At 59.5% G+C, this 50,875-nt stretch carries 44 protein-coding genes; all 44 read right to left on the bottom strand.

Annotated elements, in window-relative coordinates:
- Positions 1-97 precede the first annotated feature (97 nt).
- A complete protein-coding gene (locus ACSFE6_RS17120; protein WP_435428735.1) occupies positions 98-1,462 on the bottom strand; it encodes a flagellar hook-length control protein FliK in 1,365 nt (454 codons plus the stop codon).
- 83 nt (positions 1,463-1,545) lie between these two features.
- Positions 1,546-1,914 carry an Hpt domain-containing protein gene (locus tag ACSFE6_RS17115; RefSeq protein ID WP_435428734.1) on the bottom strand — a complete coding sequence of 123 codons (369 nt, stop codon included), beginning with the start codon at positions 1,912-1,914 and terminating at the stop codon, positions 1,546-1,548.
- 30 nt (positions 1,915-1,944) lie between these two features.
- Positions 1,945-3,660, bottom strand: coding sequence for an ATP-binding SpoIIE family protein phosphatase (locus tag ACSFE6_RS17110; RefSeq protein WP_435428733.1), 1,716 nt, complete (start codon positions 3,658-3,660; stop codon positions 1,945-1,947).
- A complete protein-coding gene (locus tag ACSFE6_RS17105) occupies positions 3,657-3,956 on the bottom strand; it encodes an STAS domain-containing protein (protein WP_435428732.1) in 300 nt (99 codons plus the stop codon). Before ACSFE6_RS17105 ends, ACSFE6_RS17110 begins: the two co-directional genes overlap by 4 nt.
- 194 nt (positions 3,957-4,150) lie before the next feature.
- Positions 4,151-4,600: a flagellar export protein FliJ gene (gene fliJ / locus ACSFE6_RS17100; protein ID WP_435428731.1), complete on the bottom strand. Its 450-nt coding sequence runs from the start codon at positions 4,598-4,600 to the stop codon at positions 4,151-4,153.
- A gap of 6 nt (positions 4,601-4,606) precedes the next feature.
- A complete protein-coding gene (fliI, locus tag ACSFE6_RS17095) occupies positions 4,607-5,965 on the bottom strand; it encodes a flagellar protein export ATPase FliI (RefSeq protein ID WP_435428730.1) in 1,359 nt (452 codons plus the stop codon).
- Positions 5,955-6,743: a flagellar assembly protein FliH gene (fliH, locus tag ACSFE6_RS17090; protein ID WP_435428729.1), complete on the bottom strand. Its 789-nt coding sequence runs from the start codon at positions 6,741-6,743 to the stop codon at positions 5,955-5,957. Before fliH ends, fliI begins: the two co-directional genes overlap by 11 nt.
- Positions 6,744-6,747: 4 nt before the next feature.
- Positions 6,748-7,767, bottom strand: coding sequence for a flagellar motor switch protein FliG (fliG, locus tag ACSFE6_RS17085; RefSeq protein ID WP_095195723.1), 1,020 nt, complete (start codon positions 7,765-7,767; stop codon positions 6,748-6,750).
- The gene (gene fliF, locus ACSFE6_RS17080; RefSeq protein WP_435428728.1) at positions 7,760-9,547 is read right to left on the bottom strand and encodes a flagellar basal-body MS-ring/collar protein FliF; all 1,788 of its coding nucleotides are present in this window, start codon (positions 9,545-9,547) and stop codon (positions 7,760-7,762) included. The genes fliG and fliF overlap by 8 nt, the downstream gene beginning before the upstream one ends.
- A gap of 16 nt (positions 9,548-9,563) precedes the next feature.
- Complete coding sequence (gene fliE, locus ACSFE6_RS17075) at positions 9,564-9,893, bottom strand: flagellar hook-basal body complex protein FliE (RefSeq protein ID WP_435428727.1); 330 nt, start codon at positions 9,891-9,893, stop codon at positions 9,564-9,566.
- Between the two features lie 247 nt (positions 9,894-10,140).
- Positions 10,141-11,532 (bottom strand): sigma-54-dependent transcriptional regulator, encoded by a 1,392-nt coding sequence (locus tag ACSFE6_RS17070; RefSeq protein ID WP_435428726.1) that lies wholly within the window; start codon positions 11,530-11,532, stop codon positions 10,141-10,143.
- A 5-nt stretch (positions 11,533-11,537) separates the two neighbouring features.
- On the bottom strand, positions 11,538-12,740 hold the full coding sequence (locus ACSFE6_RS17065) for a sensor histidine kinase (protein ID WP_435428737.1): 1,203 nt from the start codon (positions 12,738-12,740) through the stop codon (positions 11,538-11,540).
- A gap of 128 nt (positions 12,741-12,868) precedes the next feature.
- On the bottom strand, positions 12,869-14,344 hold the full coding sequence (locus ACSFE6_RS17060; protein ID WP_435428725.1) for a sigma-54 dependent transcriptional regulator: 1,476 nt from the start codon (positions 14,342-14,344) through the stop codon (positions 12,869-12,871).
- Between the two features lie 172 nt (positions 14,345-14,516).
- Positions 14,517-14,813, bottom strand: coding sequence for a flagellar protein FliT (locus tag ACSFE6_RS17055; RefSeq protein ID WP_435428724.1), 297 nt, complete (start codon positions 14,811-14,813; stop codon positions 14,517-14,519).
- A 10-nt stretch (positions 14,814-14,823) separates the two neighbouring features.
- Positions 14,824-15,219, bottom strand: coding sequence for a flagellar export chaperone FliS (gene fliS / locus ACSFE6_RS17050; protein WP_435428723.1), 396 nt, complete (start codon positions 15,217-15,219; stop codon positions 14,824-14,826).
- Between the two features lie 127 nt (positions 15,220-15,346).
- A complete protein-coding gene (fliD, locus tag ACSFE6_RS17045; RefSeq protein ID WP_435428722.1) occupies positions 15,347-16,765 on the bottom strand; it encodes a flagellar filament capping protein FliD in 1,419 nt (472 codons plus the stop codon).
- Positions 16,766-16,847: 82 nt separating this feature from the next.
- Entirely contained in the window at positions 16,848-17,216 is a 369-nt protein-coding gene (locus ACSFE6_RS17040; RefSeq protein ID WP_435428721.1) for a flagellar protein FlaG, read from the bottom strand.
- Positions 17,217-17,288: 72 nt separating this feature from the next.
- Positions 17,289-18,140 (bottom strand): flagellin domain-containing protein, encoded by an 852-nt coding sequence (locus tag ACSFE6_RS17035; RefSeq protein WP_435428720.1) that lies wholly within the window; start codon positions 18,138-18,140, stop codon positions 17,289-17,291.
- Between the two features lie 269 nt (positions 18,141-18,409).
- Positions 18,410-18,667, bottom strand: coding sequence for a hypothetical protein (locus ACSFE6_RS17030; protein WP_435428719.1), 258 nt, complete (start codon positions 18,665-18,667; stop codon positions 18,410-18,412).
- On the bottom strand, positions 18,664-19,956 hold the full coding sequence (locus ACSFE6_RS17025) for a motility associated factor glycosyltransferase family protein (RefSeq protein WP_435428718.1): 1,293 nt from the start codon (positions 19,954-19,956) through the stop codon (positions 18,664-18,666). Before ACSFE6_RS17025 ends, ACSFE6_RS17030 begins: the two co-directional genes overlap by 4 nt.
- Positions 19,957-20,037: 81 nt before the next feature.
- Positions 20,038-20,964: a ketoacyl-ACP synthase III gene (locus ACSFE6_RS17020; protein WP_435428717.1), complete on the bottom strand. Its 927-nt coding sequence runs from the start codon at positions 20,962-20,964 to the stop codon at positions 20,038-20,040.
- 227 nt (positions 20,965-21,191) lie between these two features.
- Entirely contained in the window at positions 21,192-22,244 is a 1,053-nt protein-coding gene (pseI, locus tag ACSFE6_RS17015) for a pseudaminic acid synthase (RefSeq protein WP_435428716.1), read from the bottom strand.
- Entirely contained in the window at positions 22,237-23,742 is a 1,506-nt protein-coding gene (gene pseG / locus ACSFE6_RS17010) for a UDP-2,4-diacetamido-2,4,6-trideoxy-beta-L-altropyranose hydrolase (RefSeq protein WP_435428715.1), read from the bottom strand. Before pseG ends, pseI begins: the two co-directional genes overlap by 8 nt.
- Positions 23,739-24,446: a pseudaminic acid cytidylyltransferase gene (gene pseF, locus ACSFE6_RS17005; protein WP_435428714.1), complete on the bottom strand. Its 708-nt coding sequence runs from the start codon at positions 24,444-24,446 to the stop codon at positions 23,739-23,741. The genes pseG and pseF overlap by 4 nt, the downstream gene beginning before the upstream one ends.
- Positions 24,443-25,063 (bottom strand): pseudaminic acid biosynthesis-associated methylase, encoded by a 621-nt coding sequence (locus ACSFE6_RS17000; protein WP_435428713.1) that lies wholly within the window; start codon positions 25,061-25,063, stop codon positions 24,443-24,445. Before ACSFE6_RS17000 ends, pseF begins: the two co-directional genes overlap by 4 nt.
- A 33-nt stretch (positions 25,064-25,096) precedes the next feature.
- Positions 25,097-26,254: a UDP-4-amino-4,6-dideoxy-N-acetyl-beta-L-altrosamine transaminase gene (gene pseC / locus ACSFE6_RS16995; protein WP_435428712.1), complete on the bottom strand. Its 1,158-nt coding sequence runs from the start codon at positions 26,252-26,254 to the stop codon at positions 25,097-25,099.
- Entirely contained in the window at positions 26,251-27,252 is a 1,002-nt protein-coding gene (gene pseB, locus ACSFE6_RS16990; protein WP_435428711.1) for a UDP-N-acetylglucosamine 4,6-dehydratase (inverting), read from the bottom strand. Before pseB ends, pseC begins: the two co-directional genes overlap by 4 nt.
- Before the next feature lie 30 nt (positions 27,253-27,282).
- Entirely contained in the window at positions 27,283-30,216 is a 2,934-nt protein-coding gene (locus ACSFE6_RS16985; RefSeq protein ID WP_435428710.1) for a TIGR00180 family glycosyltransferase, read from the bottom strand.
- 50 nt (positions 30,217-30,266) lie between these two features.
- Positions 30,267-31,004: a cephalosporin hydroxylase family protein gene (locus ACSFE6_RS16980; protein ID WP_435428709.1), complete on the bottom strand. Its 738-nt coding sequence runs from the start codon at positions 31,002-31,004 to the stop codon at positions 30,267-30,269.
- Positions 31,005-31,020: 16 nt separating this feature from the next.
- Positions 31,021-32,091 (bottom strand): class I SAM-dependent methyltransferase, encoded by a 1,071-nt coding sequence (locus tag ACSFE6_RS16975; RefSeq protein WP_435428708.1) that lies wholly within the window; start codon positions 32,089-32,091, stop codon positions 31,021-31,023.
- Positions 32,081-32,938: an NAD-dependent epimerase/dehydratase family protein gene (locus ACSFE6_RS16970; RefSeq protein WP_435428707.1), complete on the bottom strand. Its 858-nt coding sequence runs from the start codon at positions 32,936-32,938 to the stop codon at positions 32,081-32,083. The genes ACSFE6_RS16975 and ACSFE6_RS16970 overlap by 11 nt, the downstream gene beginning before the upstream one ends.
- Positions 32,935-34,161, bottom strand: a complete 1,227-nt coding sequence (locus ACSFE6_RS16965) for a methyltransferase domain-containing protein (RefSeq protein ID WP_435428706.1) — start codon at positions 34,159-34,161, stop codon at positions 32,935-32,937. Before ACSFE6_RS16965 ends, ACSFE6_RS16970 begins: the two co-directional genes overlap by 4 nt.
- Entirely contained in the window at positions 34,158-34,718 is a 561-nt protein-coding gene (locus ACSFE6_RS16960) for a dTDP-4-dehydrorhamnose 3,5-epimerase family protein (RefSeq protein WP_435428705.1), read from the bottom strand. Before ACSFE6_RS16960 ends, ACSFE6_RS16965 begins: the two co-directional genes overlap by 4 nt.
- On the bottom strand, positions 34,715-35,797 hold the full coding sequence (rfbG, locus tag ACSFE6_RS16955; RefSeq protein WP_435428704.1) for a CDP-glucose 4,6-dehydratase: 1,083 nt from the start codon (positions 35,795-35,797) through the stop codon (positions 34,715-34,717). Before rfbG ends, ACSFE6_RS16960 begins: the two co-directional genes overlap by 4 nt.
- Positions 35,779-36,552, bottom strand: coding sequence for a glucose-1-phosphate cytidylyltransferase (gene rfbF / locus ACSFE6_RS16950; RefSeq protein WP_435428703.1), 774 nt, complete (start codon positions 36,550-36,552; stop codon positions 35,779-35,781). Before rfbF ends, rfbG begins: the two co-directional genes overlap by 19 nt.
- Before the next feature lie 270 nt (positions 36,553-36,822).
- Positions 36,823-40,392 (bottom strand): glycosyltransferase, encoded by a 3,570-nt coding sequence (locus tag ACSFE6_RS16945; RefSeq protein ID WP_435428702.1) that lies wholly within the window; start codon positions 40,390-40,392, stop codon positions 36,823-36,825.
- Positions 40,393-40,487: 95 nt separating this feature from the next.
- A complete protein-coding gene (locus ACSFE6_RS16940) occupies positions 40,488-42,059 on the bottom strand; it encodes a flagellar hook-associated protein 3 (protein WP_435428701.1) in 1,572 nt (523 codons plus the stop codon).
- Between the two features lie 13 nt (positions 42,060-42,072).
- Complete coding sequence (gene flgK / locus ACSFE6_RS16935) at positions 42,073-44,139, bottom strand: flagellar hook-associated protein FlgK (RefSeq protein WP_435428700.1); 2,067 nt, start codon at positions 44,137-44,139, stop codon at positions 42,073-42,075.
- Between the two features lie 17 nt (positions 44,140-44,156).
- Positions 44,157-45,437: a flagellar assembly peptidoglycan hydrolase FlgJ gene (flgJ, locus tag ACSFE6_RS16930; RefSeq protein ID WP_435428699.1), complete on the bottom strand. Its 1,281-nt coding sequence runs from the start codon at positions 45,435-45,437 to the stop codon at positions 44,157-44,159.
- Positions 45,438-45,448: 11 nt separating this feature from the next.
- A complete protein-coding gene (locus ACSFE6_RS16925) occupies positions 45,449-46,522 on the bottom strand; it encodes a flagellar basal body P-ring protein FlgI (protein ID WP_435428736.1) in 1,074 nt (357 codons plus the stop codon).
- Positions 46,523-46,564: 42 nt separating this feature from the next.
- Positions 46,565-47,260: a flagellar basal body L-ring protein FlgH gene (gene flgH, locus ACSFE6_RS16920; protein ID WP_435428698.1), complete on the bottom strand. Its 696-nt coding sequence runs from the start codon at positions 47,258-47,260 to the stop codon at positions 46,565-46,567.
- 53 nt (positions 47,261-47,313) lie between these two features.
- Positions 47,314-48,099 (bottom strand): flagellar basal-body rod protein FlgG, encoded by a 786-nt coding sequence (gene flgG, locus ACSFE6_RS16915; RefSeq protein WP_433736649.1) that lies wholly within the window; start codon positions 48,097-48,099, stop codon positions 47,314-47,316.
- Positions 48,100-48,144: 45 nt separating this feature from the next.
- On the bottom strand, positions 48,145-48,885 hold the full coding sequence (locus ACSFE6_RS16910; RefSeq protein ID WP_435428697.1) for a flagellar basal body rod protein FlgF: 741 nt from the start codon (positions 48,883-48,885) through the stop codon (positions 48,145-48,147).
- A 321-nt stretch (positions 48,886-49,206) separates the two neighbouring features.
- Positions 49,207-50,766: a sigma-54-dependent transcriptional regulator gene (locus ACSFE6_RS16905; RefSeq protein ID WP_435428696.1), complete on the bottom strand. Its 1,560-nt coding sequence runs from the start codon at positions 50,764-50,766 to the stop codon at positions 49,207-49,209.
- Positions 50,767-50,875 lie beyond the last annotated feature (109 nt).

The raw sequence follows: 50,875 nt of genomic DNA, 5'->3' as shown, positions 1-50,875 counted from the left end.
CCCCCCCCCCCCCCCCCCCCCCCCCCCCCCCCCCCCCCCCCCCCCCCCCCCCCCCCCCCCCCCCCCCCCCCCCCCCCCCCCCAGGGTTTGGTGTTGATCAGGCGTAGTAGTCGACGGCGCTGGAGCCGATCACGCTGGTCACCGGGGCGGTGACTTCGGCAACGCTTGGGGTCAGTTCGTCATCCATTGAATCGAGGCGGCCACCACTGGCATTGGTGCGTCCGCTCTGGCTCTGGTGGGCCTGTTCCTGTCCCTGCTGTGAGCCCCGGGACTGGTCGGACACGTTGACATCAACCTGGCCCATGCCCTGCTGCGCGAACATGTCACGCAGGCGATGCATCTGCCCGTCCAATGCTTCGCGAACGCTTGGGTGAGCACTCATGAACGTCACCTGGGTCTGCTGGTCCGGCACCATGTTCACCCGAATGTCGAGACGACCGAGCTCAGCGGGTTGCAGCTGGATGTCAGCCGCCTTGAGGTTGGCGCTGGACAGGTACATGACCCGATTCACCACCTCCTCGGTCCAGCCGCTCTGATGCATGGCGATGGGCTGGTTGACCGGGATGGCATTCGCGGTTTTCGGCGTGGCCGCTTGGGTCAGTGCCGCCAGACGGTTGGCGAAATCGTCGACCCGGGTATCGCTGCTGGCCGATTTCAGATCCTTGAGGCCATCATCGATCAGACCGCTGAACGCCTTGTCGCCGCCCTGACTGGTGCTGTCCTTGCTGGTTTGCACATCAAGCATGTTGGCCATGCCGGCGGCAAAATTCTGCGCTGAGGTCTGCTCGCCATCAGCCTGAGCCTGGGCTGGCGTCGCTGCGGCTTTAGGTTGCGCCTGGCTGGACGTCGAAATGTGGCCACCCTGCTCCATGGCCATGCGCACGGCGGGCAATGCGTCGAGAGGATCGGCTTCGGGGTCGAAATCGGTGTCGGCGGTAGCGACGGCCGTTGCCGCTGCGGCCGTCACAGCCGTGGCCACTGGCGCTTCGACCGTCGGCTGTGCAGGCTCCGTCAAAGGTGGCGTGGTCGGGACAGATGCGGTGACCACTGGCTGTACCGCCTGCAGCAAGGCGGGATCGAGCGCCGCATCGACCGGCGCACTATCGGCAACCGCTGCCTGCGCGGTATCCGCCGCATCGTCGCTGGCGGTCTTGTCATCCGTCGATGCCGGTTTATCGGCGGGCAAGGATTTGCCGCTATCGGCAACCGCCGGTTCCGGGGCGGCAGACTTGTCGTCAGCGACATCCTTCTTGCCGGCGTTCTCCGAGGTCTTGTCCCTCGACGGTTTGATCGAACCATCCGCCGCCCCGGCAGGCTTGTTTTGCGCCTGCTTGGCGTACACCTGCGAGAAGCTCGCGGCCTTGTCCCCGGGCTCAGCGGTCAGCGCCGTGGATTTGGCGGAGGCGGCTTGAGTCTTGGCCTGCGCGGCGGCCTGAAGAAGAGTATTGGGGGTAACGGGCATTTCACGGTCTCCGCTGCACTGGGATCGTAGGTACAGTTGGGAGAGTTGACTGCAAAGGTCGCGCCAGTTTTCCCTGTTTGTGATTAATAGGGCCGGACGGTTGCGATGGCAGAGCGCGCGCGCTGTCGCTCTTCTTCATAAAGTGGCCGGACAAACGCAAATTCGCGGGTGATTTCAGCCACCAGCGCTTCAATACCTGAAAGGTTTCGCTCTTTGGCCCGCAGCTCAAGGTCATGACACAGCGTGGCCAGGCGGACCGCGCCCATGTTGCTGCTGCTGCCCTTGAAGCTATGCGCGGCCTCGAGAATCCCCGTGGCGCCAGTGGCCTCGGACAATTGCTTCAACCGCTCTTCGGAGTCGACGAGGAAAGTATCGATCAATGTCGAAAACTCATCCTCCATGACATCCCGCAACGCGCAGAGCACGTCCGGGTCCAGATGTGTGTCAGCCACTTGCTCACTCCTTGATCAAGAATGCGCGGATTATGCCAGAGCCTCCCAGAAAAACTCCACGCGGGCACTGCGACCATCGTCGGACCAATTGGCGTTACGCCCCAATTGGCGGATCAAACTGACGCCGCGACCCGACAAACGGACAGGATCGACGGGACGCTCCATCACTCGCTCAACATCAAATCCCTTGCCACTGTCCTCGACGCGAATCAGCAGACGACCACCCTCGCCTTGCGGCGTGACCTGCAAATGCACCCGAACGTAACCATCCTGCAATGCGTCCAGGCGTGTATTTCGCTGCTGGTAATACCGCGCAAAACCGGCTACATCGCGCTTGAGGCTTGAATCCAGTCCTAGCACGCCATGCTCCAAGGCATTGGAGTAGAGCTCGGCCAGCACACTGTAGAGCGCCCCGCTCTGCGCCCTCAGACCGTGAACCTCAAGCAGCAGCTGTAACAGGTACGGCAGCGGATTGAAACGTTTGAGGGTGGCGGCGCGAAACTCGAAACTCACCGACCAGTCCAGCGGACAGGATTGACCACTGTCGGAATAGACCGGAGCGGGTGGATTCAGATGAACGGGGTCCAGCAGGCTGATTTCGACCATGCTGACATCGTCCCGAGCTTCGCCGCGAAACTCCCGCAACGCCTGTTCGATGTCCTCGAACAACGCATCAGGCTGGCGATTGGCCGCAAACACTTGCTGCAACCGATCCACGCCAAACAACTGATCGTTGGCATCGCAGGTATCGATCACCCCGTCAGACAGCAGAAACACCCGATCCCCGAGCGACATCGGAAACACTTCGGTGCTGTCATCGAATGTCTGCGGGCTCAACACACCAAGCGGCAAGTGCCGTGCCGTCAGCGGCGTGCGCTCCCCCGTGGCCATGCTGTGCAGGTAACCATCCGGCATGCCGCCGTTCCAGACCTCTACCGAGCGCCGCTGAAAACTCAGGCACAGCAGCGTCGCACAACAGAACATGTCCACCGGCAAGATACGCTTGAGCTTGGCATTCATCTCGCGCAGGGTTTCCGCCAGGCCATAGCCCTTGGCGGTCATGCCGTAGAAGACTTCGGCCAGCGGCATCGCACCGACCGCGGCCGGCAACCCATGGCCGGTGAAATCGCCGAGCAGCACGTGCATGTCACCGGACGGGGTGAACGCCGCCAGCAGCAGATCGCCGTTGAACAGCGCATAAGGCGATTGCAGGTAACGGATGTTGGGTGCATTCAGGCAGCCGGAGTGGGCCACCTTATCGAAGACGGCCTTGGCCACGCGCTGCTCGTTGAGCAAATACTCGTGATGCCGGGCGATCTGGTCGCGCTGCTGCAACACAGTGGCCTGCAACCGCCGCAATCGGTCCATCGCCTTGATCTTGGCGCCGAGGATCACCTGGTTGTAGGGTTTCGCCAGAAAGTCGTCACCCCCGACCTCCAGGCAGCGCGCCAAGGCCTCGTTTTCGGACAGAGAGGTCAGGAAGATGATCGGCACCAGGGTTTCCCCAGCCAGCGCCTTGATCTGACTGGCCGCCTCGAAGCCGTCCATCACCGGCATCATCGCGTCCATCAGCACCAACTGCGGACGTTGCAGGCGAAACGCTTCGACTGCTTCGGCACCGTTAGCCGCCGTCAGCACTTGGTGCCCCTGGCCCCGGACGATACTCGACAGCAGCATGCGATCGGCCGCGCTGTCTTCGGCGATCAGGATCGTCAGCGATTCCAGTGGAGCCTGCACGGCGCTCAACTGATGTCGAACAGCTTGTCGAAATTGGAAATGGCGAGGATTTTCCTCACGTCGGAACTGCTGTTGACCACGCGGATATCGGCGTCGTCGCCTCCGGCGTGATCACGCAACAGGAGCAGCATGCCCAATGCGGAACTGTCGAGGTAGGTCGCTTCTTTCAGGTCGATCACAACTTCCGCGAGCGCTTTGTGCTCGTAGGATTCGCGGAATTCCTGATGCTTGGCGAAATCGAATCGTCCCTTGACCGATATCGTCAGTTTTTGCCCGTCCGGGGAGACTTCTGTAACGACTGACATGTCATGGCTTCCTTGTCGTTGCTGAACCTGCTTGTACAAGGTTTAGCATTTGGTAGAGGTTGGGGCAAGGTTAGGAATTGTGGTGTCTGTCGAATCGCCATCGCGGGCAAGCCCGCTCCCACAGAGTTTGTGTACGACGCAAAACCTGTGGGAGTGGGCTTGCCCGCGATGAACGATAACGCGGTCAAACTTGTTCAATACTGATCCTGGCGCGGCAACCGCTGGGACAACTCATCCAGCAGTTTTTGCTCACGCTTGTCCTCCAGCGCCCGCGCCTCATCCATGTAACGTTGAACCAGCTTACGCAAGCCTTCGACCCGGGCAAACGCCTGTTGCCAGGTGTCCCGCGCTTTGTTCAGGTTGTTCTGGTGCCAGGCCAGGCTTTGCCGCTGCTGATCGATGGCGGTGCCCAATTGCGCCAGAAAGCCTTGATAACCCAGCAACCATTGGCCTGAAACACCGCCACTGCCGCGTACGATCCACTGCTCCTGATAATCGAGACGAAAGGCTTCGAGGTCGGCGAGCTTGCTCTCGGCCAGCCGCACCTGCCCCTGGAAATGACCCAGGCGCTGGACCGCGGTTTTCTCGGCCTTTTCGGCCATTTCCACCACAGGGGCCAGGCGCCCTGCCCGACTCTGGGCCATGACCGGTTAACCGCCCGCCGCGGGCGCGAAGATCGACGCGAGATACGCTTCGCTTTCGCCCAGGCTGATACTGTCGTTGAGGCCCTGACGCAGGTATTTGACCAGTTGCGGTTGCAGGGAAATCGCCAGGTCGGTTTCGCGATCGCCACCGGCCACGTAGGCGCCGACGCTGATCAGATCCCGGCTTTGTTGATAGCGCGACCACAACTGCTTGAAGTACTGCGCGCGGGTCATGTGCTCCGGCGACACCACGGCCGGCATGACCCGGCTGATGGACGCCTCAATGTCGATGGCCGGGTAATGTCCTTCCTCGGCCAGTCGCCGCGACAGCACGATGTGCCCGTCGAGTACGCCTCGCGCCGAGTCGGCAATCGGGTCCTGCTGGTCATCGCCCTCGGACAGCACGGTGTAGAACGCGGTGATCGAACCACCGCCCTTTTCGGCATTACCGGCGCGCTCCACCAGTTTCGGCAACTTGGCGAACACCGAGGGCGGATAACCCTTGGTCGCCGGCGGCTCACCGATGGCCAGGGCGATTTCCCGCTGGGCCTGGGCGAAACGGGTCAGCGAGTCCATCAGCAACAGGACATTCTTGCCCTTGTCGCGGAAATACTCGGCAATTCGTGTGCAATACATGGCGGCGCGCAGGCGCATCAGCGGCGCATCGTCCGCCGGCGATGCCACCACCACCGAACGCTTGAGCCCTTCTTCACCGAGAATGTGCTCGATGAACTCTTTAACTTCACGACCCCGCTCGCCGATCAATCCGACGACAATGATGTCGGCTTCGGTGAAGCGGGTCATCATGCCCAGCAACACCGACTTACCCACGCCCGTACCGGCAAACAGGCCGAGCCGCTGACCGCGACCCACCGTCAACATGCCGTTGATGCTACGGATACCCACGTCCAGCGGCTCGCTGATAGGTTCACGTTTAAGCGGGTTGATGGTCGGGCCGTCCATCGGCACCCAGTCTTCGGCCTTCATTCCACCCTTGCCGTCCAGTGCGCGACCGGCGCCATCGAGCACCCGCCCAAGCATGCTCATGCCCATGGGCAAACGACCGGAATCAGAGAGGGGAACAACGCGGGCGCCGGGCGCAATACCGGCAACGCTGCCCACCGGCATCAGAAACACCTTGCTGCCGGAGAAGCCCATGACTTCGGCCTCGACCTGCACCGGGTGATAGCTGTCGTCGTTGATGACCATGCAGCGGCTGCCCATGGCGGCGCGAAGGCCTTCGGCTTCGAGGGTCAGGCCAACCATGCGTAGCAGGCGCCCCTCGAGGATCGGTGCGCCGGCCAGCTCCGTGGCCTCGGCATAACTGCCCAGGCGCTTGGCGAAACTGGTGCGTTCAAGGCGCATCGGGAATGTCCGGTGCCATGGGCTTGTCTTCGATCGGCAACTCGAGACTCACGTCTGGCGCGGCCGGGTGCAAGGCCTGATCGTGGAGCTGATCGAACAGCTTTTCCATGACCTGCTTGACGCGGGTTTCAACGGTGGCATCGATACGGCTGTGTTCGGTCTCGACCCGACAACCGCCCGGCAACAGAGACTCGTCCTCGACGATGCGCCAGGTTTCTTCATGGCGCTCACGCAGGGCTTTGACCTGCGCGAAATCCTGCGGATTGATGTACAGCCGGACATTGTTCACACCCAGCGGTAGTAGCTTGAGGGCTTCGCGCATGACGTGCTCGATCTGCGTCGAGTCGATGGCCAGTTCGCGCTGGATCACCTGGCGGGTGATGTGTTGCACGAGGTCGACCAGGGACTTTTCAATCAAGGTGTCCTGCTCGGCGATCGGCTCGAACAGGTGCGTCATCAGTTGCTCCAGCCCCGCAATTTTCGGGGCCAGCGCCGCTTCCGCTTCCTGACGGACCTTGAGCGTGGTGCTGTGGAAACCTTCCCGCTCGCCCACCGCGAAACCTTCGTTATAGGCTTCCTGGCGAATGCTTTCGAGTTCCTCGAGGGTCAGTGGCTGGACTTCCTCCAGCGGCACTTCTTCGATTTCCGGCGGTTCGGGTTCCGGCTCCGGTTCAGGCTCGGGTTCCGGCGGGTCGAAGCTGGGCAGCGCCCAGGTATCGAAACCACTGACCTGCCCGGCACGGATCAGGTCAGTGGGCTCATCATCATGCTTGGCCATGGTGTTAGATCATTTCCTCGCCGCCCTTGCCGCCGAGCACGATCTCTCCGGCTTCGGCCATACGACGGGCGATGGTGAGGATTTCCTTCTGCGCGGTTTCGACGTCGCTGACGCGCACCGGGCCCTTGGCTTCGAGGTCGTCGCGCAGCAGCTCCGCAGCCCGCTTGGACATGTTCTTGAAGATTTTCTCTTTGACGTTTTCGTCCGAACCCTTGAGGGCCAGTACCAGAACGTCGGAGGACACCTCGCGCAGCAGCGCCTGGATACCGCGGTCGTCGACATCGGCCAGGTTGTTGAACACGAACATGAGGTCTTCGATCTGACCGGACAGGTCTTCGTCGACTTCGCGAATCGAGTCCATGAGCTGACCTTCGATCGAGCTGTCGAGGAAGTTCATGATGTCGGCCGCGCGCTTGATGCCACCCAGGGTGGTGCGCGAGGCATTGGAGTTGCCGGAGAACTGCTTCTCGAGAATCTGGTTGAGTTCTTTCAGGGCCGCTGGCTGCACGGTGTTCAGCGAGGAAACCCGCAGAATGATGTCCAGTCGCACTTTATGGTCGAAGTTGCCGAGCACTTCGCCGGCCTGGTCCGGGTCGAGGTACGCCACCACGATCGCCTGGATCTGCGGGTGCTCGTAACGGATCACGTCGGCGACCGCGCGCGGCTCCATCCACTTCAGGCTGTCGAGGCCGCTGGTGTTGCCACCCAACAGGATACGGTCGATCAGGCCGTTGGCCTTGTCCTCGCCCAGGGCCTGGGTGAGCATTTTGCGTACGTAGTCATCAGAGCCGACGCCCAGGCTGGTCTGATCGCCGACGATGTCGACGAACTCGCTCATCACCTGCTCAACCTGCTCGCGGTGTACGTTGCCCATCTGGGCCATGGCCACACCCACACGCTGGACCTCTTTGGGCCCCATGTGGCGCAGCACCTGGGCGGCGTCGGTAGACCCCAGGGACAGCAGCAGAATCGCGGCTTTATCGACCTTGGTCAGTTTGGCGGCAACGGCTCGGTTATCACTCATCTGCGTTAATCCACTCTTTCACGACCTGAGCCACACGACCCGGGTCTTCTGCCACCAAACTCTTGATTGCGTTCAACTGTGCGTCATAGCCTTCGCTCGGGCTCGGCAGCAGGATGCTGGTCGGGCCACCGAGGCTGACGCGGTCGTTGGCCAGTTCGCCGTCCAGGCCGCCCATGCCACCCAACTCGACGTCGCTGCCTATGCCGGCCAGTTGTTTGTCCTTGCCGCCACCGGTGATGTTGTTGAGCACCGGACGCAATACACCGAACACCAGCACCAGAATGAACAAGACGCCCAGCACTTGCTTAACGATGTCCCAGAACCACGGCTGGGAGTAGAACGGAATGTCTGCAATCACTTCGCCACGGTCGGCGGAGAACGGCATGTTGATCACGCTGACGCTGTCGCCACGGCTGGCGTCGAAACCGACCGCGTCCTGGACCAGACGAGTAAAGCGCGCCAATTCATCGGCGCTCCACGGCGCACGCGTGGTTTCGCCATTGGCCGGGTTGACCTTGACCTGATCGTCCACCACTACCGACACCGACAGGCGATTCAGACGACCCTGCTGTTGTTTGGTATGGCTGATGGAGCGATCGAGTTCAAAGTTCTTGGTCGATTGTTGACGCTTGTCCGCCGGATAAGGCGCCAGCATCGGCTGACCGGTGGCCGGGTCCATGATTTGCTGGCCGTTGGCATCGATCAGTGGCTGGCCAGGCTGCACCATGCCCGCCGACGCAGTGGCGCCACCGGTGGTTTGCGGCGCGGAAGCCGGCGACGGTGGCTGGTTGCTCAAGGCTCCCGGTACACCTTGCGGGCCATTGCTGGCGGTACGTTGTTCGTTGACCGACTGTTCGCTGCGCAACGCCGGTTGGTCCGGGTTGAACTGTTCGGAAGTCGACTCGACGGCACTGAAATCCACGTCGGCCGAGACTTCAGCCTTGTAGCGGTCGTTGCCCAGCACCGGTTGCAGGATGTTGTGCACACGCTGGGTAAGCATGCTTTCCATGCGACGGCTGTAGTCGAACTGCTTGCCGGCCATGGTCAGTTCGGAATTTTCCGCCTGATCGGAAAGCAGGTTGCCTTTCTGGTCAACCACGGTGATTTGCGATTTGCTCAGTTCAGGAACGCTGGTCGCCACCAGATTGATGATGGCCACGACCTGGCCAGGCTCCAGCGAACGCCCGGAATACAACTCGACCAGAACCGAAGCACTCGGCTTGCGCTCATCGCGCACGAACACCGAACTCTTTGGAATCGCCAGGTGCACGCGGGCACCCTTGACGTTGTTCAGGCTGGAAATGGTCCGGGCCAATTCACCTTCGAGGCCACGACGGTAACGGGTGGCTTCCATGAACTGACTGGTACCCAGGCCCTGTTCTTTGTCGAGGATCTCAAAACCGATGTTGCCGTCGCTGGGGGTGACGCCCGCGGCCGCCAGTTTCAGGCGCGCACGGGACAGGTCATCGGCCTTGACCAGCAAGGCACCAGAATTGGGTTCTACGTTGTAAGGAATATCGGCGGAGGCCAGGGTATCCATGACCTGCTTGGCGTCCATGCCGGCAAGACTGCCGTACAGCGGACGGTAGTCCGGCTGCTGGGACCACAACACCACGGCAAAACCAATCGCCACGCTCGCAGCCAGGCCGACCAACAGGCCCACCTGACGCAACATGGTCATCTCGGAAAGATTCTCCAGGAAGGACAACCCGAACAGTGGCGGCTTGCCTTCTGTTGATGTGGCCTTGGCCGGAACGTTATCGGCGACTGCATCTGCCATGACTTATATCTCGCCCTTAAACCGGCATCTGCATGATGTCTTGGTAGGCCTGAACCAGCTTGTTACGCACTTGGGTCAATGCCTGGAAAGAAACGCTGGCCTTCTGTGAGGAAATCATCACGTCCGTCAGGTCGACACCGCTCTTGCCAATCTCAAAGGCACTGGCCAACTGATTGGAGGCCTGCTGGGTATCGTTCACTTTATTGACGGCCTGACCGAGCATGTCGGAAAAGCTGCTGCCATTCAGTTCAGGGACGGCGGCAGTCGATTTCGGCGCAGACATGGCGTCCATTTGCATGGCGCGCATATCCAGCATCAATCGATTGAATTCAATACCTTGGCTCATGGTCTCTCTCTTTGACGAAGCACGTCGTTGGCGGCACGCAATTTTTTGACACTAATCAACGGATACTCAGGTATTAGCAACAAGGGTGCCAGCTCTGAAGAAATATCGGACCCGGGCGCACCTTGGATCACCGCAACACCATTGTGGGAGCGAGCCTGCTCGCGAAGGCGGTATGAAGGACACACGAATGTCGACTGACACTCCCTCTTCGCGAGCAGGCTCGCTCCCACAATGATTCAGCCAGATTTCAGGTGGCAAACAGATAACCCTCAACATCCATCCCGGCATCGCGCATTTGCGCCAGCTTGTAGCGCAAAGTACGCGGGCTGATGCCCAGTTTTTCCGCCGCTTCCTTGCGCCGCCCCCTTTCCGCACGCAAGGTGTCGATGATCATCTGGAACTCGCGGCGCCGCAGATCATCACCCAACGCCCCGGCAGATTCGGCGTCAACCTCCACCGCTCGCACGGGCACGGCCGCTAGCGCCACAGCCGGCAATGGCGCACAGGTAACCGGCCCCGCCAGACAGAAATCCTGTGGCTGTATCAGACCACCCTGCTGCAGGATCAACGCACGCTGAATCGCGTTATCCAGCTCACGCACATTACCCGGCCACGGGTAACCGATCAGGCACGCCTGCGCCTCGGGCGACAAGCGCGCCGCGGCATGCTTCATTTTATTGACGTGCTTGGCCAGAAGACGCTCGGCCAGCGGCAGGATATCGGCGGTACGCTCGCGCAGCGGCCGCCACGCCAGCGGAAACACCGACAGGCGATAGTAGAGGTCTTCACGGAAACGCCCCGCCGCCACCTCCCCGGCCAGGTCACGGTTTGTGGTTGCGACTACGCGAATGTCCAGACTGATCGGCTTGCGTGCGCCGACCCGCTCCACCTCGCGCTCTTGCAGCACCCGCAGCAACTTGGCCTGCAGGCCAAGGGGCATTTCGGAAATCTCGTCGAGCAGGATGGTCCCGCCATCGGCCTGCTCGAACTTGCCGGCCTGCGCCGCAATGGCACCGGTGAACGAGCCTTTTTCGTGACCGAACAACGTGGCTTCCAGCATGTTGTCCGGGATCGCCGCGCAGTTGATCGCAATGAACGGCTGACGGGCGCGATGGGAGTGCTGGTGAATGTAGCGCGCCAACACTTCCTTGCCGGTCCCGGATTCGCCGGAGATCAGCACCGTGGAATCGCTGCGGGCCACCCGCGCGGCCAGATCCAGCAGCTGCGCACTGGCAGGTTCGAAGGCCACCGGCCCTTCACTGTCGGCTGCACCGAGACTGCCCAAGGCATGCCGGGCAACCAGATCGAGCAATGCCTTGGGCTCGAACGGCTTGACCAGATAATCCGCAGCACCCTGGCGCATCGCATCCACCGCCCGCTCCACGGCACCGTGTGCGGTCATCAGCAACACCGGCAACTGAGGCTGGCGCGCGCGCAACAAGCCGAGCAATTGATGACCATCCATGCCCGGCATGTTCACGTCACTGACCACGAGGTTGAACGCTTCGACTTCGACCGCGACCAACGCCTCCTCTGCCGACCCTACGGCCTTGTAATCGTGGCCCGCGAGCAACAGCGTGTCCGCCAATGCTTCACGTAAAGCGCGGTCATCCTCGACCAGTAAAACCTTGATGCTCATGGCCTTCACTCCGCTCCCTGAGCACTGCGTTTTTCATCGGAAAACAGCGGCAGAATCACCTGCGCACAGGTGCCGCGACCGACTCGCGAGCGCAATTGCAATTCTCCCTGATGGGCACGGGCTACCGCTTTGACCACGGTGAGACCGAGTCCGGTTCCAGTGGCCTTGGTGGTGAAAAACGGTTCGCCCAGGCGCGCCAGCACGACGCCATCGATGCCGCTGCCACTATCGCTGACGCATACGCGCAAATGGTTATCGCGGGTATACAGATGCACCTTCAAGCGCACGCTGCCGGCACTGGCCTGAATGGCGTTTTCGATAAGATTGAGGATCGCTCCAACCAGAGTGTCGCGACTGCAAAGGAGCTCGCCAGCATGGCTGTCACACTGCCAGCGGATGGGCAGATCCTGCACATGGGTCAGCGCTGCCGCCTGTAGCGACTGCATCAGCTGTTTGGGGGTTACACGGTCGGTCAAGGGCAGCTCGCCACGCGCAAACACCAGCATGTCACGCACCTGATGCTCCAGCTCGTGCAAACGCTCCTTGAGGCGTCCGGCAAAACGTTGCTGGGTGTCGATTGGCAAAGGCTGTTCAGTCAAATGGCTGGCGTAGAGCAACGCGGCGGACAAGGGCGTGCGAATCTGATGGGCCAGCGACGCCACCATGCGACCCAGGGAGGACAAGCGCTCGTGGCGGGCCAGTTGATCTTGCAGATGACGGGTTTCAGTCAGGTCATTCAACAGCACCAGTTGACCTGGCTCGGCATCCAGCGACCGCGTGGCAATCGAGAGTCGCCGACCATCCTTGAGGGAGATTTCATGCCCGTCGTCTTCGCGAGGCGCAAAACAGCGGGTAATGACGTGACGCCATAATTCGCCTTCGAGCGGCAGACCAAGCAACTCGCAGGCAGCCGGGTTGGCTTCGCGCACGATGCCCTGGGCGTCGATGACGATGACACCACCGGGCAACAGGTCGAGGAGATTTTGCAGGCGGTTGGCCAGGCGCTCCTTTTCCGCCAGTTCCTGCATACGCTGGGCGCTGACCACGGCCAGCTCACCCTTGAGCTCGGTGACCCGGGCCTCGAGCATGCTGTAGGAACTGGTCAACTGGCTCGACATCTGGTTGAACAGGGCGAAAGCCTGCTCGAGGCCAAGCCGGCTTGCCTGCTCTACGGACGATGGTTGCCCCGCTTCAGGGACAGGAGACATCTGGGCGGCTTGGGGCATTGTGCTCTCTCGCTTGGCTGACCGTCAGTGAAACGGAACGTTGCGAGGGACTTAGCAATACCCGTGCCTAAAAAAAACTGCTTATAAATGAAGAAGTTGAAAAACAGGCGTCAATCATCCGCCTGTTCATCTCCATCGCGCCGGCTCATGCCGTACTTGCGCATCTTTTCCACCAGCGTGGTACGGCGGATACGCAGCCGTTCGGCCGCGCGCGCCACAATGCCATTGGCATCGTCAAGTGCTTGCTGGATCAGCCCCTGCTCCAGACCACCCAGATAGTCTTTCAGGTCGAGGCCTTCCGGTGGCAGCAAGGCGCCGGCGGTGAAATCCGGGGTATGGCCATTGATGGCCACGCGCTCTTCGAGATCGCTGCGCAGGCTGTCGACCATCTGCTCGTCTTCATCGTCGACGTAGCGGAATTTCTTCGGCAATTCGACCACGCCAATCACACCGTATGGGTGCATGATCGCCATGCGCTCCACCAGGTTCGCCAGCTCACGGACGTTGCCGGGCCAGCCGTGACGGCACAGGGACATGATCGCCGCGGAGTTGAAGCGGATCGACCCACGCTTCTCGTGCTCCATGCGCGAGATCAACTCGTTCATCAGCAACGGAATGTCTTCGACGCGCTCGCGCAGCGGCGCCATCTCAATCGGGAACACGTTCAGGCGGTAGTACAGGTCTTCACGGAACGTGCCGATCTCGATCATGCTTTCGAGATTCTTGTGGGTCGCCGCAATGATGCGCACGTCGACACTCTGGGTCTTGTTGCTGCCCACGCGCTCGAAGGTGCGCTCTTGCAACACACGCAGCAACTTGACCTGCATCGGCAGTGGCATATCGCCGATTTCATCGAGGAACAGGGTACCGCCGTTGGCCAGCTCGAAACGCCCGGCACGACTGGTGATCGCCCCGGTGAACGCGCCTTTCTCGTGACCAAATAATTCGCTTTCCAGCAGCTCCGCCGGGATCGCCCCGCAGTTGACCGGCACGAACGGTGCCTCACGGCGCTTGGAATGGTAATGCAGGTTGCGTGCAACCACTTCCTTTCCGGTGCCGGACTCGCCGAGGATCAACACGCTGGCGTCGGTGTCGGCCACCTGTTGCATCATCTGGCGGACGTGCTGGATCGCCCGGCTGGTGCCGACAAGACTGCGGAACAGATTGGGTTCGCGATGACGACCGCGCTCGCGGGCCTGGTCGTACATCTCGCGGTAGACCTGGGCACGGTGCAGGGAATCGAGCAACTTGCTGTAGCTGGGCGGCATTTCCAGGGTCGACAGCACCCGACGACGCTGGTCTTCCGGCAAGTCAATGGAAGAATTATCGCCCATTAGCAAAACAGGAAGGAACTCATCCCATGTCGACAGTGTCTTTAGCAAGCCCAGAAGCGCACCAGGAGCATTGACCGTCCCGATGAGGACACAGATTACTTCGCGACTAGATGACAAAGAGCCGACAGCCTGCTGCCAGTCGTGGCTACCGCAGGGTAAATTTTCTTCGCCAAGAAAATTTAAAATCACCGCCAAATCGCGGCGGCGGACGCTATCGTCATCTATCAGCAGAATTTTGGTTTCACGCCACATGCAATAGCAACTTCCCTAGTCAACTCAATGCCCAAAATGCGGGGGCAAGCTATACGCTTGCAGGCAGGATATGCCTGAAGACGACTGAAATCTGCAAACAGCCACTAGTTAAGTCAAAAAACCGTGCACAGTCAAATTTATGGCGCACTACGTTTGGATTAACTGGCGTCAATTAACCAAACAGATGGTAAACCTTTGATGCCTTTTGTGCTTGGTTGATCTGCGACATCTCGTCGACTATCGCCTGCCTTTCTCCAGTTGCCGCCTCAAGCAGCTGCTTGTAGACCCCCAGCAACTCTTCAAGGTTATCGCGCAACGCCACCTCATCCACCGAAGCCTCACTTAAAACGTCTTCCATGCAGGAACGACAAGCCAGATCCAACTCACCGATGGCTTCCCAGTTACGCTCGGCCAGGGCACCCACCAGGGCGTCTCGGGCTTGTTCGATTCGCTGCAATACAAGACTCATGGTGATCTCCTTAAAACTGCGGACCCGGCTCGGCGATAGCATCCCACCCGTCTTTGACAGTGCGAAGCAAATCTGCAACTTCGTCGAGAATCGACGGGTCAGTCTTGATGTTGGCCTCCGCCAATCGCTTCATCATGTAGGTATAGAGATTATCCAGCTCCCCTACGGCCTCAGCCTGATTCTCAAGATCCAGACCTTCACGCAGACCGCCGATGATACCGATGGCCTTACCAATCAAAACGCCCTTGTTGGGGATGTCTTTGCGCTCCATGGCGCCCTTGGCTTGAGCAATACGATCCAGACCACCTTCCATCAACATCTGCACCAGCCGATGCGGACTGGCTTCGGAAGTCTGCGCCTGAGCGCCAATCTTCTGGTACTGGCGAAGGGCTAACATTGGATTCATGTTGTACCTCATCTGAATTTTTTGGTCCGTATAAACAGCGTATCGACGACGCGTCAAAAAACTTTAGATGCAAATGCAAAAAGCCCGGCACGCTCAAACGTTGCCGGGCTTTTGGCGCCTGGGCCTATCAGCTGTTCTTCTGTTGCGCAGTGATTGCTTCGAACATCGAGGTGATGTTGCTGGCCGTGGCCTTTAGCTTTCCGACGAGGGTATCCATGTCGTTGTACTTTTTGGTCAGCACTGCCGTCAGTGTTTCTACACGACGATCGAGTGCTGCCTGATCGGCAGCCAGCTTGGTTGAAGTCTTGTTGAGACTGGTGGTGCGCTGATCAAGAATACCGCCAGTTTCGGTGTAAGGCGTAATTGCCTTGGTCATCCGCTCAAGCAGGCCATTAGTCCCCGTGAACATCTCCTGGACTTCACCACCCAGCTTTTTATCGTTCATTGCCGCAGTGAATTTGGTGCTGTCGAAATCAAGGGCACCGGTCTTCTGGTTGGTGGTAATCCCCAACTGCGCGAGCACCGTGAGCTTGTCACCAGCACCTGTTTCCGACAAAGGTCCGCGAATGGTCGACAGGATCGAGCGAGGTAGCGCATCACCCGTCAATGCCGCCGAAACCGGTTTACCGTCTGCATCGACCGAAGGCGTGGTCAACTTCGTGATGCCGTTGGCGATGGCATTGTAGGCATCGACAAACTTCTGGATTGAAGCCTTCAAGCCATCGTTGTTACTTGCCACGGTCACGGTCGACGTACCTGTGGCCACCAGGTTCAACGTCAGGCCAGTAACAGCCTTATCGACCGCATTTGTTTTACTGGTCAAGGCCATGCCGTCAATGGTGAAGTTGGCATCGACCGCCAGTGCACCGATAGTGCCTGCGGACGTGGCGGTCATTGGAGAACCACTGGTGCCAATGACGGTATTGCCGTTGATGGCGAGTTCCGGAATGCCACTAACGGAAATATCAGAGCCCGCCCCCGTATTGCTCGAGCCCAGCACCAGGCGCGAACCAAAGGAATCCGTGACGATGTTGGCACTGACGCCCGCGAGCTTGAGCGAGCTATCAGCGTTAATCGAGTCACGAACCGATTGCAGGGTCGCCCCCGCGCCGACACTGACATTGTAATTCTTGCCGCTCTGGCTGATGGTCAACGTACCAGAACTAATAGCGCTGCTCTGACCACCAGCAAAAGCAGCACTGGCTACTTTGGACGATGTGGCCAAGTTCCCAACGTTTACGACGTAGTTGCCGCCCACTGCCGTGTTACTGGCGGTGGCCGTGAGGATTTTCACATCCGAGGAGGTCGCAGCATAACCCGGAAACTGTGGGCTGGTGGTGCTTCCCAAATCCGTCATGGACTTGCTGAATGCTGCCATCAAGGACTTCAAGGTACCAATGGCGGAGATGCTTGCGGTGTTAGCCGTCGTCCCGCGATCGATCTGACCTTGCTTGGCCGCCTTATCAGAATCGACCAGCGCCTTGACGATAGCCGTGGTATCAAGGCCGGAACCCAAGCCCAGACCCGGTAAAATTGGACTTGCCATGTAGATCTCCCTTCAGTGTCTCGCCGGTCTTTTGACCACTACAACGTCCAAAAGAACATGGCAACAAAATTCGTGCCAGTTGTCAGACTTTTGCGCTGAACAACAGACTACTTGCATCATTCAAACTATTGGCCAGCTTAAGGACTTCTTCGTTGGGGATCTGACGAATCACCTCACCGGAGTCACTGGCGATCACTTTGACTACAACTTTGCCGGAGGGCTCATCAATCGAGAACTCCAGGTTACGCTTGACCGACTGCACGAACTTTTCGATTTCCTGAACGGCCATCTTCAGTTTTTCCTGCTCGGTCTGATCGTTCTTACCTTCATCCTTGACGGCAACCACTGGCGCAGTTTCCGCTAGAGGCTTGCTCGCAGGCTTATCGGCAACAGTCGTCGGCGCCTGCTGGGACGCAGGATAAGACAAGTTCAGCTTGACGCTCATATCCATGTCCATCACCTCTTAAAGTAAAAAGCGAGAGAGCGCGACATGCGCACTCCCCCGCCAAAACTCACCCAGCTATTACTGAAGCAGTTTCAGTACAGCGGATGGCAGTTGGTTGGCCTGGGCCAGAACTGCGGTCGAAGCTTGTTGCAGAGTTTGTTGCTTGGTCAGCTGTGCAGTTTCAGCAGCGAAGTCGGTATCTTGTACGCGACCCAGTGCAGCACTGGCGTTTTCGTTGATGTTTTGCAGGTTGGAGATAGTGCTGGTCAGACGGTTCTGAGCAGCACCGAGGTCCGCACGGCTGGAGTTGATGGTTTTCAGAGCTTTGTCGATCGCGTCGATTGCAGCTTTGGTGCTGGCTTCAGCAGTGGCGCTGTCAGTACCGGTAACAGCGATAGTAGCCGAACCTACGCTCAGAGTAGCTGCGTCGAAGCCGCTAGCCAGAGTGATGGTGATCTGGTTGGTAGCGCCGGTGTTGGAACCAACCTGGAAGGTCATGGTGCCAGCGGTGCCGTCGATCAGGTTTTTGCCGTTCAGGTTGGTCGACTTGGCGATACGAGTCAGCTCGTCCGACATGGTCGCGAATTCTTTGTTCAGAGCAGCACGGTCGTCGGTGCCGTTCGAGTCGTTTCGTGCTTGAACAGCCAGTTCACGCATACGCTGCAGAATGTTGGTCGATTCTTGCATCGCGCCTTCAGCGGTCTGAGCGATCGAGATACCGTCGTTGGCGTTTTTGATCGCCATGGTCTGACCACGGATCTGCGAAGTCATACGGGTAGCGATTTGCAGGCCGGCGGCGTCGTCTTTAGCGCTGTTGATTTTCAGGCCGGAGGACAGACGAGTCATCGAAGTCGACAGAGCGTCGGAAGCACGGTTCAGGTTTTTCTGAACGTTCAACGATGTAACGTTAGTGTTTACAGTTAAAGCCATGACGAATTCCTCGTTGGTTGGGTACTGCGGCTTCCGGCCCTGGCAACCGCCGGGTATGGCCTAGAGAACCTTCGTAATAGTTATCGTCGGGATCGCAACTTGCTTTAGGGGATTTTGAAAAAAAATTGCCATCACGATGCCATCCTTGTAAATCAAGGGCTTGTCAGCACCGCGAGCACGAAAAAATGGCGTCATGAAAATGCCGACGACGAAAGCGCAGGGACGCGTCGGCATCCGCTAGAGGGAAAACTGTTTAAAAGGACAGACTGTCAGCCAGCCAGGAGCTGAGGCAGCTCATATTCCAGGTAGTCGGCCAGTGCCAACCAATTTTGCGCCTCCTGACATTCCAGCAGGCATCCGAGCAAGACGGGCCACTGCTGTTGGACGTCTGCCGGGGCATGGTCGAAGAACGCCTGCAACCTGGTGGCCAGCTCGATCATCGCCAACCCCGCTTCCACATCCCGTCCAAGACGGAACATCTCGGCACAATGTATGGCCTCGCTGATAAAGGACGCGACTGCGCTCATACCGTCCACTCCGGATGAAACTCCGTACCGGCAATCATTGCCCCGGCCCGACTGCTGTTATAGAAGCGCACCTGAGGGTGGCCAGTGATAAAACGCTCAAGCTCACACAGGTAGCTGCGGAAGTTAAGCTGGGTCTTGATCCTCTGCCCGTGACCATCCAGTACCCAGTGCCTGGCTGCCCCCAGTTGCGGTCCCAAGGCACCGTCGTCCCAACCGGCGTGGGTCTTGTCACCGGGGAAGGCGAAGTCTGCACCGAACAGGGTAATTTGTGCCGCCCCCATTTTCACCGCCAGGTCCACCGCCGGATGAATCACACTGCCGCCGTGATGGAGCTCGCCTCTAGGCAACTGGCGACGCAATGCCTGGTAAATCGGGCTGGCGGAGTAAGCGGCATACCGTTGGCCCTGCCAGGCCTCCAACACCTGAGGATCGACCATGGGCATGTAAACCAGGCTGATGCCCGACGTGCCTTGCGCAGGCAAATGCCGAGCCGAGATACGCTGATCGATGCTGACCACAATATCGGGGTGAATACCGTGGTTTATCAGTGGTCGATAGGCAGTGTCGACACAGAGGAACAGCGGACGCTCCGCTTGATCGCGCAGAGCGCGTAATGCCTCGAAGTGCAGTTCCAGACTCGGCCCGGTGGCGATGACGAACACCTCCTGCCCTTTTCGCACACCGAATAGCTCGGCCACGTCACCATCGGCCTTTACCCGATTGAAACTGGCCTGCAAGCGCTGAACGATCTCCGGCGCTTGCGGATCGAACTCACGATTATTGAAAGCCAGGTGAGTTTCGCTAATCAATCGATCGCGAATCTTCGCGTTGAAGTCATCTGCCAACACCAACTCTGACGGCAAGGCAAAGTACGGCAGCTGAATTTCCGTCAGATCCCCGGCATAACGCAGTTCCACTCGAGGATCATTGAGCCAGGGCTGCTGATCCAGCAGTTGCAGGACCAGAGCGAATACCGCCCCGTTGAGGATGTGCACGCACAAGCGCTCGAAACCGGTACGCAACAACAGCTCGACCTGTAGATCACCGAGGCCGGTGCCATAAATGTGCAATACCTGGCTGTTGGCCGGCAGGCTGTTCGCCTGGAGCACGGCCTCGCGGAGGCGGTCATGGCGACTGGTCAGCTGAATGCCGTTGATATTCAGGGTCGAGCCCAGCCCCTCCACCAGATCAGCCTGCAACCGTTGCGTATCTTCAACCAGCAAACGAACGGCCAGAGCCGGCCAACGGCGCTGTATCACGTCGATGTTGCGCTCAAAGATTTCGCTCATGGAGCCTCGCTTTCGATCAGGCAAAAAAATAGCGCTCAAGGTTACACCTTGAACGCTATTTTTGTGCCCGGGTTTCAGGAATCAAGGACGATAGATAATCGCCGAGCCCCACGACAGGCCAACACCAAAACCGCTGAGCGCAATGCGCGTCCAACTGGAGTCCAGCACGTGTTTCTCCAGCAGCAGAGGAATGCTTGATGACACGGTATTCCCAGTCTCGACCATGTCCTTTAGGAATTTCTCCGGCTCGCCTTCAAAGCGCCGTGCTACCGCATCAACAATCGCCGCGCTGCCCTGATGAATGCAGAAAGCATCGATCTCCTCAGCCTTCAGGCCGCTGTCATTAAGCAGCTCGTGTAAGTGCGCCGGTACTTTCAGCAGTGCGAAGTTGAACACCTGGCGACCGTTCATGTAGAACACGCCATCGGTGACCTTCAAGTGCGGCGCACCGGAACCGTCCGTACCAAACTTGGCCTTGCCCAACGCCCAGACCGGGTTCTCGCCCATCCAGGTCGCCGTGGCGGCGTCGCCAAACAACATGGTGGTGTTGCGGTCTTCCGGGTCGACGATCTTCGAATAGGGGTCAGCCGTTACCAGTAGGCCGTTTTTAAGCCCTGCTGCCTCCATGAAACCCTTGATCGCATAGATGCCATAGACATAGCCCGAGCACCCCAGGGAAATATCGAATGCGGCGACTGAAGTCGGCAAACCCAGTTTGTCCTGAACGATAGCGGCAGTATGTGGCAAGCCTTCGGCATCACCGTTCTGGGTAACGACAATCAGCGCGTCGATCGACTCACGCTTCAAATCCGGGTTGTTGGCAAACAGTGCGTTGACTGCTTCGACACACAGGTCCGAGGTTTCTTGCTCCGCGTCTTTACGCGGCAGGAAGGCGGAACCGATCTTACCCAGGATGAACTCTTCATCCTTTTCGAATTTTGCACCTTGTGCGTAGTTGTCCAAGCCGGCTACAGGAACGTAGCTCGCAATGCTTTTTATGCCAATCATTACGGCTTCCCAATAAAAAACAGCCCAAAACCACCACTCGCAAGGAATCGAGGGGCGCCGATAATCAAATATTCAGCCTCCCGCCAGGAGCGGCTGCGGGAAGGATAGAGGGCCATCACTGAACCTTGCGAAGGCTCAGGCGCCATCTTCCCGGTCTATACAATACAGTGAAGATGCGCGTTCTGACTCACAGGTCACGCTATTTTGCCGAATCCCGACGCAAAGGGTCACTCAACCAACGCCCACTCCAGCGGCGTTCCGCGCTTGATGGCCTGGCGGGCGTGGCGGCCCAGAAGGCTTTCAGCGTGTTTTGGGGCCAACCCCAGTCCCGGACGAATGGCCCGTAAATTGGCGGCTGTGAAGGCCTCTCCGGCAGCCATATCCTGGGTGACATACAGCGAGCGGCGATACACCAGGGACTTTTTTTCAGCCTCGGTCACGCCATATTGCACGTGGCCCAAGGCCTGCCAGGCACGCTCCGTTTCCACCACCAGACTGGCCAGCTCTGCCGGCTCCAGGGAGAAGCTGGCGTCTACACCACCTGCCGCGCGGTCGAGGGTGAAATGCTTTTCCACCACGGTCGCCCCCAGCGCCACGGCGGCGACGGAAACACCAACGCCCATCGAATGATCGGAAAGCCCGACCTGGCACCCAAACAACTCACGCAGATGTGGAATCGTGCGTACGTTGCTGTTGGCTGGAGTCGCCGGGTAAGTGCTGGTGCACTTAAGCAATACCAGGTCCTTGCACCCTGCCTCACGGGCCGCACGCACGGTTTCGTCGAGCTCGGCAATGCTGGCCATGCCGGTGGAGATGATCAGCGGTTTGCCAGTGGCCGCCACGCGACGGATCAGCGGCAAATCAGTGTTCTCGAAACTGGCAATTTTGTAGGCCGGTACGTCCAGGCTCTCAAGAAAGTCGACGGCGGTATCGTCAAACGGTGTCGAGAACGCCAGCATCCCCAATTCTTTGGCCCGGGCGAAAATCGGTGCGTGCCATTCCCAGGGCGTATGGGCCTTTTCGTACAACGCATACAACGATGACCCCGCCCAGAGGCTGTTGGAGTCCTTGATAAAAAACTCACCTTCGGCCAAATCCAGGGTCATGGTCTCGGCGGTATAGGTTTGCAGCTTCAACGCGTGGGCCCCGGCCTTGGCCGCGGCTTCGACGATTTGCAAAGCCACCTCCAGCGACTGGTTATGGTTACCACTCATTTCGGCAATGATGAAGGGTGCCGCGTCGGCACCGATCAAGCGCTCGCCAATTTTGAAACTAGTCATGGGGGAGATCCTTCAAGGCGCGAGTAAACGCACAGGCACTCTGAGTAAAACCGGACTCACTGAACAGCTTCAGCGACGGCTGGTTAGCGGGCAAGACTTGGGCGGTGATGGCGTTGAGTTGCGGCCAGTGACGGCGTACGAAGGCTTCGCCACGGGTCAGCAGGGCCTTGCCCCAACCCAGGCCATGGCGTTGGTGAAACAGATAAATCGAAACCTCTGCATCAAGCCCATGCAGGTCGTAACGCAGAACACCGACCGGACCGTCATCGGCCTCTGCAATCAACAACAATCGCTGCGGATCGCCCAGGCTCGCCGCCAGCCACTGTTGATGCTGCGACCAGTCGATCGTCTGCGCATTCATCGACCAGCGCCGCACGACTTCGTCATTGCGTCCATCAAACAGCAAGCGCGCATCGTCCAGCGTAGCCCGGCGAATCTGCAGCACCGCACCGGCCAGTGCCGCCGCAACCCGCTGCGCGCCACGTCCATCGACCAATGACCGGGAACGCTCGGCCAGGCTTTGTCTCAAGCCCTGGTTACTGGCGACAAACCCGATGGCCTGCCGCAACTGTTCGACACTGAGGGCCTCGCGGGCACCCATGAACACATGCGCGCCTGATACCGCCATCGCCTCGCCGTTGGCCTGCTGATTATTCGACACCGCAATACTGATGGTCGGCAGTCCCATGGCTGCCCGCTCCCAACTGGTGCCGCCACCGGCACCGACAAACAGATCAGCCTGTGCCATCAAACGGTGAAAATCGCCGACAAAACTGTGCAACCGCCAGTGCGCACGCCCCACTGCCAACGCTTGCATCTGCGTCCAGGCCGGATTATCGGCCCCGGCCACGAAATCGACCTCCAATTCATCGAAATCCCTCAGCGCCAGCATGGCCTGATGGGTCTGCATCGCCGCATCAAAGCCGCCAAAGTTCACCAATACGCGTTTGGCCCTGGGTTTGATCTCGATTGCCGGGCCGCAGAACTCTTCGCGCAGCAAGGCAAATCGCGGGCCGAGCAAGGTTTGGCAGCCCTGTGGCAGTAACCCGGCATAGGCTTGGGGCGTGCCGGACAAATTCTGATTGAGCAACAGATCGACGTTGTAGCGACGCGTGGCCAGGTCATCCACCGCGGCGATGCGCGATGCCCAACGTCGGGCGGCGGTTTGCCAGTGATGATCAAGGCCGTAGTGATCGACGATGATCCAGTCGAATGGCGGTTGGTGCTTCAACGCCAGATCCAGCGCGGCTATATCCGCCGCCCACGGCAGCATTGATTCAATGGCTTGCTGCGGGTCTTCATCGCTGTAGTGAGCCGGCAGTGCAATGGTGTCAAAGCCCTGCGCCGCCAAACTGTCCAGACGATTGCCAGGCAACTGCCGGCACGCAAAGGCAACGTGGGAGCCTTGTTGGCGCATCACTCTGGCCAGCGTCATACAACGGGCGATATGGCCACTGCCGATAGTGTACGAAGCGTCGGCGCGGATCAGCACTCTCATTGCAGTTCACCACCGGCCTTCAATGCCGCATACAAGTACTCGGCGCGCTTCCAGTCCTCCAGCGTATCGATGTCCTGCACCAGATAGCGCGGCAGGATGACCGGCAGGCTTTTGGGTGAATACAAGATGTCGCCGCGCAGCCAGGCATCGCTGCGCCCCCAATAGAACTGCCCGGCGTCCTGATAGGCCACCGGCAAATCCTGAGAGCGGGTATTGCGGAATTCAGGGTACAACGCCGTCAAGGCGCCCTGCTCATCAACACACAGGGCACGCTGGACAGGAAAGCCGAAATCGCAAACCGAAAAAGCAAAGGACTTCTCAGGCTGCTGCTCCAGCGCACGCAGCCCTTCTTGCAAGTACTTCGCCTGTAATAACGGCGCCGTCGCATAGACACAACAGGCGTATTCAAAGTCCTGCCCCTGTCGTTGCAACGTTTCCAGGGCATGCGCAATGACCGCGGCGGTGCCCGTGAAATCATCGCTGAGCTCTGCCGGTCGCATGAACGGCACTCGCGCCCCACAGGAGCGTGCCAGCTCGGCGATTTCTTCGTCATCGGTGCTGACCACAACCTGATCAAACACCCCTGAACCGATCGCCGTGTGGATAGAACGAGCAATCATCGGCATGCCGTCAAACAGCTTGAGGTTCTTGCGCGGTATGCGCTTGCTGCCACCGCGGGCCGGAATGATTGCGACGCTGTTCAACGACGTTTTTCCAACAGGAACCAAGTGACATCATCCATCGGCAATTGCGGATCGCGATGGTAGCCGAATCCATAATCGACCAATTGCAAGTCATCGTAGAGGTCAAGCATTTCACCGGCGAAATCGCGCTTGAACAACTTACCGCTGTTGCCGCGATACAACACTTCCACCGGTGTCGGATTGTAGTACTCGGCAATCAGGATGTAACGCTCGCTCAACTCATATAGCTGCGCATAGGCGGCAGGCAGCAACTGGGGCGCCAGATGGATCAGCACCCCCTTGCTCAACGTCAGATCAAAGGTACGTTCACGCGGGAAATCAAACAGCGAACCGTGCCAGATGTGCGCCACCCCCAGCGCCTGTGCCTGGGCGCAGGCGCTGCTATTGATCTCGACACCGAACAACTGGCATTGCGGCAACAATTGACGCAACGCCAGCAAGTTGTTGCCGGCATTGGTGCCCAGCTCCAACAGACTTTCAATTTGCCCTGCGCGCGTCAGTGCCCTGGTGAACAACGCATGATTGGCATCCACCAGCGACTGCCCGACATTGCGGCCTACGTACTGGTCGCCGAAGTCACCCTGCCAGAATTTTTCCTGTTCGCTCAGCTCACGCATCACACATTCCCATCAGCCGCCCCATGGCGACATTCATTTGATCAGTCGTCGAAGTTGCTCGACCACATAATCCTGCTGTTCATCAGTCAAGAGCGGAAACAGTGGCAAGCTGATTGCCTCGGCGTAATAACGTTCCGCTTGAGGAAAATCACCTTCGGTAAAACCCAGGCCCTGATAGTACGGCTGCAAATGCAGCGGGATGTAGTGCAGGTTCACCCCCACCCCGGCCGCTCGCAAGCCTTCGAACACTTGCCGATGGCCAAGCGCGATCCGATCCGCCTGCAACCGCACCACGTACAGATGCCAGGCTGAATCAGCCTCTGACTGCGCACCTGGCAACGTCAACGGCAAATTCGCCAGCAGGCGCTCATACCGGGCAGCCAGCGCACGTCGGCGCTCGATAAAGTCTTCAAGCTTATTGAGCTGCGACAAACCAAGGGCCGCCTGTAAATCGGTCATGCGGTAATTGAAGCCCAGCTCCACTTGTTGGTAGTACCACGGGCCGTGGCTGGGCTCAGTCATCTGTTGTGGGTCGCGGGTCATGCCGTGGCAGCGCAGACGCTGCAGCCGTTCGGCCAGCTCCGGGCGATTGGTCAAGACCATGCCGCCCTCGGCACTGGTGATGATCTTCACCGGATGGAAACTGAACACAGTCATCGCCGCGAACTCACCACAACCGACCGGGCGTCCCGCATAAGACGCGCCAACCGCATGGGAGGCATCTTCGATCACCGTGAAACCATAGCGATCGGCCAGTGCTGCGATCGTGCGCATGTCGCAGCTCTGACCTGAAAACGCTACCGCCACCAGCACCTTGGGCAAACTGCCCTCGCGCTCAGCCTGTTCAAGCTTGGCGGCAAGGAGATGGGCATCGAGGTTCCAGGTCAGCGGGTCGATATCGACAAAATCAATGTCCGCACCGCAATAACGGCCGCAGTTGGCCGAGGCCAGAAAGGTGTTCGGCGTGGTCCACAAACGATCGCCCGGTCCAAGCCCGGCGGCGAGACAGGCAATGTGCAGCGCCGCCGTAGCGTTGCATACCGCCACGGCAAAATCCGCCTGGCAGCGTTCAGCCATCGCCTGTTCGAAACGCTCGATAGTCGGCCCCTGGGTCAACCAATCGGATTGCAACACGGTGACCACCGCATCGATGTCCGCCTGATCGAGGCTTTGCCGACCGTAGGGAATCATGCCGACAACCCCGAATGCAGATCGGCGATCTGGCCGACCGACAAAAACCGCGGATTGGTATCGGAGCGATACTCGAAGTCCTCGCTGACAGGTCGGCCCCGCTCGCCCAGGTTATCCACGGCAAAGTCCACGTCGACACTGGTGAAGCGGATCGACGGTTGAATGGTGTAGTGGTCGGCGAACTCCAGGGTCATGCGTGCATCATCCAACGGCACCATCAGCTCATGGAGCTTTTCCCCTGGGCGAATACCGACGTGTTTGTGCGGCAGATGCTCAGCCATGCCCAAGGCCAGATCGACAATGCGAATCGACGGGATTTTTGGCACGAACACTTCACCACCGTGCATGCGGGCGAAGCTATCGAGCACGAACTGCACACCGTGATCCAGCGTGATCCAGAAGCGAGTCATGCGCTCATCGGTAATCGGCAATTCTTTCGCGCCTTGCGCAATCAGATTGCTGAAGAACGGCACCACTGACCCTCGAGAGCCGGCGACGTTGCCATAGCGAACCACGGAAAACCGGGTTTGCTGTTCACCGGCGATATTGTTGGCGGCGACGAACAGCTTGTCCGAAAGCAACTTGGTCGCGCCGTACAGATTGATCGGGCTGGCGGCCTTGTCGGTGGACAGCGCCACGACTTTCTTCACGCCATTGTCGATGGCGGCGGCGATGATGTTTTCCGCGCCGTTGACGTTGGTGCGAATGCATTCGGTCGGGTTGTACTCCGCCGCCGGCACCTGTTTGAGTGCCGCGGCATGCACCACGTAATCGATGCCCCGCATGGCTTGACGCAAACGCTCGGCATCGCGCACATCACCCAGAAAGTAACGCATGCACGGTGCGTTGAACGTCTGCTGCATTTCGTACTGTTTGAGCTCATCGCGGGAGAACACCACCACGCGCTTGGGCTGGTATTGCTCAAGCAAACGGCGGATGAAATTACGCCCGAACGAGCCGGTTCCGCCACTGATGAAAATAGATTTACCGTTAAACATGCCTTGAGTCCTATTACCTGTCAGCCAGGCTTATGCGAGCAACTGCGCCCAGTTCACACTGGACGCTTGGCGAAGGGTAAAGCCCTTGCCGGTCAGGGCCAGGTTCTGGTTGTAGGCAACATCCTGTGCGAAGCGCGCTTGCCATTTGTCACGCAGGGCTTCGGCCAACTGAGGTTTATCAGGCAACTGCCCCGGGTGGAGCAACTGGGCTTGCGGGCACCAGACGGTCAGATAGCCGGCGTCGGCGACTTTCAGGCACAGGTCGATATCGGCAAACGCCTCGTCGAAATGCTCTTCGTCCAGGCCACCAACTGCCAGGTACACATCCTTGCGGATCATCAGGCAGGCACCGGACACTGCCGAATAGTTCTGCTCGACCTGATGACCGAACAGATAGCCCTTGGCGTCTTTGCGTTCGCCAACAAAAGCAGAGCCAATCAGGCCATTGAGACCGAGAACCAAACCGGCCTGGGTCGTCACCCCCCGAATATCCATCAACTTGGCACCCACGATGCCGATTTCCGGCCGCTGCCCCTGGTTAAGCATGGCGTCGAGCCAGTTGGCGTTGAATACTTCGGCCTCGGCCGACAGCAACACCAGGTATTCACCCTTGGCTTCGTTAGCCGCCAGGTTGTGCAACGCCGATGCACTGAGACGCTGGCCGCTGCGCAGGATACGAATGCGCTCGCCCTTGCCTTCCAGGCTGCTCAGCCAGGCCACCAGCTCGGGTGACTGGCTGTGGTTATCGGCGATCAGCACTTCATGACGCTGGTATCGAGTGCGTTGCAGCACGCTGACCAGTGCCCGTTGCAGATGCTCAAGGTTGTCCTGGCTGTGCAGGATGATCGAGACCTGTGGTCGCTCGGCGTGCTGGTAATCGATCTGCCAGGTCTGCGGCAATGCCGAGCTGACCTGACCACGGTAACCACGCTTGGTCAGATGGCGCGTCAGCACCCGGCGCTCCTCAGTGTTCTCTTCTTCGACCGGCGCATGGCTGATCAGCAATGGCTCGGCCAGGTGCGCCAGACCGGCCAGGCCGCCGTCCTCGATCAAACGCAGCAACAGGTCAAACTCCAGCGCCGCAGGGTACTCGGGTGAGAAACCCTTGGCCTGAACCAGCACTTCACGCTTGATCAGCCAATGCCTGGCCATCAAGGACGGGACGGTTTGCAGCAAGTCGAGGTTCACTCCCGGACGGAATACATCCGTCAGGGCGCCATTGGCCTGACGCTGGATTTCGTCCATGGCCACCGCACGGATACCTTCTGCCCCCAACAACTCAAGGCTGGCCCGCAGCAGGCCACTGGATGTCACTTGATCACCCGCCTCGGCCAGTAGCATCCAGTCGGCGCTCGACTGATTCACAACCTGGTTGATGCGCTCTACATAGTTCGTAGTGCTGACTTTGACAAAGTGCACGGTGTCATTCACGGACGTGGTTGCGGGCAGGTCACCCGTAGTGAAGACCACGACCTTGAAGGCTTTGCAATGACCATTGACCAAGCTGTCGAACGTCGCCTGCAACTTGACCATGTCCGCTTCCAGGTCCAACAGCAGAATCCCGAACTGCGGACCGCCACCGTGCACGGCCAGGTGGCTGGCAATCGCGGCCAATTGCCCGGCATCGGGATCGCGTGCCTCGAGCCAGTCGAGCAGACGACCGGACGGCATGCTCTTGAACAGCGCGCGGTCATCTTGCCCGGGGACCGAATCCAGACGCTCGGCCCAGGCTTGCAACCGGATCCCTTCAGCCTCTTCCTCGGTCCCCATCAGGGATTCGACAAGACGCTTGACCACCGAACGGTTGAACAGATTGAGCCCGTGGGCCTCCCACAGCCGGGCACGCAGAGAACGATCACTGTCATTGGGCTGGACGCGCATCAGTTCGGTCTGGCGAAGCAAAATGCCTTCCAGCTCCTGAAGCTGCAAACGACCGGCTGGCATGGCGTGCAACAAAAACTCGAACTCGGTCAGCAGATCGAACATCGGTTTGTTGTAGAACGGCATTTCAACGAACTGCTCTGGTGCAAACGAACGAACCGGCTCCTGACCCGCCTCGATCCAGGCTGAACGGAAAATCATATTGCCTTTGAGCGAACGCCCCTCAAGCAGGCACTCGGCCATGGCGGCAAAACTGTCCAGTGCAATCTGCTTGACCCGGGCGGGATCCTGATCGCTGAACTGCGTTGGCAAGGACGCCAGGAACCCGGCGAACTGATCACGCTCGGCAACCGATTTAGCGTCCTGGTACGTCAGCACGGTCAGGACGTTGGTATTGTGATCCGAGCCACCATAGTTTGCCTCTCGCACCGCAAACGGAATCGGCAGAATCCGTGCCTTGGCACAGGCCAGCAAGAAATACGTATGGCCGATTTCCTGCCACTCGAAACTGGTTCCGGCTGGCAACAGGCTGTACCACTGTTGCAGCAGATCGGTGCGAGTGACCGCATAGAACGGAGGCAGGAACTGGCCCATGAACGCCATGAGCCGGTCTTCAGGCTGCTGAGCGTTGTAGTCTTCCTGGACGCGCCTGTCGCGACGGTAGTAATTCACTTCCGTGCCGCGTGCCAGGTACATCATCCCGTAGCCATGGCACAGGCCGTAGTCCGGATTGGCTTCGAGAAACGCCAGCGACTCGGTCAACGCGCCATGCAGCAGGAAATCGTCATCGGCGGCAAACACCATGTACGGTGTGGTGACCTGAGTGACACCATAAGTGAGCTTGTCCTGGAAGCCTTTGTAGGTGAACTGCGGCAAATGGCGATAGTCGACCGAAGGAAAATCCCGGGCCATGTGCTTTTCGCCTTCGACAGAAGAGTCGAGCACCAGCACCGTGCAGGGATAGCTGCTGTAGTACTGCAAGGTACGTCGCAGGAACGCGCTGCGGTTGTGGGAAATCACCACCACCGTCAACCGCTCGTTCAGCGGCGCACCATTGTTTTGAGCACTGTTTTGCATTTGCATCTGTCTATCCCCACAACCGGCCAATCGCCAAGAACCTGAACTTTTTTAGATTAACGAACGCGACGCAGGTAGCCGTCCGGCGCCACGGAGATCAGTAATTTGTTTTGCATTTGCTGGTCGATTTCGAAGTCCTTGTTTTCTTCCAGGTACTTCCACACCGCGGTTTTCGGGTTGTCACCCGGGCCCCATGGACGGTCCGGGAAAAAGTCGGCCGGCATGTCTTCAACCACGGTGTCCATCACGACGCAGTAGCTGTCGACCGAGACCAGTGGCGCGTAGAGACGCAGTTCTTCCAGCACGTGGTCATGGGTGTGGTTGGAATCGAGTACCAGAATGACTTTCTTGCCTTCGGCAGCAGCGCGTACCTGGGCGGCGATCGCAGGGTCAATGCTCGAACCTTCAATCATCTTGATGCGTTTGCTCATCGGGTGATTTTCGATGGCTTCGCGGTTATGCGCGCGAATGTCCAGATCAATGCCCAGCACTTCGCCATGGCCTTGCAGTTCCAGCAGGGATGCGTAGTAGATGATCGAACCGCCGTGGGCGATACCGCATTCGATCACCAGGTCGGGCTTGACCTGCCAGATGATCTCTTGCATTGCCATCATGTCTTGCGGCAGTTGAATGATCGGACGGCCCATCCAGGAGAAGTGGTAGCTGTACTTGTGCTTGGCCGATTCGTTGAAGAAATCCCGGGCCAGACCGGTGAGTTTCTGGTCATCGCCCTGACGGGCGATTTCTGCCTGGCACTCGGCTTCGAAGGCTTTATTGATGGTGTTGTCGGTCATTTTAGAATCTCAATAGTCACTGGAACGAAGCACTGTCGACGGCGTGATAGACGTAGCGCCCATCAGTCATCCGCTTGATTTCTTCGAGGTAGTTGGAGTTCATCACAAACAGGTTGGCGCCTTCGGGCAAAGCGTCCATGGCCTCTTGCGGCGAGGACACGCGCACGCCGCTCAAGGGCAGGTAGCGCCCTTGTTTGGCCGGGTTGATATCCACTACGCGATCCACCGCCACACCGGCCCGTTGCAGGAACAACGAATAGATCACGCCTTTGGACGATGCTCCCCAGATCGCCGAACCCTGCGCGGGTGCGGCCTGGATGATCTGCACCGCGCGCTCGAGGCTGGCGGTGAAGCCTTCGGGCAGTTCCAGGCGGGGCACCGGTTGTTCCGGGGTCAGGCGCAACGTGGCCAAGTCGGCGACGATGTACAGGTACTGGCCGCCAAACAGGTGGCCGGCCTCATGCACCGTGCCGAACATCCGGCGCAGGTCATCGAGGCGGAAATAATTGACGTGCTCGTAAAACAGGTCGAACCAGGCGCGGTGCTCAAGAATCCAGTCCAGGCAAGGCACTTCGATGTAGATCTGCCCGCCCTGATTGGCCTCGGCCATCTGCGCCAGGAAACCCACAGGGTCCTGGATGTGCTCCAGCACATGACGCAACACGATGGCGTCCGCCGCCAGACCGAGGCCTCGTGTGAACGGCGCCTTGATCACATCGGCGTTGTCGCCTTCATAAGCCGGATCGATGCCAGTGATGGAGTAACCGAGGCCCTTGAGCAGTTCCAGGAAATAACCTTTGCCACAGCCGACCTCGATCAGTTCCTGCCCCTTGAAGTGGCGGGCAATGATGCCTTCGACGTCGCTCAGATGTTTCTGGAACTGGCCCGAATGTGCCTGCTCATTCTGGTAGTCGGCGTCATAGTTGAGCTTGTCGGCATCGAAGGCCTGATTGAAGATCAACCCGCTCTTTTCATCCTGCACCAAGACCATGTCGGCACAGGCCGATGCCTTGGCTGACTGTGGGTCGGCGAAGGTACGGTTTTGCAATACGGGCAGGTCGGCGACCCGATACAACTCATGCCTCATGCTCTGCTCCCAGTAGCTGTTGCAAGCGCGTTGCCACACCCCAGAACGCCATCGGTTCGTGGGACGGATAGGGGTAATGCCCCAAGTTCAAACGGATCGACGCACCGCGTTCACGCAGCCGCTGCTCCACCAGTGCCCTGATCGAAATCGGTTGGCCGCTGGAACAGTTGATCACCCCGTTGAAGCTTCGCTTTTGCAGGATCGACGCGAGGTAACCGGCGCTCGTTTCAATCGCCAGGTAATCGCGCAACTGCTCGCCCGCAGACATGTTGAACGCGTCGTCACCGGCATCGATCGCCCGGTCCAATGCCGCCAGCAAACTGCCGGGGTTCTGGCCTTCGCCATGCAGATAAAACAGGCGCGCCCATTGCAAAGTGAACGGCTGGACGTGTTGCAGGTTTTCCAGAAACAGGCGCAAGGTGTTTTTTGCCAAGCCATAAGGATTGGCTGGCCGTGGCTCAGTCTGCTCGGTGAGCGGCCCGCTCTGCATGCCGTATTCGAAACACGTACCGGTGACCAGCACCTGCGGAACACCGGCCTCGACCGCGCGCTTGATGAACCGGTAGTCGGCCATCAGGTTGTGCTCAAAATGGAACAGCGCCTGGTAGTTCGGCAACCCCGGCCAGGCCAGGTGCGCCAAGGCATCGACGCCCTCGGTCAACGCTGCGACATCCAGATCGTCGGCGTGGATGTCCGCCGCGATGAACTCCACGGCATTGATCCACGGTAATCCCGCTGCGGTCCCGGCGTTGCGCGCCACGGCCCGAACCTGACAACCACGGGCCAGCAACGCTGCAACCAGATGCCGGCCAACAAAACCGGTGGCCCCGGTCACCAGCACCTTCACAGTACGGTCAACTCAGGCACGGCAATCACGAAACGGCCGCCCCACTGACGTACCTGGCTCAACTGCTGGCTGACCTCGTGCAATAGATTCCACGGCAGGACCAGAACGTAGTCCGGTTTTTCCAGATCGATATGCGCAGGCGATACGATCGGAATGCGGCTGCCCGGCAGGTACTTTCCCTGCTTATGCGGGTTGGCGTCGGCGACCCAGGCCAACAGGTCCGGCTTGACCCCGGCGTAGTTGAGCAAGGTGTTGCCTTTGGCGGCAGCGCCATAGCCGACCACACGTTTGCCGTCAGCCTTGGCTTGCAGCAAAAAACGCAGCAGTTCGTGCTTGATACGCTCGGCAGCGGGCGCCAGGGTCGCGTAGTACTCGGGGGTTTTCACACCGGCTACAAGTTCGGCCTGCAACTGCTGCGCAACCGCGGGTTGCACTTCACGACGCTCACCATCAAGGCGCTGCACGAACACCCGCAGCGAACCGCCATGAGTCGATAACGGGCTGACGTCGAACACCTCCAGACCATTGCGCTCGCACAGGGCTTGCACGGCGGTCAGGGACAGGTAGGAATAGTGCTCGTGATACAGCGTGTCGAACTGCTGGCCGGCCATCAATGTCAGCAGCTGCGGAAACTCGAATGTCGCCACGCCCGTCGGCTTGAGCAAGATCGCGAAACCGCCGAGGAAATCGTTGATGTCCGGCACATGCGCCAGCACGTTGTTGGCCGCCATCAGGTCGGCGGCCCAGCCTTCGCTGCGCAGTTGCGCAGCCGTGTCACGACCGAAAAACAGTTCGCGAATCTCTAGGCCTTTATCCCGGGCCGCTTGCGCGGTGCTGCGGGTCGGTTCGACACCCAGGCAAGGAATGCCGCTTGCAGCGACGTACTGCAACAGGTAACCGTCGTTGGCGGCAATTTCCACCACTCGGCTTTCGGAGGTCAGGGCAAAGCGCTCGACCATCTGGGCCACATAGTGCTCGGCATGGCGCAGCCAGGTGCTGGAGAACGAGCTGAAATAGGCGTACTCCGCATCGAACAGGCTGTCGGCGCTGGTGTAGTCCTCGGTTTGTACCAGCCAGCATTGCTGACACACCGCTACCTTCAAGGGTACCCAGTGCTCGGCCTGCTCCAGCTGATCGAAGCGCACGTAGGCGTTGGACGGCGGCGAGGTGCCCAGATCAATCAGCGGCAAGGTCGGCGGAGCACCGCAACCACGGCAATTCATAAACGCACTCCGGCAAAGTGTTTATCGAGCAAGGGATGGCTGGAATCCCGCGCCGACAGATTATTGACAGGCAACGGCCAGGCAATCGCCAGCCGTGGATCGTTCACCGACAACCCGCCTTCGTGCGCAGGCGCGTAATCGTTGCTGTGCAGGTAAAGCAGCTCGGCATCGCTACTCAGGGCCTGGAAACCGTGGGCGAATCCGGCCGGGATCAACAGGCTGCGTCCATCACCTGCGCGCAGGTGCTCGGCGTGCCAGTGCAGGAAGGTGTCGGAATCGGGGCGCAGATCCACCGCCACATCCCACACTTCACCGCGCAGGCAAGTGATCAACTTGGCTTCCGGCGAATGGGCGTTCTGGTAATGCAGGCCACGCACAGTGCCGCGTTCTCGAGTGCAGGAATGGTTGATCTGACGGATGTGGAACGCCTGACCGAAAGCGCTCAGGCTCCCCTCGCAAAAAAGCCGGGCGAAGTGCCCGCGTTCATCTTCGAAGCGTTTGTGCTGCACGCTGAACAACCCGTCCAGCGGCAACGCCTTTAACAGAAATTCGCTCACGGCGCGCCTCGGTACTGATTGAGTTGGGCCAGGGTGAAGAGGCGCATGTCGTCACCGTTCTGCCACGCCAAATGCCAATCCAGGGTTTGGGTCAGGCATTGCTGCAACGACCAGCGAGGTTGCCAGGCCAGCAATTGACGGGCGCGGCTGCTGTCCAGGCGCAGCAGACCGGCCTCATGCAAGTCACTGGGCTCAACCCGCAACCCGCGTTCTTGCGGCCAGCGGCTGGCAAGCATTGCGACCACGTCACCGACACTGCACATATCCGCTTCACTCGGGCCGAAGTTCCATGCACCGGCGAACTGCGGGCCTTGCTCATACAAACCGGCGGCCAATTGCAGATAACCGGCCAACGGTTCCAGCGCGTGTTGCCACGGACGCACGGCCTGCGGGTAGCGCAAGGTCACGGGTTCGTCCGCCGACCAGGCTCTGAGTACATCGGGAATCAAGCGCTCCGGTGCGAAATCGCCACCGCCCAACACATTGCCGGCCCGCGCCGTGGCCAGGGCCAGGCCGTGTTCGGCATATTTGTCAGCCGCAAAGAACGATGCGGCATAGGACTGCGCCAGCAACTCGCAGCAAGCCTTGCTGCTGCTGTAAGGGTCGTGACCACCTAGCGCTTCATTCTCGCGGTACGGCCACAGCCATTCCTGATTGGCGTAGACCTTGTCGGTCGTCACCAGCACGCAGGCGCGCACGCCGCCGACTTGGCGGATCGCTTCGAGCAGGTTGAGCGTACCCATGACGTTGCTCGAGTAGGTGCCCAACGGATCGCGATAACCCTCGCGCACCAACGGCTGGGCCGCCAGGTGCAGGACGATTTGCGGTTGGGTCTCAGCGATCAGCTCCAGCAAGGCCCCCAGGTCACGCAGGTCGCCTCGCTGATCGTTGATGCCTTCGTGCACGCGCGCCAGTTCAAACAAGCTCGGCTCGGTGGAGGGATCCAGGGAAAATCCGCTGACCTCGGCACCCAGGCTTTGCAGCCACAACGTCAGCCAACTGCCCTTGAACCCGGTGTGACCGGTGACAAGCACCCGCTTGCCGCGCCAGAACTGCGGGCTCAGTCCCATTGCTTCCATGGGGCCTCCCCGCTCTGCCACAACGACTCCAGGTGATTTTTGTCACGCAGGGTGTCCATCGGGTGCCAGAAGCCTTCGTGCTGGAAAGCCTGCAACTGTTGTTCGCTGGCCAGCTTCGCCAGGGGCTCGGCCTCCCAGGAGGTTTGATCGTCCGCGATGTAAGGCAAGACCTTCGGCGACAGGACGAAGAAGCCGCCGTTGATCCAGCCACCGTCGCCACGAGGCTTCTCGGTGAAACCCAATACCGTATCGCCATCGCGCTCCAGGGCGCCATAGCGTCCCGGCGGTTGCACCGCCGTTACGGTGGCGAGCTTGCCATGGCTCAGGTGGAAGTCGACCAGCTCACCGATATTGAGGTCCGAAACGCCGTCGCCATAGGTGAAACAGAATGCTTGCTCATTTTCCAGGTAACGCGAAGCGCGCCGCAAACGCCCGCCCGTCAGGGTTTCTTCGCCTGTGTCGATCAGCGTGACACGCCATGGCTCGCTGTAGTTCTGGTGAACATCCATGCGATTGTTGCTCATGTCGAAGGTGACGTCAGAGGTGTGTAGAAAGTAGTTGGCGAAGAAGTCCTTGATCGCATAACCCTTGTAGCCAAGACAGATCACGAAATCGTGGATCCCATGGGCGGAGTACTGCTTCATGATGTGCCAAAGAATTGGCTTGCCGCCGATTTCGATCATTGGCTTAGGCTTGAGGTGCGACTCTTCGCTGATCCGCGTGCCGAGACCACCTGCCAGAATTACTGCCTTCATCATCTCCCCTCTTGTTCGTCACAAGGCTCAGCCAAGCTTGAAAAAGCTTTTGCGGGCCGTCTGGCTAAAATACGTGCCTTGTCCTGCGCGCACGGACTGGTCGCAAGCGCTCGTTTTATGGCGATATAGGGACAACTTGCAGGAAACGCGCCAGCTCTAAAGCCGCGCGGCTGCGCGGTGCACAGGCGGTAAGCGCGATGAATGTTCAGGCAAAAAAAAACGCAGTCGAAGGTCAAGTCGACTGCGTTTTCCGTGGGCTGGCAGTAAGGATCAGTCCGGCAACCAACCCCACAACCAGTGCTGAAGGTTATCGCCGCGCAACATGAAGTCGCGGTGCACCGCCTCGCGCAGTTCATCGCCCATGCGATAGCTGGCGTCGGGATCGGCCAGGTGCATGCGGATCGCCTGCAACCACTCCTCAGTGCTGTTGCTGTAGACCTTGGTGCACGGCAAGTGGCCGCGATAAGCCTCGGTGTCGGTACAGATAACCGGGTAACCACAGGCGCCATACTCCAGCAAGCGAAGATTGCTCTTGCAGTCGTTGAAGATGTGGAATTCCAGAGGCGCCAACGCCAGATCGAGATTCAAGCTCGCCAGTTTGAACGGATAGGCTTGCAACCCGATGGTGGAATGAAACTCGTGAACATACGGGCGTAATTCATCCGGACACATGCCAAAGAACACCCATTCGACTTCGTCCGCCAACTCGCGCACCACATCGGCGATGATCTCCAGATCACCGGTGTGGCTGGTGCCGCCGCCCCAACCTACCCGCGGTTTGCGAGAGGTGCGTCGTTGGCTGGTCAGCGTCGCCCAAGGGTCGGGCGAGAGCATGTTCGGCACCACGCGAATCTCGCTGTGCATGCTAGACAATGCATCGGCCAAGGGCTGGGTGGTTACCACCACGCGATCACACAGCGCGATACCCTCGCGCAGCATCTGCTCGGTATTGACCGGTTTGTTACGGGCATGGGTATTTTTCTTCGGAGCACTGACCACGTAATCATCGAGCTCAAAAATACGCAGGGCGCCGGAATATTTCTTCATGCGCAAAATGTCACTGACAGCACCTTCGCTGTAGCGGCATTGCAGGATGAGGGTGTCCGGAGACAACCGCTCGATATCCACCGTCGATGGCGACTCGTATGCAACCCGCGCAATCACTCGCCCGGCGGCCTCAAGCTCTGCCAGCGGCCCGGTGACACGATAATGTCCGACGGCCGAGTTATTGACCGGCAGCCCCAGAATCAAGGGTAAGGCACGGGTGCAAAACGGGTTCCAGTTGTTACGCAGCGAAGGTTCCAGGCTGAAGCTGGAAGCGAGGCTCAACGAGGGACTGTAAGCAGGATCCCTGGCGATCTTCGGCAACCACTTGCGATAAAAGACTTCTTGCTCCTGTTCGAGCAAGGCCGGGTTCGAGGGCGTAATTGGCGCACTGCCTTGCGGGGCCACAACCACACTGGCATAAGGTGTCCATACCACCAGGTAGCCTTCTTTGCTTGCCCGCAAACACACATCGACATCGCTCAGGCCAAGGCTGAAGTGTTCTTCATCAAACCGCCCCAAGTCTTCGAGCACCTGTTTGCGCACCATCAGGCAATGACTGCTCACCGCGCTCCAGTTCTGAGTGACGTGCATACGCTGCATGTAACCCCGAGCGCCGGCCGCTTCATCGGAAAACGGCGAACCGACCGGCCCGGCCAAGCCCAGAACCAGTCCGGCACTGACAATGGTGCCCTCGGGACTCAGGATTCGCGCACCGACCACCCCCACTTCAGGACGTTGTGCATGGTTGAGCAACTCATCGAGCCAATCGGCGTCACAAATCACTGCTTGCGCGTCGAGCAGCAACAAGTACTCGCCACGGGCCTGCTCCGAAGCAAAATTGCGAATCGCCGCTTCATTATCGTCACCGGCATATCGCAGAACCCGCAGCATGGAGGCTCCCAACTGCGCCATGGCCGCCAGCCAGTCGAGCATCGCCGGGTCTTGCACACCACTGTCGACGATCAGGATTTCGTATTGGGTGTACGCGGTGCGCTCGATTAATCCCTCGATGCAACGCTGCAAAGCGTACAGCGAATCACCGGTGCGAACGATGATCGACACCTTCGGTCGCGTAGCGTGCAAGTAGTCGATGCGATTGATCAACGGCAAGCTGTCCTGCCGAATGTGGTGCGCCACACCGATGCGATCCAGGTGCGCGCTGACCATACTTGAGTTGCCGTTGATCACCGCCGGCAACGATAACCATTGCGCGTAGTTCAGAGCCGATTCGACCTGGATTTCAGCGATGTGCTCGATCGTCTGCGGGCCGGCATCTTCCACCAGGCGCCAGACAACATCATGGGGCGCCAACTCACCCATGGCCGGATCGAAGCCACCCAACGTCAAAAAGCGCTGACGCTCAAAAGCCAGAGTGCGACCCACATAAGGGTAGGCGCGCATCAGGTCGAGGTTGAAATCCGGCTTGAACACCGGATCGATGGATTCCCCTTCAATCAGGGCTCCCTCGTCACTGTACGCACAAAGAATGCCGGGGGAACCGGCAATTCGCTCGGCGAGAATCAACAGCGCCGACTCGCGCAGTGTGTCGCCAGCACGCAGCAGGTAAAACCAATGAGCACCTTCCAGTTGCGCAATCACAGCATTGAGCTGAAGCGTCCAGTCGGCCTGATACGGCAACTGCAACACGCGATCGTCAGGGGCGCAGTCTGCGTCGGACAGCACGATCACGGCCGGCGGTGAATACAGCTGTTGCTGAAGACTCTGCAAAGTCGTTTTCAATGCAGCACTATCGGCGTCGCTGTCGATCACAATTGGTACGATTTGCGGTTTGAACGACCAGCTATCAATGCGCTGCGGCATCAGACGCTGCTCGACGTCGGAGAACCGGCGAATGGTCAGCCACTCGCGATAGAAGTCAGCGTAGCTATCGCTCTCCCCTCCCACCCGGCCACTCACCACCGTATTGCGATTGCCCAGAATCCGCACCACGCACAACTCTTCCCAGGCATGGGGTTGCTCGGTGATTTTCGCCAGTTCGATGTAGCGCACCCAGCCCGAGGCCGGGGCCGCTTCGCCGCTGCGCGCCGCCAACATCTGGGTTAACCAGCTCCACTCCTCAACGGCCTTCTTGAGCATCTGCGGGCTATTGCTCAAACGTTCCGGGTACAGGCGCTCACTGCTCAATACGGAGCTGAGCGACACCAGGTTACCGCGACGCATCAGGCACACGAACAAGGCGAAATCGAGTAACGCGATAAACCCGCCACCCTCCTGAATCAGCGACGGCAACAAATCCAGCACATCGGCGCGCCGCATCAGCGCGGAACTGAAATTACCCAGGAAATTCTTCGGTGTGCCCTCGAAAATGGCGAGCATGTCCTCGCCCTTGAACAGCGCGTCCGCCGGCGCAAACCGACAGTTATCGACCCGCGACGGCAGGATGAAGTTACCCGAATCACTCAGCATGCGCAGCCCGAACACCAGGTTGACGTCGGCCTGCTCGATCAGTACCTGCGCCTGCAGGGCAACGCTTGGCGAAAACAGGCGATCGTCGTCGCACAACACCTTGATGAATTCGCCCCGGGCTTCTTCGACGCAACGCAGCACATTGCCTTGCAAACCCAGGCGCTGCGGGTTGCGCAAGTAGCGAATCGGGTGCGCTGGCTCGACAAAGGATTCGACGATGTCACGAATTTCGTCGCCGCAAGAATCGTCACAAATGACGATTTCCAAGGACTGATAGGTTTGCGCCAGTGCGCTCTCCAGCGCCTGGCTGAAAAAACGCGGGTTGAACGCAGGGATGACGATGCTGACGAGGGGGGGTTGATTCACGGCGGAAAACTCTCGAGCGGCGGGCCTCTACCCTTTCAGGCAGAGACCCCGGAACCGCTTAGGAAAAGACGGCGGGCAGCTCGACAGGCACACACTCAGATCTTGTTGAACAAGCCCAACTGAGCAATCTTGCTGAAGGCCAGTTGCGAGGCCTGCAGCATGGTCTGTTGCAACGTCAGACGGGTCATCACTTCTGCCGGATCGGAGTCACGAATCGCCGATTGGGTCTGAGTGTTGGCCAGCACCAGGCTCTGATTGGTATCCATTTGCGTTTCCAGTGCCTGACCACGACCACCGACCGAACTCAGGGCACTGGAAAGCTGATCAGTGCCACTGGCCAGGTTTGCGATACCCCCGGCCAGAGAGGCTTGCAGCTTCTGGATGGCAATCGCGTTGCCATTGGTGGGTGTGTTAAGTGCCGTCTTCAACTGGCTCACAGTATCCAGAATGTTCTGGGTTTCGTGAGTGTTGACCGCCACATTGAACTGATCGCCAGCGCCGGGCCCTGGCGCGGCGGTGAGGGTGAAACTCACGCCCGACGCGGTGGCTACGTTGCCGACCATGGTGCCGCTGGACACCGGTTTGCTGGTGGATGTCAGCGGCGCCGCGTACAGATCGAAGTCGGTGGCGCTGGTGAATTTGATCACCGCCGCCCCTGACGGGAAACTGGCGTGGTAGTCGGCCGAGTTGCTGATGCTGCTGCCGGTGACCTGTGCGGCCGTGGTGTTACCCGGACTGCGGGTAGCCGTGAACGAGTCAGGCTTGGCGGCGAGCTGAAAAGAGTGCCCCGGCAGCACGGTGCCCGGTACGTCACCCGTGCCCAGGTTGATGTTCAGGGTCAGGTCGACACCACGGAAACTCACGCTTTGGCCTGCCGTGCTGGTCGGATCGAATACACCGCCCTGACTCGCTTCACCGGTGACATCATTGCCGGCCGAGTCAGTGATCTTCAATTGCGTGCCGCTGACGAAGGACACCGTGTAGGGCTCGCCGCTCCGGAATTTGCTGTTGTAGCTGACGTTCGACGAGACCTGGCCATTGGACAGCGTCACACGTCCATCGTCCACGACCGGCGACGTCATCGTGACCTGGCTACGGCTGGTATTGATCGCTTGCTGGAACGCTTCCCAACCCGTGGTATTGGTGGCCATCGACATCGTATCGCCAACGGCCAGATCGAGGGTCACCTGGTCACCGTTGTAGCTGTAGGTGCCGTCGCTGTTACGCGTGAACGGCACGGTATCGCCCTTGGAGCCGGCGAAGATGTATTTGCCGTTCTCATCCTTGCTGTTCATCAGGCTGAGCAACTGCTCTTCGATCTGACCCAGTTCAGCGGCGTTGGCTTGGCGGTCCTCATCGGTGTAACCGGCGTTGCCGGCACTGACGGCCAATTCCTTGGCGCGTTGCAGGACGTTGTTGATACTGGTCATCACCGCTTCGGTGGTACCCAGGGTCGCCTTGATCGTGGTGGAGTTGGTCTGGTACTGATCGAGCATCGAAGCTTGCTGACCCAGCTGCAACAGGCGCGAAGCGCCCACCGGATCATCGGCGGCGGTGTTGACGCGAACGAGGCTGCTGGCCTCTTCGCTGGTCTTGACCACGTTGGCGAAGTTCTTCTGATAGTTCGAAGCCGTGGACTCGTAATACTGGGCGGTAGAAATGCGCATGGGCTACGACTCCTTAAAGGCTGTTAATCAGTGTGCTGAAGATTTCCTGCGCAGCCTTGATGATCTGCGAAGAGGCGGTGTAGTACTGCTGATACTTGACCAGGTTGCCGGTTTCCTCATCGAGGTCGACACCCGAAAGCGAATCCCGTGAGCCTTTGGCGTTAGCCAGAATCGCTCCGGTCGCAGCGCTGTCGAGCTTGCCTTGGGCCGCTTTGGCGCCAACGCCTTCCACCAGTTTTCCGTAAGCGTCAGTCAGGGAAATGCCCTTGCTGGCCGACCCGGTATCTACGGTCTGTGCAGTCTGCAAACCGGCCAACACAGTGCCGTTCCGGTTGTCCAGGGTACCCGGCTGACTGAGCGTAACGTTGATCGCCGTCCCATCGCCGGGCGAACCGGCAACCGTCATATCGAACTGTGCCGTGCGCTGCACAACAGGCGGGCCCGGATCATTGATCGGCGCTCCACTGGCATCGGTCAAAGGAATGCTCAGGCTCAGCGTGTTGTTCTCGCCGGGCTTGATCGTGCCACTGCTGATCACCCCCCCTTTGGCGTCGAGGAATTGATAGGTCTGGCTGGTGCCGTCGGCGGAAGTTGCACCGAACACCACCTTCACCGGCGTCGAGTTTTTCAGACCGGTCTGAATCGCCAAGGTCGTTGCCGAATCATAAATATCCAGCGGCGTCTTCAGGGTCGGTTGACCACTGGCCGGAATCGTCAACGTGCCACTGCCACCCGCGGCAATCGCGGCCCCCAGTGGTGCAGCGATGGCCAGACGCTTAGAGTCGGTCATCTCGGTCTTGATGCTGCCCGCTGCATTGCGGGTCGGGGTAATTTTGAACGTATCGCCAATGGCAGAGCCACCCGAAAACTTCAACGAGAAGCCGTCGATGACCGGCGCTGGCGTGGTCAGCGTACTGAAGGTCCCCATGGAGGTATTGTCGGGCAGACGCTGAACGGTGTAATCCGTGGAAAGGGGGCCGTTGAACGTCACCTTGTAATCGTTGATGGTCAGCTTGCCCGAGTCCGTGATGCTCACATCGAAGTTGCCACCCCCAGTGTTGCCGCCAGAGGCAATGCTGCGCTGGGCGATCTGTGCGGCACTGTTGATGTTACTGAACAGGTTTGAACCGAAATCACCGTTTTTGTCGATGCCCTGGGCCTGGATGCTGTTCATCTGGTCGGCGACAACCAGTGCTACACGACCCAGTTCATTCATGGCCGGATCCAGCACGGTGCTACGGTAACGCAGCAGTCCACCGATCTCGCCACCGGTCATGATCGAGGTAATGTCGATGGTGCTTGAACCACGATTGAGTTGCAGTGCCAGGCGTCCTGGATCGTCCTGACTCGGCACCACCTCAAGTTTGTTGACGGTGTTACCCATCACCAGTGGCTGACCGCTACCCAAATAGATATCGAGGTTTCCGTCGCGCTCAACAACCTGCGCACCGGTGAAGGTCGACAGCTGGCGCACGGTTTCGTTACGGGCGTCGAGCAGCTCGTTAGGCGAGCCGCCAGCGCTGGAAATCTCACTGATCTTCTGGTTCAACTGAGCCACGGTCGTGGCCAGTTTGTTGACCTGATCGGCCATGTTCGTCAGGTTGCCGTTGATCGTGTTGTTCTGCTCATTCAACTGAGAGGCCATCGAGTTGAAACGGCTGCTCAACGCTTGGGCATCACTGAGCAACAACTGTCGGGAAGCATCGTCACCCGGTTTGGCATTGACGTTCTGGACCGAGGCGAAAAACTTGGTCAGGGCACCGTTCAGGCCGGTGCCGCTATCTGACAACAGGGTATCGAGAGGCGTGATTTGCCCCTGGTACGCCGCCGCATCGCTATTGAGCGAAGTGGTGGTCTGCAACTGCGCATCGAGGTAGCTGTTGTACACCCGACGCACATCGGCCAGCGTCGTGCCGGTGCCGATGAACACATTGCCGTACTGAATAGAGTTTTTGCTGCTCTGCACAGTTTGCTGACGCGAGTATCCCGCGGTATCGACGTTGGAAATGTTATTACCGGTCGTCACCAACGACGCATGACTGGCGGACAATCCCGACATTCCGATGTTTAGCAAACTCATGGTTCAGTCCTTATCTTTTATAAAGGCGTCGTGGTAGCGCCCGCCGCGGCGTAGTTCTGGTAACTCGTCATCTGCCTGGCTATCTGCGAAATCTTGCTGGCGTAGTGCGGATCGGTTGCGTAACCGGCCTTTTGCAACTCGCGTACAAACTGTTCCGGGTTATCGGCCGACTTCACGACATCTTGATAGCGATCGTTGGATTGCAGCAGCGTCACCAGATCGTGGAAGCTGTCCTTGTAAGAGGCGTAGGAACGGAACTCGGCCGTCTCCTTGACCATCTCGCCATTTCTGAACTCGCTGGTGATCGCCCGCGCCGAATCGCCCTTCCAGCTGCTGCCGGTCTTGATGCCGAACAGGTTGTGACTGCTGCTGCCATCCTGGGCGCGCATGACCGATTTGCCCCAACCGGTTTCCAGGGCCGCCTGGGCCACCAGGTAACGCGGATCGACACCAATGCGGTCCGCCGCTTCCTTGGCCATCGGCAGCATGGTGTTGATGAATTCGTCGGCGGAACTGAACGCCTTCTTCGCCGGTGCCAGGGGAATCTGGGCGATGGCACGACCATGAATCTGCAGCCCGGCATTGCCAGAGGCCTGTGCATTGGCCAACCAGTCACCGTTGAACAGAGGACCAGAACCGGTCGGCGTGGCGCGCTCTGGCAATTGAGTCTTGTTGGCCGCCACGGCAGTCGTCGTGGCGGAAGGCACCAGACCTGCCAGCAAGCGATCGGCCAGTTTCGGTGGCAACGCCAGCCGACGCTGATTGATCAGTGCCATGTCATTGCGATGCTCGCCCTCGCCTGTCGGCGCCTTGACCGAGCGCGATGCCCACAGCGGACGCTCGCCATTGACCCGCGACAGCGGCCCGTTGGTGGCCACCGTGCCGGCGGCCACGGGTGTTTGCGCAGCGGCTTTCGCGGCTTCCTGCTTGGCGGCGGACAAGGTTGCCGCCTCCCCCGGAGCCAGCGGCTTATTCTTCGACATCTGCCGCATCAATACATCCGCCAGGCCAATGCCACCGCCCTCGCGGGACATGGAAACGGCCAACTGCTGGTCGTACATTTCCTGGTACTGCTTGGCTTCAGGTGTGTTGAGCGGATTGTCCTTGCCCAGTGCTTCGGTGGCCGAGCGCATGGACTTGAGCATCTCGCCAAGGAACAGCGATTCGAATTCCTGCGCCACCTTGCGCATGTTCGCGTCGCTGTTCTTGTCGCCGACCTTGAGCTGGTTCAGTCGGTTCAGGTCGGAAAACGATCCCGAATCGCTGCTGCTGACCCGCCCGCTCTTGTACATATCCATGGGTGCCGTCCTCAGATCACGATCAGGTCGGCTTGCAAGGCGCCGGCCTGTTTCAGTGCTTCAAGGATGGCCATCAAGTCACCCGGCGCCGCGCCGACCTGGTTCACCGCACGCACGATTTCGTCGAGGGTGGTGCCCGGGCCGAACTTGAACATCGGCTTGGCTTCCTGCTGGGCATTGACCTTCGAGCGAGGCACTACCGCCGTCGTGCCATTGGACAGCGGGCCGGGCTGGCTGACGATCGGGTCTTCGGTGATGGTCACGGTCAGGCTGCCGTGGGTCACGGCGGCCGGCGAAACCTTGACGTTCTGACCGATCACGATGGTGCCGGTACGGGAATTGATGATGACTTTCGCCACCGCCTGGCCCGGATCGATTTCGAGGTTTTCCAGGATCGACAGGTAATCGACACGCTGGCTCGGATCCAGCGGCGCGGTCACGCGAATCGAACCGCCATCGATGGCTTGGGCCACGCCTGGGCCAAGCATGTCGTTGATCTTGTCGACGATGCGCTTGGCCGTGGTGAAGTCGGAACGGTTGAGGTTCAGGGTCAGGCTGTTGCCCTGATTGAAACCACTCGGCACCGCCCGCTCGACCGATGCACCGCCAGGGATGCGACCGGCCGATGGAACGTTAACCGTGATCTTCGAACCGTCACGCCCTTCGGCATCGAAACCGCCGACCACCAGGTTGCCCTGGGCGACCGCGTAGACGTTACCGTCGATACCCTTGAGCGGCGTCAGCAGCAACGTACCGCCGCGCAAGCTCTTGGAGTTACCGATGGACGAAACGGTGATGTCGACCTGCTGACCGGGTTTGGCGAACGGCGGCAAATCAGCACTGATCGATACGGCGGCAACGTTCTTCAACTGCACATTACCCGATCCCGGCGGCACCTTGATGCCGAACTGCGAGAGCATGTTGTTGAAGGTCTGCAGGGTGAATGGCGTCTGGGTCGTCTGGTCACCGGTGCCGTTAAGCCCGACCACCAGGCCGTAGCCGATCAATTGGTTGGAGCGCACGCCGGAAATACTGGCAATGTCTTTTAGCCGCTCAGCTTGAACACTGAAGGCTGCCGACATCATCAGGGCAGCGACGAAGAGACTTCTGAAATTCAACGTAGCCACCTAGAAAGGGAACAGCGGGCTGAGGAAGAAACGGTCGAACCAGCCTGGCTGACTCGCATCGGCAAACGAACCGGTACCCGAATAGGTGATGCGCGCATCGGCGACACGGGTCGACGACACGGTGTTGTCGGTGGCGATGTCATCGGCGCGAACCAGGCCAGCGATGCGTACCAATTCATCACCGGTATTGAGCGTCAGCCACTTCTCGCCACGCACTGCGATGATGCCGTTGGGCAACACGTCGGCGACGGTCACGGTGATCGAACCGGTCAGGGTGTTGCCCTGTGCGGCCTTGCTGTCGCCCTTGGTCGCACGGTCGCCTTCATAGCTGGCACTCAGGCTCAAGTCGTTGCTGCCGAACGGGTTGTTGGTGGTCGCGCTGCTGCCAAACAACGATGTCAGACCGATGCCGGTCTTGCTGGTCTTGTCGATCTGCGAGTTGGCATTTTTGCTGGCCTGGGTCTTCTCGTTCAGGGTGATGGTGATGATGTCACCGACCCGGAATGCCTTGCGGTCGGTGTAGAGGTTCTGTTCGAACCCGGCCTGATAGATCGAGCCGTTGTTCGCAGCAGCCGGCAGCGGCGTGCGCGGCAACACCGGGGCGTAATAAGGGTCATTGGGTTTCGGCGTCACAGGCACGCAGCCTGCGAGCGCGGTGATCCCACTCAGTGCCAGAACAGAGACGAAGCGTTTCATGACCCTTACCTCACGGTGTAGCCGGCGGCCACATGGCCGCCACATAGACTTGATTACAGATTCTGCGTTACGAACGAGAGCATCTGGTCGGCGGTGGAGATCACCTTGGAGTTCATCTCGTAGGCGCGCTGGGTGGTGATCATGTTGACCATCTCCTCAACGGTGCTGACGTTGGAAGTCTCCAGAGTGTTCTGCAGCGTGGTACCGAAACCGGCCAGGCCCGGGGTGCCGACTTGTGGCGCGCCACTGGCGGCGGTTTCCAGGAACAGGTTATTGCCCACCGCTTGTAGACCGGCCGGGTTGATGAAGTCGGCGGTTTGCAGGTTGCCGATCACCTGGGAAGCCGGGTTGCCGGCGACGGTGACGGAAACGGTGCCGTCCTTGCCCACGGTGAAGGTCTGGGCGTCGTTCGGAATGACGATGGCCGGCTCCAGGGCGAAGCCGCTGGCGTTGACGATCTGCCCATTGGAATCCAGGTGGAACGTGCCGTCACGGGTGTAGGCGGTGGTGCCGTCCGGTTGCAGGATCTGGAAGAAGCCACGACCGTCGATGGCCATGTCCAGTGGCTGCTCGGTGGTTTGCAGGCTGCCGGCGTTGAAATTTTTCTGGGTGCCGACGATGCGCACACCGGTACCCAATTGCAGACCCGACGGCAGTTCGCTGTCCTGGGTCGACTGGGCGCCTGGCTGACGCTTGATTTGGTAGAGCAGGTCCTGGAACTCGGCGCGGTCACGTTTGAAACCCGTGGTCGACACGTTGGCCAGGTTGTTGGAAATGGTGGTCAGGTTGGTGTCCTGGGCGGACAGACCGGTTTTGGCAACCCATAGAGCCGGAAGCATTCGATTCTCCTCGTGCGCCTGTTTTACGGCGCGACGTTCTGATAATTAGCTGATCTGCAAGACCCGAGCCATGGCCTGGTCGTCTTCTTTGGCGGTGTTCATCATCTTGATGTGCAGCTCGAACTGCTTGGACAAGGCCAGCACCGAGGTCATCTCGTCCACGGCATTGACGTTGCTCGACTCAAGGAAACCGGACACCAGCTTGACGTCGGCATCGGCTTGCGCAGGCTGGCCGTCCTTGGTGTGAATCGAACCGTCCAGCCCCTTGGTCATGTTCTTGATGTCCGGATTGACCAGCTTGATGCGGTCGACTTCCGCCATGACACGAGGACCTTCGCCCATCGCACGAATGCTGATGGTGCCGTCCTCGCCCACTTCGATCTGCTGCTCGGGCGGCACGGCGATCGGGCCGCCATTGCCGATCACCGGCATTCCGTTGCCGGCGCGTAATACGCCGAGGGCATCGACCACCAGGCTGCCGGTACGCACGTAGCTTTCACCGCCATCAGGGTTTTGCACCGCCAGCCAGCCGTTGCCTTGCACGGCGACATCGAGGTCGCGACCGGTTTCCACCAGCGAGCCCGGGGAGAAGTCGGTGGCCGGGCGTTCCGACATCGCAAAGGCACGCGCCGGAAAGCTGTCGCCGAACACAGGCATCGAACGTGCCTGCTCCAGGTCTTTCTGGAAACCGTTGGTAGAGATGTTCGCCAGGTTGTTGGCATGAGCCTTTTGCGCCAGCGCATTCTGGCTGGCGCCGGTCATTGCCACATAAAGGTACTTGTCCACGCTCTTTCCTCTGCCTGCCGGACGTTTGCCGCCCTCTGCTGTACTGCTGAGCCATAAGCAATTTGCAGACCAACTTGATTTTGGCGAGACAAGGGCCGGTAAACAAAGGACTTGGGAGGTTTAGTGGGGATTTGAGGGATTGTGTCGGAGACGAAAAACCGGCGGTGTCCTGCCGGTGGGTGGCAAGACTTAACCTTGCGTAATGGCCACCACCGCCTTCGCGAGCGGGCTCGCTCCCACAGTAGATCTGTGCAGCACTAAATATCCCTGTGGGAGCGAGCCTGCTCGCGAAGAGGCCGGAACAAACACAGCAAATCCCGGCTAAGACTCCGCTTTGCCAACCTCATACTCGCGCAACTTATTGGCAATGGTGGTATGCGAAACCCCGAGCCGCTTACCCAGTTGCCGACTGCTCGGATGCTCGGAATACAACCGTTCCAGCACCGCTTTCTCGAAGCGCCCAACGATTTCATCCAGCCCGCCTTCGAGGGAAAAATCACCCAAAGGCTGACGCACGCCATAGTCCGGCAAGCGAATATGCTCGGCCTTGACCGTCCCGCCGTCGCACAGGGAAACCGCCTGGAACAGCACGTTTTCCAACTGCCGGACATTGCCCGGCCAATGGTAATGACTGAGCCGGTCCATGGCCGCCGGCGCCAGCTTGGGCAATGAACAACCGATCTGTCGGCTGGCCTGATCAAGGAAGTGTTCCACCAGCGGCGGTAAACCGTCGAGACATTCGCGCAGCGGCGGAATGTGTAGCGACAGCACGTTCAAACGGTGGTACAGGTCCTGGCGAAACTCGCCGCGCGCGCACAACTCGGACAGGTCGACCTGGGTCGCGCAGATCACCCGCACATCGAGGTAAACCTCTTCATCGCTGCCAACGCGCCGGAAGCAGCCATCCTGCAGGAAGCGCAGCAGTTTCACTTGCAGGCGCGGGCTCATTTCTCCGACGCCGTCGAGAAACAGCGTGCCGCCGGCCGTCAATTCCAGCAACCCGAGCTTGCCTTCCGCCCGCGCGCCTTCAAAAGCACCCGGGCCGTAGCCGAACAATTCGGTCTCGGCCATGGATTCCGGCAGGCCGGCGCAGTTGAGCGCCATCAACGGCGATTGCCCGCGCGGACTCGCCAGGTGGCAGGCCCGCGCCAACAGCTCTTTCCCGGTCCCGGTTTCGCCTTCTATTAATAGCGGCGCATCCAGTGGCGCCATGCGCCGGGCTTCCCGCACCACCGCCGCCATCACTTTCGAGCTTTGAAAGATGCTGTCGAAGCCGCGCAACTCCTGCTTGCGCACGTTGTAGATACGCTCCCCTACCCGGTCGGCGCGGTGCAGCGTCAGCACGGCACCGGCCATGGCTTCGCTGTCGTCATGCTCCGATTGCAACGGCGCGATGTCGGCCAGGAACACGTCGCCCTTGACCTTGACCCGCAGACCGTTGATCCGCGATTTGTTGGCGCGTACCAGCTCCGGCAGATCGAAGTCCTCGGCATAGCGCGACAACGGAATTCCCGGCACTTCATCGACCCGCACGCCCAGTAACTGCGCCGCCGCGCGGTTGGCCGCCACGATGGAACCGCCCATGTCGATCGACAGTACCGGAAACTCCAGGGCGCCCAGCAGTGCATTGAGCTCCATGTGCCGACGCTCGCTCGGCATTAGCCCTACGCGCTTGACGCCAAAGACCCCGGCGATCGCCTCGAATTTCGGACGCAGTGCCTGGAACTGAATGTTGATCAGATTGGGACAGTGCAGGTAAATCGCATTGCCGTGTTCACCGCCCACCTCCCCGCGAGCGACGTTGATGCCGTACTCCACCAGCAGGTTGAGAATGTCACGCAGGATGCCAATGCGATTCTGGCAGTGGACTTTGATACGCATAAAAAGGCCCGAAAAAACGGTGAGTGAGGCGCACAACCTGTGGGAGCGAGCCTGCTCGCGAAAGCGGTTTGTCTGATACATCGATGCTGGATTTGCCGACGCCTTCGCG

This window comes from Pseudomonas baetica (assembly GCF_051216495.1).
Classification (GTDB): domain Bacteria; phylum Pseudomonadota; class Gammaproteobacteria; order Pseudomonadales; family Pseudomonadaceae; genus Aquipseudomonas; species Aquipseudomonas baetica_B.
Note: the sequence above shows the minus strand (reverse complement) of the source record. Positions and strands in the feature narration are given on the sequence as shown.

Excerpts from the sequence above, each read along its gene's own strand:
- ACSFE6_RS17120 (WP_435428735.1), bottom strand. The coding sequence starts at position 1,462 with ATGCCCGTTACCCCCAATACTCTTCTTCAGGCCGCCGCGCAGGCCAAG.
- ACSFE6_RS17105 (WP_435428732.1), bottom strand. The coding sequence starts at position 3,956 with ATGTCAGTCGTTACAGAAGTCTCCCCGGACGGGCAAAAACTGACGATA.
- fliJ (WP_435428731.1), bottom strand. The coding sequence starts at position 4,600 with ATGGCCCAGAGTCGGGCAGGGCGCCTGGCCCCTGTGGTGGAAATGGCC.
- fliI (WP_435428730.1), bottom strand. The coding sequence starts at position 5,965 with ATGCGCCTTGAACGCACCAGTTTCGCCAAGCGCCTGGGCAGTTATGCC.
- fliH (WP_435428729.1), bottom strand. The coding sequence starts at position 6,743 with ATGGCCAAGCATGATGATGAGCCCACTGACCTGATCCGTGCCGGGCAG.
- fliG (WP_095195723.1), bottom strand. The coding sequence starts at position 7,767 with ATGAGTGATAACCGAGCCGTTGCCGCCAAACTGACCAAGGTCGATAAA.
- fliF (WP_435428728.1), bottom strand. The coding sequence starts at position 9,547 with ATGGCAGATGCAGTCGCCGATAACGTTCCGGCCAAGGCCACATCAACA.
- fliE (WP_435428727.1), bottom strand. The coding sequence starts at position 9,893 with ATGAGCCAAGGTATTGAATTCAATCGATTGATGCTGGATATGCGCGCC.
- ACSFE6_RS17070 (WP_435428726.1), bottom strand. The coding sequence starts at position 11,532 with ATGAGCATCAAGGTTTTACTGGTCGAGGATGACCGCGCTTTACGTGAA.
- ACSFE6_RS17065 (WP_435428737.1), bottom strand. The coding sequence starts at position 12,740 with ATGTCTCCTGTCCCTGAAGCGGGGCAACCATCGTCCGTAGAGCAGGCA.
- ACSFE6_RS17060 (WP_435428725.1), bottom strand. The coding sequence starts at position 14,344 with ATGTGGCGTGAAACCAAAATTCTGCTGATAGATGACGATAGCGTCCGC.
- ACSFE6_RS17055 (WP_435428724.1), bottom strand. The coding sequence starts at position 14,813 with ATGAGTCTTGTATTGCAGCGAATCGAACAAGCCCGAGACGCCCTGGTG.
- fliS (WP_435428723.1), bottom strand. The coding sequence starts at position 15,219 with ATGAATCCAATGTTAGCCCTTCGCCAGTACCAGAAGATTGGCGCTCAG.
- fliD (WP_435428722.1), bottom strand. The coding sequence starts at position 16,765 with ATGGCAAGTCCAATTTTACCGGGTCTGGGCTTGGGTTCCGGCCTTGAT.
- ACSFE6_RS17040 (WP_435428721.1), bottom strand. The coding sequence starts at position 17,216 with ATGGATATGAGCGTCAAGCTGAACTTGTCTTATCCTGCGTCCCAGCAG.
- ACSFE6_RS17035 (WP_435428720.1), bottom strand. The coding sequence starts at position 18,140 with ATGGCTTTAACTGTAAACACTAACGTTACATCGTTGAACGTTCAGAAA.
- ACSFE6_RS17030 (WP_435428719.1), bottom strand. The coding sequence starts at position 18,667 with ATGAGCGCAGTCGCGTCCTTTATCAGCGAGGCCATACATTGTGCCGAG.
- ACSFE6_RS17025 (WP_435428718.1), bottom strand. The coding sequence starts at position 19,956 with ATGAGCGAAATCTTTGAGCGCAACATCGACGTGATACAGCGCCGTTGG.
- ACSFE6_RS17020 (WP_435428717.1), bottom strand. The coding sequence starts at position 20,964 with ATGATTGGCATAAAAAGCATTGCGAGCTACGTTCCTGTAGCCGGCTTG.
- pseI (WP_435428716.1), bottom strand. The coding sequence starts at position 22,244 with ATGACTAGTTTCAAAATTGGCGAGCGCTTGATCGGTGCCGACGCGGCA.
- pseG (WP_435428715.1), bottom strand. The coding sequence starts at position 23,742 with ATGAGAGTGCTGATCCGCGCCGACGCTTCGTACACTATCGGCAGTGGC.
- ACSFE6_RS17000 (WP_435428713.1), bottom strand. The coding sequence starts at position 25,063 with ATGCGTGAGCTGAGCGAACAGGAAAAATTCTGGCAGGGTGACTTCGGC.
- pseC (WP_435428712.1), bottom strand. The coding sequence starts at position 26,254 with ATGATTCCCTACGGTCGGCAAAGCCTCGATCAGGCGGACATCGATGCG.
- pseB (WP_435428711.1), bottom strand. The coding sequence starts at position 27,252 with ATGTTTAACGGTAAATCTATTTTCATCAGTGGCGGAACCGGCTCGTTC.
- ACSFE6_RS16985 (WP_435428710.1), bottom strand. The coding sequence starts at position 30,216 with ATGCAAATGCAAAACAGTGCTCAAAACAATGGTGCGCCGCTGAACGAG.
- ACSFE6_RS16980 (WP_435428709.1), bottom strand. The coding sequence starts at position 31,004 with ATGACCGACAACACCATCAATAAAGCCTTCGAAGCCGAGTGCCAGGCA.
- ACSFE6_RS16975 (WP_435428708.1), bottom strand. The coding sequence starts at position 32,091 with ATGAGGCATGAGTTGTATCGGGTCGCCGACCTGCCCGTATTGCAAAAC.
- ACSFE6_RS16965 (WP_435428706.1), bottom strand. The coding sequence starts at position 34,161 with ATGAATTGCCGTGGTTGCGGTGCTCCGCCGACCTTGCCGCTGATTGAT.
- rfbG (WP_435428704.1), bottom strand. The coding sequence starts at position 35,797 with ATGGAAGCAATGGGACTGAGCCCGCAGTTCTGGCGCGGCAAGCGGGTG.
- rfbF (WP_435428703.1), bottom strand. The coding sequence starts at position 36,552 with ATGAAGGCAGTAATTCTGGCAGGTGGTCTCGGCACGCGGATCAGCGAA.
- ACSFE6_RS16940 (WP_435428701.1), bottom strand. The coding sequence starts at position 42,059 with ATGCGCATTTCTACCGCCCAGTATTACGAGTCCACGGCTTCGAACTAT.
- flgK (WP_435428700.1), bottom strand. The coding sequence starts at position 44,139 with ATGAGTTTGCTAAACATCGGAATGTCGGGATTGTCCGCCAGTCATGCG.
- flgJ (WP_435428699.1), bottom strand. The coding sequence starts at position 45,437 with ATGGATATGTACAAGAGCGGGCGGGTCAGCAGCAGCGATTCGGGATCG.
- ACSFE6_RS16925 (WP_435428736.1), bottom strand. The coding sequence starts at position 46,522 with ATGATGTCGGCAGCCTTCAGTGTTCAAGCTGAGCGGCTAAAAGACATT.
- flgH (WP_435428698.1), bottom strand. The coding sequence starts at position 47,260 with ATGAAACGCTTCGTCTCTGTTCTGGCACTGAGTGGGATCACCGCGCTC.
- flgG (WP_433736649.1), bottom strand. The coding sequence starts at position 48,099 with ATGCTTCCGGCTCTATGGGTTGCCAAAACCGGTCTGTCCGCCCAGGAC.
- ACSFE6_RS16905 (WP_435428696.1), bottom strand. The coding sequence starts at position 50,766 with ATGCGTATCAAAGTCCACTGCCAGAATCGCATTGGCATCCTGCGTGAC.